The organism is Celeribacter persicus, assembly GCF_003050785.1.
GTDB classification, from domain to species: domain Bacteria; phylum Pseudomonadota; class Alphaproteobacteria; order Rhodobacterales; family Rhodobacteraceae; genus Celeribacter; species Celeribacter persicus.
Map to the genome: position 1 here is coordinate 1 of NZ_QAOH01000019.1, position 54,887 is coordinate 54,887.

The window sequence follows — 54,887 nt, forward strand, 5'->3', positions numbered from 1 at the left end:
CCGACAGAAGTGGCTGAGATCCCGGGCGAAGGGGTCTTGGGTCGTGTGGAGGACCGCGAGGTGATCGTCGGGGGCGACGGCTTCGTGGCGTCCCGGGTCGGGCGGATGGTGGGCGATCACCCCGCCAAGGGCGCCGGATCGGTCCTTGTCGCAGTGGCAGTTGACGGTCACATGGCCGGGCACCTCGTCATGTCCGACCCGCTGCGCGAGGGAGCGGGTGCCATGCTGGACGGTCTGCGCCGCCAAGGGATCTCGCGTATCCTGCTGGCCACCGGCGACCGCGCGGACGTGGCCGAGCGTGTGACGGAAGGGCTGGGCCTCGACGGGCTGCGGGCCGGTCTGACGCCGGATCAAAAGGTGTTGCTGGTGCTCTCTGAGCGTAAACACGGGCCGGTGATGATGGTGGGTGATGGTGTCAACGACGCGCCCGCCCTGGCCGCAGCCGATGTAGGCGTGGCAATGGGGGCACGGGGCGCCGCGGCCTCGGCCGAGGCCGCCGACGTGGTGCTGCTCGTCGACCGGATCGACCGGCTGGGGCCCGGCATCGAGATCGCGCGGGCTTCACGCCGGATCGCGGTCGAAAGCGTTGTCGCCGGGATCGGCCTGTCTGTCATGGGCATGATCGCGGCCGCTTTCGGCTACCTCACGCCGGTTCAGGGCGCGCTCCTGCAAGAAGTGATCGACGTTGCCGTGATCCTGAACGCCCTGCGCGCGCTGCGCATCGCGCCACAGGAGCCAGCTACGGGCAAACCCCAGGCGATCATTTCAGAGCAAGCTGACATCGTTCAAGGAGCCACGCCATGAGCCGTCTATCACATTCTGAAATCCATATGGTGCATCGCATCGGCTGGCTGCGGGCCGCCGTTCTCGGCGCCAACGATGGTCTTGTCTCGACCGCGAGCCTCGTCGTCGGCGTCGCCGCAGCAGGATCGGGAAAGCCGGAGGTCCTTATAGCGGGGCTGGCTGGCCTCGTGGCCGGCGCGATGTCCATGGCGGCAGGCGAGTACGTCTCAGTCAGTTCTCAGACTGACGCCGAACAGGCGGACCTCGCCCGAGAGAGCCGTGAACTCGAGGAAACGCCCGAGGCCGAGCTCGAGGAACTAACCCGGATTTATGTTGAAAGGGGGCTGGACCGCGACCTGGCGGAAAAGGTTGCCGTGCAACTGACTGAACGTGACGCGCTCGGATCGCATGCGCGCGACGAGCTCGGCATTTCGGAAACCGTTACCGCCCGCCCTGTCCAGGCGGCTCTGGTGTCCGCACTGACCTTCGCCGTTGGGGCGGTGCTGCCCCTGATCGTCGTGCTGCTGGTCTCGGAGGCGCAGATCGCTCCCCTGGTGGCGGGATCGACGATCCTTGGCCTTGCGGTTCTTGGCGGATTGGGCGCTTCGGCCGGCGGCGCAGGCGTCGTCCGTGGGGCCACGCGGGTCACGCTATGGGGAGCGCTTGCAATGGCGGCGACAGCCGGGGTCGGTGCGCTGTTCGGGGTCGCCGTAGGCTAGGAGTTAATGGGGTGTACCCGAACCCCGCTCCGGCTGCTTGTTGCGGCAACGCTCGTCAACATCGTGCTGATCATCGAGGTGCCACAGATCGAGTCGCAGCGCGTGGGGTCATAAACCCATGTCCGCAAATGGGTCATGCTGGACGAGATCAACACCGATGTTCTGGAGCGGTCCTTTGTCTGGGAGGACCGCACGCCCATCGGCACGTTCAGTTCCGTCTTCACATCCAAAATCCAGTCCAGCCTGATCGCGCTTGCCAAGTCGGGCGGGGCATCCGTTGTCGATCGGCCGAAGTAATCTCGATCAGCGCGGGGTCTACCCAGTTTCACTTGTTCCCATCGATCCACTTCGACATCAGCTCCTTGTCGCGGAAGCATTCGTCCGGCACGGCGCGGCGCTTGATGCGGGCGAGGCGCTCGGCAAAGGCGACCTGCTTTGATGTCGGGCGGCTGTCCTGCGTGCCCGGCTTCAGCTTGGCCTGTGCGTCGATCCAGGCGCTCAAGGAGCGCCGATCTTGCTGAACCTCACACGGCAGAAGCGTCTGGTTGCGAAGGGCCAGTGCGCGCGCATAGGCGATCTGCTTTGGCGTCGCGGGCAGGGCGTAAGTGGTGCTTTCCATCGGGGATCTCCCTTCTTAGCGTGGCTTTCAACATAGAACATAACAGGAACAAAATCAAGCCACCTGCGGAAATCATGGGGTTTGAGAGGAAGAGGAGGGCCGGGGGAGGTCAGGCCTGAGGATGCCCGAAAGAGGGTGTCCGGGCCTGATCCTGTTCCTCATTGGGGTCTGATGCCGGAAAGTGGAGGATCCTACGTTCTCATGAGCTTTGCATTTAACGCTCCTCGGCATCAGATCCCTAAAGAGTGAAAGTGTTCTTCGGGTTTTGTGACTGACGGATGAGGGCCTTTGGGGTCCCTCAGATGGGTCCGGGCCGGATTCCGGTCTGCTGTTATTGATGAAGGGCATTCCGATGCAAACAGGTGTCTTGTGCGTGTTACGCGCGACCGCCGCCTCGTGGTGGCGGCACAAGGAACTACGCCGAACCGGCCAGACGGGCCAGGCACTGCAGCTCGAGCGTGAGACCGTCCTGCGTGATCTCGGCTATCTGAAGCAGGCGGCGTCATTGCCAAACGCGCACGTGATCTGCGGGGAGGGTGGGACATTCCTCCATCTCGGTTGGACCACCGTTTCGACCTTCGCGCCGATCGAGCGCTTTCCCTTGGCCACTCTTGCGGTCGCACGAGGGACGCCCTTCATCGATATCCGACCCGTCACCGATGTCATTGCCTTCGCGAGACTGCCGCGGGTGGCGCGGGACGGATCGGTCGACCCTGATCCTTGCGGTTCTGGCAGATCCGTCTCGCTGACCGCCTACATCGACATGGTCGAAGCCCTCGGTGCCAGGATCGCCAACGATCCGAGGCCCCTTCAGTCAATCTGATCACCATTCCCTCTCACCAAAACTCGAAAGGAGGCCAGCCATGGCCCGATCCCGCACGACCAAATTCGATGCCTCCGAGGTCATCACAAACGAAATCATCCGCATCATCGAGCGCGGCGTCCTGCCGTGGCGCAAGCCCTGGACCGCAGGCGGCAGCTCACGCCCCCTGCGCGTGGGCGGCGAACCCTACCAGGGGGTGAACAACTTCCTGCTGACGATGCGGACCGTGATGGCGGGCCACAGCTCTCCCTTCTGGATGACTCTGCCTCAGGCCAATGCGTTGGACGCAAAGGTCCGCAAGGGCGAGAAATCCTCTGTCGTCGTCTATTACGGCCAAAGCCGGAAAGACGCGGGCGGCGAGGACGACCGCAGCGATGGCGATGATCGCTCCGAGGAAGCCCGCATCTTCCGCTTCCAGAAATCCTACCGCGTGTTCAATGCCTGCCAGATCGATGGCCTGCCCGACAGCTTCTTCCCAGACCCGGAGCCCGCGCCCGAGCATCCGCCGTCCGAGCCCATCCCGCACATGCAGGCGTTTTTCGATGCCATCGACATCACGACCGTCTTCACGGGCACGGAGGCGTACTATTTGCCCCCCGTGGACAAGGTCTACATGCCATCCATCACGCGGTTCCAGGACCCGCGCAATTTCTACGGGGTCTGGGCGCATGAGCTGGCCCATGCCACGAAGGCCCGGCATCGACTGAACCGTGATTTCGGGTTCTCGAAGTTTGGCAACACCTCTTACGCGCGCGAGGAGATCGTCGCGGAATTGACCTCGGTGTTCCTGGGTCAGACGCTCGGCTTTACGGCGCATACGCTCGAGATGAATGCTGCCTACCTCCATAACTGGTTGCGCGTTCTTCGGTCGGACAAGGGTGCGATCTTCAAGCACGCCGCGGATGCGCAGCGCGCCTGTGATTACCTGATCGCCAGATCGGAGGCGGGCAGGGCAGGGGGCCGAGCCAAGGCTGCCTGACCACAGGGAGAACGGAGACGCCCATGTCACGTAAGGAACCCAAGACGCTGCGGGTGGCCTGCTTCAACGACGGCCGCCGCAAGATCATCACCTTCAAGCACGGCGCCTATTGGTGGAGCCCGTCCGAGGGCGCTTATCCGCTCTCGGCGGCACTTGAGACCATCAAGCACCAAGGCGGCTGGATCGAAACCATCCCCAACCCGAATTACAGACCCAAGGGGCTGTTCGGGTAGGGCCCCTTCTGCTTCTGTCCTGCCGCCAGGGGGAAAAAGAAAAAGCTGGCTTTTGGAAGGGTGTTTCAACTTCTCAAAGGAGCACCCCATGTCCATGACAGGACAACCCCAGACAGACCGCCCTGATCCGAGTGTGATCGCAGCGCAGAACGACGCGTTTCGCAAGCTCGCGTGCCTCGGTGTGCCAACCGCCCAGTCTATCCAGGGCCGCATGCATGTCACCCGCTCAATTATGAGTGCCGGTGACGGCTTCATGGCCGAGGCGGTGAAGGCCACGGGCATGTTCGAGACCTTCGAGCCCGAGAACGATCCCGAAGGATGGCATGATTTCGGGGCGGTCGAGGTCCGCGGCGAGACCGTGTTCTGGAAACTGGATTTGTACGAAGCGGATTCCGACTTCCGCTATGGCGCCGAGGCCCCGGACAATCCCGTGACCACAATGCGCGTACTGACCGTCATGCTGGCGCGCGACTGGTAGGGGAGGGGACACCCCTCCTGACAGCCCAGGCGATGAAGGCCCGCTGACCCCTCAAAGGGAGAGTGGGCCTTTTGTTGTGGTGATCCCTGAAGACGGGGATTGGCCGCGCATCTGAATGCGCGGGCCGCTCCAAACCCACCGAAAAGGAAACGCCATGACCACAAGCTTCAAACCCGTCTCCGTCGCCATCGGCGATCTGGTCTCACATCCCGCCAATGTGCGCAGCAACTCGCCGGAAACCTATGATCCTGAGAACATCGCCCATCTGAAGGCAAGCATCGCCGTTCTGGGTCTCCTGCAGCCGCTCATGGTCCAGAAGCTCGACGGCAAATATGCTGTCCTCGCCGGTGGCCGTCGGCATGCCGCGCTGAAGGAGCTGGTCGCGGACAGGGCCGCGAAAGGCTTCACGGCGAAGGCCAAGATCGACTGCCGTCTTGTGCCAGAGGATTGCGATGTCACCACGGCCCTGTCGCTCGCTGAGAACATCACCCAGGCGCCGATGAATGCCATCGACGAGTTCGAGGCTTTCGCGCGGATGATGGAGGTCGACGACCAGACGCCCGAGACGATCGCAAAGACCTTCGGCACCACGGTGGCGGCCGTGAAAGGCCGGTTGCGCTATGGCCTGATCCACCCCGACATCCGCGCCGCGGCCCGGGCCAAGACGATCACGCTCGACACGATGAAGGCCTTTGCGGAGCATCCGAGCCAGGAGGTGCAGCGCGAAGTCTTCGAGGCGCTCACCAAGGAAGATAGCTACCTGCAGGCCTATACGGTCCGCCAGGCGCTCAAATCCCGCGGCGTGCAGGTCAGTGACGATATCGGGGCCTTCGTGCGCGCGGACTACGAGGCGCGGGGCGGCGCTGTCGCCGCTGACCTTCTGGAAGAGCATTCCGTGCTCGAAGACGCCGCGCTGGTCGAGACCATCCTGCTCGAGAAGCTCGGTGCCGCCGCCGAAGAGGCCCGCATAAAGCTGGGCTTTGCCTGGGCCGATGCCATGGTCCGCTATGATTACGCGACCATGGCCGACTACGGCCGCGTTTATCCCGGCCCGATCGAGCCTGATGAGGCTGCGCAAAAGCGCATCGATGAGATCACCGCCGAGCTTGAGAAACTGCAGCTCGAGATGGAGGATGAGGGGCTCGAGGACGGTGCCTACAACGCGCTTTACGAGCGCGTGGACGCCTTGGAAGAGGAAGCCCGCGACCTGCAGGAGGCCTACAGCGCCGAGGACCTCGCGCGGTCTGGGGTAATCGCGTCCTGGTCGGGCGGGCAGGTGACCCTCCATGTTGGCCTCGTCCGCCCGGAAGACACCGTCAAAAAGGAGGGCGCGCGCGGCTCCTCGGCTAGCCCGACCGGGGAGGAGGCCCCAGACGCCGGCGAAATCACCTATCCGGCCTCACTGGCTGAGGACCTCAAGACCGAGCGAGCCATGGCGCTTGGGGCCGCGATGGCGCTGCATCCGGAAGCTACGCTCGATCTGACGCTCTTCAAGCTGGTGAGCGACGTTCTGGCCAGCGGCATGAGTGTCACGCAGGCGATCAAGATCGATGCCCGCAAGGAATACCGCAGCCATGCCAAGATGGACGAGATCGACGCAACCTCGCTCGAGCAGGTGGCGGCGGCGCATGAGGCGCTTGATCTGTCCTGGCTCGATGACACCCGCGCGCCCGCCGATCAGTTCGCGGCGTTTCGCGCGCTGGAGGCAGGCGAAAAGGCCAAGCTCGTGGCCTATGCCACGGCCAGCACCACGCAGTCCTGCTTCGCGCGGGACCGCCAGCGCGACAGCCTGATGCATGCGTTCGAGATCGAGATCATGCCCGACATCCGCTCCCACTGGACGCCGAATGCGGCGCTCTTCAACCGCTTCAAGAAGGCTTGGCTCCTGAAGATCCTCGGCGAGGATCTGGGTCTCGCCCAGGAGGCGGTGACGCTGGCCTCGTCGAGCAAGAAGGAGATCGTCGCCTTTTGTGACAAGCTCTTCGCCGAGCCCTTCGCCACGCTCACGGACGCGCAGCGCGCTGCCGTGGCCGCCTGGTGCCCGCCCATGATGCAGACAGCCGGTGTCGCCTGTGATGAGGCGGAGCCCGCGGCGGAAACCCCGGAGCCTGACGGCGACATCGCGCAAGCGGCCTGAGTCCTCACGCGACCCGCGCGTGGACCATGCCGCCCGCGCGGGTCGACCCTTCCAAACCGAACAGAAAGACATCCCCATGGCTATTCTCAAGTTCTCTGCCTCCGCTGTTGCGGCGCAAATCGCACATGCGCGTGCCTGCAAGACCTTCCTGCCCAACTGGAACGGGCCCGTGGACAGGCCGGCCCTGATCCTCATCGTCGGCAATGGTGTGCATCTGCGCTCAAACGGCATCGATGGCACGACCACCCGTATCGTTACCACCGAGCAGGCCGATCCCTCCTTCGCCTTCGCCGACGGCATGAACCCGTTTCGGGACACCGACTGGATGGCGCAGCGCCGCATGGCGTTTCGCGATCTGACCGGCCAGTTTTACACCGACATCCTGGATGACGTGCAGGTGCTCATCGACCGGGGGCGAGGGGCCATCCGGCTCGCCACCGATGGCCACAGCATCCGCGTCTTCGTGCGCCGGGCCTCGGACTATCTCATCGGCGGGACCTACGAAGTGCCCTCGGGCCTCGGTGGCACCTTCCGGGTCATCCTCAAGGATGCCTGCGACACCTTTGCGATCGTGCAGAACTGTGGCAATTGCGAGGATTTTGACGCCATGCAGCCCTACCGCGTGCCGCTCGATGCGCTGATGGAAATCGATGACCGGAGGGCGGCGTGATGGGTTGGCTCTTCTACACCGACGGCCGCGTCCAGACCTACGCGGATGAGAAAGCGGAGATTGCTCGGCTGTGCACCTTCGAGGGCGAAAGGCGCAAGACGGAACTGGTCAAAGCCTGCAAGGTGGGTTCGACTTGGTACGCGGCGGCAAAGGTCACAAATATCGACGGCACCCCTGTCGAAGACACGACCTATGTCACCGATGCGGATGGCTCCATCACTTTCGCCGCCGTATTCCTTACCCGATATGATGACGGCTGCTGGGGCTACAAGGACATGGAGGAAAGCGCGGGACCGGTCGAATCCCGCGCGCCACTGAGCCTATTGGCCCTGCTGTCCGAGCTGAAAGACCCAGACAGCTATGCTCATGCCTGGCGCCAGCGCTGCCAGGACTGGGCTGCGATCCCGGACTACGAGGAAGGCGACAAGATCAAGCTCGCCACCCCTGTGACGCTCACCGATGGCAGTACCTGCCAGATTGTCACCGCGACCCACTACAGGCGTGGGCGGCAAAAGCGCCGCTGCTACCGCATCGAGGAAACTGGTGGGCTCGTACGCCTGTCGAAGGCCTCGCTTGCGGGCTCGGAGCTGCTCAGCTCCACGAAAGGTGCGGCTAGCCCGGTGCTGGCGGAGTTCCTGGCGGGGCGAAATTAGGTCCTGCGCCGGACGGTTCATCGACCTGCCCGGCGACAGCAGATGCTGCGGCTTGTCTTGACGAGGCAATGCAAATGCATTACCTATCGCGGGCAGCAAAGCCCCTTTTCTTCAGGAGACTGCCATGACAGCCCTCGCACAAGATGTCTCGAAACTCACGGATCGGTATCAGACGACCGTGCCGGCGGGTGTGCGCAAACAGCTCAAGCTGGGCAAGGGCGACCAGATTCGTTACTGCACCGAGCCGAGTGGCAGGGTCTATATCGAGCCCGTGCGCAGCGACGAGGAAGATCCCGTGCTCGGAGCCTTTCTCGATTTTGTCGAGGCCGATATCAAGGCGCATCCGGACCGCATTCGGGCTTTCGATGGGGCTTTGCATGACCGTCTTGCAGCACTGGTCGGAGACGTTGATGTCGATCTCGATGCGCCGCTATCGCTCGAGGATGAATGAGCGGCGATAGCGTGCCCGCCCAAGCGCCCCTTGTCGTGAATGGATGGTCGATTTATGCGCATCCGCTCTTTCTGGATCAGCTCGAAGGGCTGATTGAAGAGGTCGAGGCGCGTAAGGCACGCGATCCTAAGACCTGGCGCAAGAAAAACCCGACGAAACGGCTGGCCGCCATCTTCAAGCTGGTCACCGAAGCCATACCGGCAGATCCGGGTGCCGCCGCCTTCCGGCAAGGCGGCACACTCGGCGATCACCGCAAGCACTGGTTCCGGGCGAAATTCTTCCAGCAGTATCGGCTGTTCTATCGGTTCAACAGCGATGCGAAGGTCATCGTGGTGGCCTGGGTGAACGACGACAAGACCCTGCGCGCCTATGGCAGCAAGACGGATGCCTATGCGACGTTCAAAGGGATGTTGGAAGATGGCAATCCACCTGACAATTTCGACGCGCTCTTGAAAGAAGCTGCAGCGGCAGGCAAGCGGTTCGAGAAATCCCTTGAAGCGGTGCCTGATTGGTAAGTGGGGTCGAATGCTGGAAGGGGCAGAATCCTACGCTGAGGCTGTCCGTAAAGAGGTCGTTCTGCCCTACAATCTCCCGTCACCCTTGAGCCGAGTGAAATAAGCGACATTGGTGTGTCATATGGCTGGTACGATGAAATTCTCAGAAGTCCCTCCCTATCCGTACACCAGCCGTTCGCTGCATCGTGTACGAACTGGTAAGATGCGGACAAAGGGTGCATTCGCTGCGGATGCGCAGATGGCTGCTTCAGGTTTGGCGCACCGATAGGACATTGCAGCAGGTCGCGCCGGTTAGTCCGTATAGCTTTGGCAGGCATCAACTCCGTTGGCTGTCGAGGCAAGTAGCTGATCTGCATCACGGATGAGATCGGCGACCCGCCTGTCCGCCAGACGATACCGAACGAAGCGGCCTTTGCTGCGGCGACTGACCAGCCCGCATTCCAGCAGACAGCGCAGATGGTTCGAGACGTTGGGCTGACCCAAACCCGTATGCCCGACGATTTCCTGCACGTTGCGTTCGTCCGACACCAGCGCATCGAGGATCGTCAGACGGCTGGGATCGCTTAGGCCCCGGAAGAGCTTTGCCCGCAGTTCCAGTGTATCGGGTGCCGAAAGATCGTCTTGAATGTTTTGCGCTGTCATATCATTATCCACTGATACGTTAGCAGCGTACCTTTTCGCCCGCCACCACAAAAAGGATCGCACATGAGCCAGCCCGATAACAGCAAGTTGGCGACAGCCTCCTCCCCGATCCGAATGCGGGTGCAAGGCATGGACTGCGCGAAAGATGCCGCCGAGATCGAGCGCGCGGCCCGGTCTGCGGGCGTGGCCGAAGGCGACGTGAAAGTGTCCGCCGCCACCCACATCATGACATTGCGGATCGCGGACGGCGATCTGCCGAAAGTGCGGCCCGCGCTCGACGCGACCGGCTACGGTTTCGAGAAGATCGAGGACGGCGATACATCGTCCGATCCGGCCTACAAGGACCCGAGCTATCGCCGCGCGCTCTGGATCGTGGTCGCGCTCAATCTCGGATACGGCGTGGTCGAAATGTTCGGCGGGTTCCTGTCCGGTTCGCAGGCGCTGAAGGCAGACGCGCTCGATTTTCTGGGCGATGGTGCGATCACGTTTCTGGGCCTGCTCGCCATCGGCTGGAGCCTGACATGGCGGGCGCGGTCGGCGATGATCCAAGGCGTGTTTCTGGGCCTTCTGGGCCTTGGCGTTGTCGGCAGCACGCTCTGGCGTGTCCTCAACCAGACCACGCCAGAAGCCGGGTTGATGGGAGCCTTCGCGGTAGGTGCGCTGATCGTAAACATCCTCGCGGTGCTGCCGCTGCTAAAGCACCGCAAGGGTGATGCCAATATGCGAGCCGTCTGGCTGTTCTCTCGCAACGACGCCATCGGCAACCTCGCCGTGGTCATCGCCGCCGGGCTGGTCGCGTGGCTTGGCAGTGCATGGCCCGACCTGATCGTCGCGTTCGCGATCGCGGGGCTTTTCCTGCATTCGTCGTGGATGATCATCCGCGATGCCCGGAGTGACTTGGTGGAAGCTGACTAACTCCATCATGGTGCGACGCGCCGGACGAAAGCCGACATTCGCGCGCCCCGCAGCATCGGTGAGTCTGGGCTCGTTTGAGACCTTCGCGGCATCCCGCCCCAACGTCGGCAATGGTGTGAAGGGGCGTCTGTGCGCAGATGTTTTGGTCATCCCCATAATGTAGAGATCTCAAGAGTCTTATCGTCCGGGAAGTTTTGCTGTAACGTTCGATCATCGCGTGAACGGGGAATCCGAGTTGAAACAGCCTTCAGACCGCAAAGAGGCTTGCGACAAAGTCAATCTGTCCAAGGTCCATTCTCCCTACCGCCGATCTCGGGTCGCTCTGAGCGTTGCAGCTATGCCGAGAGACCTAGGCGAGCTTCTGGATAGGCGCCTCGAGGACCATCGCCGTGACCGGTGAGATGACGTCCCATGATGCCTGGTTTCGGTCCAAGGTGAAGGAGGCACTGAATGACCAGCAGGCCGCGACACCGCATTCCAACGTGATGAACCTTGTGCAGGCGGTGATTGATGAGAAGCGCCGCCAACAGTCTTGAACAGTGCGTTCTGTTCTTACCTGGTACCTTCGTGCGTTTCGGGGTGTTTTGGTGGGTTGCCGCCGCTTCTTCTGTCAAAAAATTGTTTGCCGATCGGCTGCGTGACTTAGCCTTTGATTCCGACAAGGGCGGGTCGCGCTCGTGATCTGAAATTCTGCACTCACTCTCGTTGCCCAACCTCCGTCATAGCTTTCGGCGGAAACCCCAAAAAGTGTAGAGCGGGCTTTTTGTCCTTTGGAACTCAGACCCTGATCCAAAGGAAATCCCCATGTCCAAGCCCAAACTGGCAAACCCGGCTCTCTCAATCTCCGACGCTGATCTCACCTCTGCGCTGCCGCAAATTGGCGCGGAGATCGACCAACAACCCCTGCGCAGCTCAGCGCTCGCGCGCATCATGCGCGAGACGTTTCATGGCAGCGATGCTGGCAGTGCCTGGGACTGGCGCATGGCCTACGACCTGATGCAGGCCGCGGCCATCCAGGTGCTGCTGCGTGGAGACGGTGCAGCAGGTGACATCGCCACCGCAAAGCTGCTTGCCTCACGGCTCCTCACGGAAACCCGTCGCTCCGAGCAGCAGATCCGGCTGCAGCAGTTTTCCACGCCGTTGCCTTTCGCGGCAATGGCCGTGCGGGCGGCATCCATTCGCAAGGGCGAGACCGTGCTGGAGCCCTCGGCTGGCACCGGTGCCCTGGCTGCTTTCGCTACCCGGGCTGGTGCCACACTTCTGCTCAACGAGATCGACCCCTTTCGCCAGAGCCTTTTGCGCGCGGTCTTTGGCGGCGATGTGACGGGCCATGACGGTGAGCATATCGATGATCTGCTGCAGACCCCGGTTCTACCCGACGTCGTGGTGATGAACCCGCCTTTCGCCTCCTCGGTCGATCGCTCGCGAGACAAGCACATTGCCGCCAAGCATCTCATCGCGGCTGCCAAGCGCCTGGCACCCGGCGGGCGGCTGGTGGCTATCATGCCGCCGGGATTCACGCCCGAACGCGATGCTGCGCATTGGTCCCGCGCCTGTGGTCTCCTGACGCCGCGACTGGCGTTGACGATGCCGGGGCAGGTCTACCGCAAGCTCGGCACCTCTGTCGAAACCCAGCTGATGGTCTTCGACAAGGTGCAGGAGGACGGCGAAATGATCCGCGTCCCTGTGCGGGATCTGGATGAAGCCCTTCCTTTTGTCGACGCCGTGGCCGCAACCCGGCCCGAGATGCGTCCCGCCCAACGGGCTGAAGCGACCCCTCATGCTCGGCCGACCGTTCCATCCTCTGCTCCGCGCAAGACCGCCGCTGCGCCTGTCGCCGCCTCCAAACCTCGGGCCAAGGCCGTCCGCCCGCTCAGCTTCACGAGCCTTGAGACCCCGCGCGACAACAAGCCTATCTCGGACATTTATGCGCGCTACCGCCCGCAGCGGATCGAGATCGCGGGTGCGCAGGAACATCCCACGCCGCTGGTCGAGAGCATCGCCATGGCCTCGGTTGCCCCGCCCATGCCCTCAAACACGGGCAGTGATGACTTGCGCCTGCCCACACGGTTGATCGAGGAGGGAGATCTCTCCGAGGCGCAGCTCGAGACCATCATCATGGCGCATGATGCCCATGGGCGCGATCTGCCCGGTCGGTTTACCATCGATGACGACCAGACCAAGCTGACGCGCGCCGATGATGACCCAGACGCACGGGCCTATCGCCTTGGGTACTTTCTCGGCGACGGCACCGGTTGCGGCAAGGGCCGCGAATGCGCGGGGCTCATTCTCGTGAACTGGCTTTCCGGGCGCAGGAAGGCGATTTGGGTCTCCAAATCCGCCACGCTCATCGAGGACGCCATCCGCGACTGGACCGATCTCGGCGGCTCGCCCGCCGACATCCAGCCGCTCTCCAAATGGAAACCGGACCAGCCCGTCCCTATGGGTGACGGTATCCTGTTCGTGACCTACGCCACGCTGCGGTCCGCGGGCAAATGCGGCACCACGCGACTGAGCCAGATCTTTGAGTGGATGGGCGAAGACTTCGACGGTGTGCTGGCCTTCGATGAGGCCCATGCGATGCAGAACGCGGCAGGATCCGAGCAGGGCAGGGGGGTCAAACCCTCCCAACAGGGCCTTGCGGGCCTGCGGCTGCAACTGGCAGCACCCCGCGCTCGCGTCTTCTACATCTCGGCCACGGGAGCGACGAGCGTCCACAACCTCGCCTATGCCGCACGACTGGGGCTCTGGGGGCAGGGCCCCGAATATCCCTTCCCGAGCCGCGAAGGTTTCGTCTCGGCGATGGAGGCAGGCGGTGTCGCCGCCATGGAGGTGGTCGCGCGCGATCTCAAGACGCTCGGTCTCTACACGGCCCGTGCTCTCAGCTTCGATGGCGTGGAATATGATGTGCTCGAACACGCGCTGACCCCGGCTCAGATCGAGATCTACGACGCCTATGCAGGTGCGTTTCGGACGATCCACCACAATCTCGAGGCGGCACTGACCGCGACCGGTGTCAACGATGCCTCGGGCGAGACCAATGCCTCGGCCGCACGCGCCTCTGCAAAGTCTCGCTTTGAAAGCACGAAACAGCGCTTCTTCAACCATCTCCTGATGGGCATGAAGGCGCCGACCATCATCCGCGCCATCAAGGACGATCTGGCGGCGGGCAATGCTTGCGTCATCCAGGTGGTCTCAACGGGTGAGAGCCTGCTGAAACGTCGGCTTGAGACGATGGACCCAGAGGACGAGCTGGTCGAGGGCGCGCTAACGCCGCGCGACTATGTTCTGAGCTATCTCGAGCAAGCCTTCCCGATCCATGCGCAAAAGCTCGTGGAGATTGACGGCAACATGGTGGCCGAGCCACTCCGGGATGAGACCGGCGCGCTGGTGGTCTCGCGCGAGGCGCTCGGCTTGCGCGATGCGGCTATGATGGAGTTGATGACTCTGGCCCCGGTCCCCTCAGCGCTCGATCAGATCCTCTGGGCCTTTGGCGAGGAGGCTGTCTCCGAGGTCACGGGGCGGTCTCTCCGGCCCCTCAAGGCCGAGGATGGTCATCTCTTCATCGAAAAGCGCGCCGCCAGCAGCAATTCCTCCGAGACCCAAGCCTTTATGGATGGCGAAAAGGATATCCTGATCTTCTCTGATGCAGGCGGCACTGGCCGATCCTATCACGCGGCGCAAACGGCCAAGAACCAGAAGAGGCGCCGGCACTACCTTCTGGAGCCCGGCTGGCGTGCCGATGCGGCCATCCAGGGGCTCGGCCGCACGCATCGCTCGGCCCAGGTCAGCGCGCCCTTCTTCCGGGTCTGCACCTCCGATGTGCATGGCGAGAAGCGCTTCACCTCGACAATCGCCAAGCGCCTCGACCAGCTGGGGGCCTTGACCAAGGGCCAGCGCGAAACCGGGTCGCAGGGCATGTTCCGCGAGGAGGATAATCTGGAAAGCCCGATCGCGCGGGCGGCATTGCGCGGGTATTTCGCCGATCTTGCCGTCGGGCGGGCCGAGGCGATGAGCTACGAGAGCTTCACCGACTGGACGGCCCTCCGGCTGATCGACAAGGACGGGGTGCTGCTCGAAGAGCTTCCGCCGATCCAGCGGTTTCTGAACCGGGTGCTGGCCCTTCCCATCCACATGCAGAACGCGCTCTTTGTCGAGTTCATGCGCCGGATCGCCGATCAGTCTGAGCGGGCGCGCGCGGCGGGCACGCTCGATCTCGGCGTGGAAACCCTGCGTGGCGAAAGGATCGAGCAGGTCTCCACAGAGGATCTCTGGACCTGCCCGAAATCCGGTGCCGTGACACGGATCATTGGACTTGAGGTTACCGACCCTGTCCACGTGCTGTCGGCGGATGACGCCCTGTCGCGCAACCCCGACAAGCTGCCGATGGTCAATCGCGCCTCCGGTCGCGCGGCGCTGATCTCGGCGCGGCCGATGCAGATGTATGACGAGGACGTCGTCACGCTGATGCGCAAGGCGGTGCGGCCAAACGGGTCGAGCTACCTGGAGGAGGCGCGGTTCGGGTCTTCTGCCTGGGAAGAGATCAGCAAGCCTGAGTTGACCCGCCTTTGGGATGCCGAGGCCACGTTGCTGCCGAAAACCACCACGACCAAGCTCTACCTGCTGACCGGTCTCTTGCTGCCGATCTGGAAGGACATTCCGACCACCAATGAGCGCATCTACCGGGTCACGCCCGATGGGGCGACCGCCATGATCGGGCGCACGCTGAGCGAGGAAGGGGCGGCCGCGCTGCGCGCCCGCTTCCTCGTGTCCAACCCGCAAACACCGCAGGAGATGTTGACCGCCGCCCTCGGCACCACTGCGCCGGTCGATCTGGGCCGGGGTCTCACCCTGACCCGTCGCCGTGTCGCAGGCGAGATGCGCCTTGAGTTGTGCGGCGTTGACAGGGGCATGATTGATGGCCTCAAGGCCCTCGGCTGCTTCACCGAGATCATCGCCTTCCAGCTACGGGTGTTCCTGCCGCATGGGGACGGGATCGACACGGGAAGCATTCTGGCCCGGATCGTGGGGCAGGAAGCCGCCATGACGTCAGAACAAGCCGCCTGAAAAGTCAAAGCGGGCTTCCGGTCGGGCGGCGTGGATCGGGATTTGGCCGATCTGCGCTTTCCGGGCGCGCGCTGACCAATGCCAGGCCCGGCCCCCCAAATTCAGATAAGAGGACAGACCCATGACCAATCCCCAGATCGACTATGCCGCAATGGCGGCTCAGTGGCGTGCAGAGCGCGAAACCACCCTGAAGGCATCCCGAGCGGAGCTGCTTGCGCAACTACGCGCGCTTGGCATCAGCGAGGTCACCGCCGAATACGAAGGCTATGGCGATTCCGGCAATGTCGAGGATGTGACGGTGCAGCCTGCAGAGGTCCAACTGCCGGAGCCGCTTGCCACCGAGGTGGGCGACTTCGCCTGGTCGCTCGCCTATCACCATCACCCGGGGTTCGAAAACAACGAGGGCGGCTACGGCACGCTGACCTGGGACATAGCAGCCGACAGCATCACGCTCGATCATGCGGACCGCTACGTTGAATGCTCGCATAGCTATGACGAGGGGCTGTGAGATGGCGCATCCGCTTCATCATGCCGAAAGCTCGGCCCGGAAATTCGGCGGGGTGCCGTCTGACTATCAGGCTGTGCACGATTGGTTTGACGCCTCGAAAGAGCATCTCGCGCTCTTCACGCACCGAGCCATGCGCCACCACGCTCAAGGCCTGTTCGAGGCCGAACGTGTCTTCGGCCTGACCCTGACCAATAGCGCAGGTCGAGAGATCCCCGTGCGCTGGATCGGCGAGCAGCATGTCCGCGAAGACTGTCAGGGCCGCATTCCGAGCATGGCGGACTGGCTGCGACGGATACAGCCTGAGCCATGGATGGCCAATGGCCATATCGAGCAGCACCTCAGCGGGGAGCCCTGCGGCGATCCAAGGGTTGCTTGGGCATTCGAGGTGGCCGCCGGAAGAACGGTTCTCGGCCTGAAAGATTGGATGGCGGCGCGCGCGACGCAAGCCACGCAAAGCGTCTGACAGCTCTCGGTCGTTTGCCAAACGAATGCTGCATAGAAGCCCGGTCGGAAGATCAGGCTTCTTGCGTCGTTTCCCCAGCAATCTTTTTGAGGAGGATCACATGACATTCGAAGACATCAAGGCGGCCGTCGATGCCGGTCAGACCGTGCACTGGGCCAATACCGGCTACGTTGTCCACAAGGACCGGCTCGGTCAGTACCTCATCACCTTTGTGCCGAACGGTAGCTGCATCGGCCTGACCGACCGGAGCGGGCACCGGTTGAACGGAAAAGAGGCGGAGTTCTTCATCGCGCAATCGAAGGACAGCGCGGAAAATCCGGGCAGCCAATCAAGACCAGACGGGCAGGAGGGGGGCGTAGCATCCGGAGGCGCGGGGGCACTCCCACTCGGACGGCAGATCTGACCCGTGGGCGGGACTGAAAGGAAAGCAGGCTTTCTGATTTGTGATCCCTCAAGGGGTCGAGAAAGCAATCCCGGATGCGTTGGCAAAAACGTCAGGCACCGGCCAATCCAAAAGGAACCATCCCATGTTCGCAGGAACCCTTAACCGCAATGTCGAGACCGCAGCCGCCGAATACACCGGCATGATCCATTCGACGCGCTTTGACATCGCCATCCAGCTCGAGGCACGGGCCAAGATGTCCGAACGCAGCCCGGATTACGACGTGACGGCGGTCAACAAGTCTGGCCGCAAGGTGCGCATCGGTACGGCCTGGAACGAGACCGGCACGACCAGCGGCAATCCCTACATCTCGATGCAGATCGATGTCGGTTTGGGCCCGTTCCGCGTCAATGCCGTGCAGACGAAGGAAGCGCGCACAGCCCAGAGCGGCGAATTCGAGATCATCCCGCTGGTCTCGAACGGCCTGATGAAATCCGGCTCGATCTCGGGCGAGCTCACCGCCATGGACGCCGACAACGCCTTCACCGGCTACATCGCCAACATGATGTTCGATCTGGAGTTCATGCTGATCGAGAACGATTACAAGACCGAAGACACGCATCCGGACTACCGGATCGAGGTCAGTTCGCCGCGTGGCAAGCCGATCCGCGTTGGCTCGGCCTGGATGGCCAAAAGCAGCCGCACGGGCAATGACTACCTGTCGCTGCTGATCAACACGCCTGATGGCGACCTGCGCGTCAACGCTGTGCAAAACGAGGAGCAGCGCGGTGGCCAGACCTTCTCGATCATCCCGTTCATCGACAGCGGTGAGCAGCCTCAGGACGCGGGGTTGTCATTGGTCGCATGACCAGCGCGCGAGAGAAGACGATCTGAACCGAAAGGGGAGCCGTGAGACCACGGTTCCCCTTTTTCCATGTCTGGCTGCACGAAGCACGCATCTGCTTGCGATCTGCTGAATATGATATACGATAATATATTATTGAATGGTCGAGGGTGGGCACATGGTGGCGAGACTGGGAAAAGCTCCGTGGTTCGAGAGCTTTGATGTAGACGCCGAGGTTGAAGAGCTTCTTGCTCATATCCAGCGTTGCACCGGATTTGCGCTGCCTGAACGACAGCGTGATGTCATCATGACCCATGCAAGGGCAAAGCTCGACAGGACAAGGCATGCATATCTGGAGGCCAAGGCGGCGGGAAAGCCGGTGTCCACATCGCGCCGCGCCTATCTGACCGACCTTCAGGACACGATCTTTATGGCGATCCCGGAAGAGAACCTCGCGCGGATGCCCCTGAGCGATCAGGTTCTCAACGATCCATCATTTTACGCGGACGCCATGCACTATGCCGCCGCGATCAGCGAGGATGAGCTCTTCATGGCGCTGTCCTCTTCGCTGAAGGACATGACCGTTCAAGACGCCCAGGCCTTTGTCTCAAAGCTCTGGCACGGCGCGATTGACGACAATGCCCGCAAATATGCCGAAGCGTTGAAGCGCCCCGAGCGTGAAATCATGCCGCTGGGGCCTGGGAACACCGTGTAAGATCGGAGCCATTCTCTTGGCTTGAGCCCTACCGAGTTTGGCCGCCGCGAACCCCCTTTCCCGGAGGTGGCACCCTGTGCAGCGCGCGAAAGCCGTTGAAGGCGCTGTGGGGACGACTACTGTCGCCAACATGATGAACCGGGATCATATGCGCGTCTTCTTCCGGCGCACCGCGGCGCTTGCCGCCTTTGTCGCGCTGCTCTGGGCGGTTCAGGTTGTCAATTGGATCACCGGCTACGGCCTGAACCCGGCCTTCGGCCTGATCCCCAGGCACGGCAGCGGGTTAGATGGTGTCATCGCTATGCCCCTCCTGCATGGGAGCTTCTCGCACCTGATGGCCAATACGCCGCCGCTCCTGGTGATGGGTGGGCTGCTGGTGGCAACAACCACGCGAGGCTTGCTGTCGGTGAATGCCGTGGTGATCGGCCTCGGCGGCGCTCTTGTCTGGCTGTTCGGAAGCTCCGCCATCCATATCGGAGCGTCAGGGCTGGTCTTCGGCTGGTTCGGCTTCCTCATCGCGCGCGGTCTTGTGGATCGCTCCCCGATCACGCTGGGCGCGGCACTGGTGGTCGGTGTCCTCTATGGCTCTATTCTCTGGGGCGTTCTTCCGGGCCAACCCGGCGTGTCGTGGGAGGCGCATCTCTTCGGCGCTATCGCGGGCGCGGGCGCTGCGTTCCTAATCCGGACGCATGTCCATGCGCCGCGCCTCGGCAGCGTCGATCTGGACTGAAGCCGTACACTCGGCCGATTCCGGCCGTTCGATGAGCGCAAAGTTCGCCGCAGCGCGGCTTGCTCGAAGCTGACGTTTGTTAGTCCGAAGATTACCGATAGACGCGCAAAAATTGCTAGAAAATGTCGGGGTCTTCAGGTCCGCAATCTCGGCCGTAGCCTTGCATACAGCTGCACTTGAGCATGGTGCTCCAATTCGACTACCAGCGCGAAGTTTTGACGGATCTCCTGATCCATAGCCCAGCCACCCACGCAACGTACTACCAGATGATATTCACCGCCATATTGTGTTGTGTCGGCTGAGAACGATATCGAGGCGCTTTGGATTGTGTTTTTGTCGCGAGCGTTCTTCTTGGGCACCAGATCACAATCATATTTTCCCGCCATCTCTGGGGGATCCGTTCCCTCTCCCACCCGAGAGCGAAAATACTCGAAGACGTGATCGACCGGGCAGCCCCGAATAAGGCGAAAATTCATACGCGTGCCGATATACTCTGCGCGGGTTCTTTTCACCGGAGGATCATACGCCAGAGAAACCCGAATAGTGCGTTTTCCTCCTGTCTGAAACTCAATCGGTATTGGCAACCGATAGACTGCGAAATGGTCCAGTTCCAGACTGTCTTCCACGAAGTAAACAACGCGGTGATCATCCGAGTAGGCCGCACGCAAGGTGTCGACGAGGCCAATACCATGGACTCTTGAATGATCACGCGCATCAAGAGCCAACAGTCGTCGAGTGGAAGCCTCTGGAACAGTCGCGGAATTCGCCAGAAGCGCTTTGATCAGATTGGCTGATGCCCCGGGGAAACGTCTGACCAACTGCGCAGCCCTGTTCGCTAACATCGGTGCGGCGAAAGACGTGCCGCTTTTGCTTGTAAGCAATTGACGCAAGAAATCGTGGTTTGTTGTAATCAGGCCTGCCGTCGCCAGATGAGGGGCCGTCTGCAAACGCCTCGCCACGGCATCAAAAACCATTGTCCCGCCATAGTCGACGAAATCAGGTTTGGTCATGCCTCCGGCGCCTGGGCCAGTGCGCGTGAAAGGTGCAGGTTCATCTCGCTCGGTGATGGGCTGAATATGCGCATCAAATTCATGCTGAGGGCCAATGCCGTTTGCATGAGCCAATGCACCAACCGTCACGATGTTCGCGCCTCCAGCAGGTTCACATACACGGTTTGCGACTTCAAGGAGATAGCCCGGATATTGGGTCACGCCTTGCTCAACTGATGTACCGCCACGAGGGGGCCGGTTTCCCGCTGACACAAAGATCAGGACGTTCAACTCACGTGCCAACTCATCCAGCGTCGTTGCCCAAGGACCAACGCGTCCTTGCTCAAAGTTAGCCTTCGTGTCGCCGAGAGAGATCACGAATATCCGGCATCCATGACTTGCATTTAGGCTCTGGATCGTTTGTCTCATCTGGCTCGGCAGCGTCCGACGATCAAAAAACTTCCGCTCGTCCGTTACCACCTTTGCCGAGATAATTCTCGCCACACGTTGCAAAGAGGTTCCGTCGAGCTGCGACCTTAAATCACCAAGCGCGGCAACACCGGCCACTGCCGTCCCGTGTCCGGCAATATCTGCTTCACCGAGCTCGCTGGGAAAGGCCTCACGCGCGACGATCGCATCCGCGAGGAATGGATGATCGTTCACGCCCGTATCCAACACAGCAATGATTGGCAGATCAGGGTCAAGAGGCGCAACGGGCGGAACATCATCTAGCGCGAACTGGACGATCTGATTGGCTTCGATGTCCGGCTCCGGTGGAAGGTCAATAAAAGCTACTTCAGGAACAGAAAAAATCGGTCTGATAGACTGCCCTGAAGCCTTGACCCGGATCATCGTGATAGATGGCCCAGAATAGTGGTCGTATAGCTCTCCACCCTGCTCCTCAATGAACGCGATGATTTCTTCTGCCTTTCGACGACGCGCAGCCTGCGTCCCGAACTCCCAAAGTTCGACATCGAGTATGTACTCTTGGCCGTCTTGAAGATCAGAAACCTCCGTAAAACCGGCTTCCTTGATCCTGATCCCGAGACGGTCGCGCGGCTCCAGTGTGCTAATACTACCGATACGGTTGATAAAACCGGAGTAGCTCGGATTCTTCTGACCTGCAGGTGTTGGTCCCTCATAGGCATCCAGCCTATTGCGAAAATCGCTCAGTTCATCTGTTGAAGAAAACAAGACGATATTGTTGTCATCGTCTGTATTTAACAACGTGAGTCCAAGCTGTTCCCAGTCTCCCTCCATGGCCAGTCCATGCATGTGGACTTTCAGAATCAGGGATGGATCGACAAATTGGGGAGGGCGGATGGCGCGTTGACGTGCGACCGCATCATCGGCTTCGCGCCGTATTTGCCCTCCGTGACCCTTTCCCGGCTTGGGCGCTGGACCGGGTCTGCCGTCTTTTCGGCGTGCAAAAGGCTCTTTCGCTCTGACCAGTTGCAGATGATCGTATTGTGCCAACAGTGGCCTCACTGGTTGTTCGATAATTTCCTTAATCGCATCCTGCGGCGTTCAGCGTAACGGATGGCATCACGAAAGTCTTTCTTTGAAATGCTTTTTCGGCGATCAAGAAGAGAAATTTTCTTGGCCTGGTTGCAAATTTTTTCAAGCTCGGCATAGGAATAATCAGCTAGGCTCTGAACGAAATCCTCTGCTTCGAACTCCGTTTCGGTGTTTTTCAGCGCATTGGTGAGATACCTGCGGACCATTGCTTCGTCGGGATGGTCAAACCATACTACTTCATCGAAGCGTCGCCATATGGCGGGATCAAGGTGAGCGTCCAGGTTAGTGGCGGCAATCAGAAAACCACCTGGCTGTATCTGATCGATGAAGATCAGAAGACTGTTGACCACGCGTCTCAGTTCACTGTGATCGTTGCCTTCTTCCCGCGACCGCGCAATCGCGTCAAATTCATCGAAAAAAAGTACGCATGGCTGGCGGCGTGCAAACTCAAAGGTCTTGCGAATATTGGTGGCAGTCTCGCCCAAAAATGAAGAGATGAGGCTGTCCAGTTTGACAAAGAAAAACGGCAATCCCAGCTGGCCGGCAAAAACCTCAGCACACAATGTCTTGCCCGTTCCAGGTGGCCCGCAGAACAGTAGTTTGGAACGCACGGGAAGCCCGTGGCGCTTGATCGTTTCGGACTTTCTGAATTCATCCAGTAGCCCAGTGAAGAGCTCAATGTTGTCGTGAGTCAGGATAATGTCATCGGGCGTATGAACGGGTTCGATCCGCTGGATGAACTCTCCGGCCTCGTCTGGGAACGGCACCAAAGGAGAAAGACCCTTGGCTTGCGGGCGTGTCGTCAGTCCATCCAGTGCCTTGCGCAGTGACCGTGCTAGCACTCGGTTGTTCTTTTTTTCCTCTTCGGAGATGATCTGTTCGACAACACCACGGAATTCATCGTCGCGCCCGTAGCTCGACAACAGCTTTTTCATCAGTTCTCCGCGTGCCATGCAACCACCTGCTTTTCGTAAAATCGTAGCCGAGTATTGCGACGAGCGCTACCGAATTTGACGCTTGATTTGGATAAAGCCGGGTTGGCATGCCACGGTGTCGAGAAAGGCTGAGGGCGCATCAAATCAGTTCGAAATCTTACGGCAAACGTCCGGTTTTCTTGACCTGCTTCACTTTTTTCGCTGCCGCAGCGAACGTCCGCCCGCCCTTTAAGTCGAATGCCCGGACAAGCAATACCTATAGTCGGCAGCGGCGTCGCCCGCACATCAACCTTGGCCAGAGCCTTGCGGCCTCCCCAGCTCGGCTGCGCGTGTCGCAGGGGAGAACGGCCCTTCGGTCCGTCGCGCATTCGGCCATGCGGCCTCACCGCGGCGTCGTACCCGGCATCCCGGTTTGCCCGCCTCGCGAGCACGTCTCTCCCTGGCCGCTCCGCCGGATTGCGCTCTGGTCTGTTTTGGCCCGAGGCCAAAACGATCCCGCCGCTTCATCCGTCTCCCGCGTCCGGTCGGGCCGTTTGCCTGCTCGGGTCGGGCAAACCTACCGTCAAAACACACACACATGAGCGTGGAAGCATATCCTCCGGATGGCCCCCAAATCAGCCCGCGTCAAGGATCGCAAAACTTTTCGGCGAGGGCGGGGCCTGTGGCGCGGGGCGGTCCCGTGCGTGAGCGCGGGCCTGTGTCGGGTGCCGCGCGCGGAAAACTTTTGCGCCCGGCAAGCCGGCGGCTGCGCCGTCCCTGACCCGGGCAGATTCGGAAACCAGGCATTCGGCCATGCCCCCACACTCACGTGGTGGCCTTGGAAACGAACACTGGAGACCAGACATGGCTTACGACACCGCAAACACCTACGAGACCATCGAGCTTTTCGGACTGACGGAGAAAGACGCACAGCTGCCGATCCCGGAGGATCACATCCTGACCGACTGCGTCATCCGCGAGAGCTTCGAGGCTCTGCTTGGCCCGCTGCGCGGGACCGGGCTCGAGGCGGAAATCGAACCATTGGCCCACGGGTTGGCGACGATCCTGCAGCGGCGCAAGGTGGCGCTCGGCAAGGAGGTCGACCGCACCGCCGACAAGATCGGTGCACTGGCAAAATCCCACGACGGATCGGAGATCGCCGAGACCGCCATTGAGGAGGCACAGGCGCGGTTTCTGCAGCTGCGCGAGATCGTCAGCGCCATCGAGGTGATGAGCGAGGCAGCGGCGGAATGCTACGAGGTCGAGACGGGCCACGCCTTTATCCCGGCAGCTGGGTCGCGCGCAAGCGTCCGGGCGCAAGAGACCGGGGCGGTCTTCGAGGCGCGGCAGCTGCTGGAGCAGCACGACCGCGAAACCGCCGAGAAGTCGAAAGTCGAGGGGGTGCCCCTGATCGTCTCGGGCGCCACCGACTGGACCGATGTCGATGTGATCTTCAACACGCTCGACAAGGTTCGCGAACGGATCAAGCAGAACCGCAACCAGGAGATCTTCCTCTGCCACAAGGGTGGCAAGCACGGGGCGGAGATGATTGCGGCGCGGTGGGCCCGGGCACGCGGAGTGGCGCAGGCGCGGTTCGATCCGCGCTGGTCCGCGCATGGCCGGGCGGCACCGTTCAAATGCAACGACGAAATGCTGGACGACAAGTTCGCGGCGACGGGGGTTGTACTCTTCGGCGGCAACGGGGTCGCGCTGAACCTCGGGCAGAAGGCGGAAGCGAAAGGTCTGACGGTCATGCGGGTTGCTGACCCGGCGAAGAAGACTGCGCAGGATTGAAGAGAGGGGGTCGCGCTTGGCGCGGCCCTTTCGTCATGTCTCATGGCGCGTGCGGTCGGTTACGCAAGATCGACAGGCTGCGGCGGCCGGCACTGTCATCGCTCTACCCGGTCCGTCAGCGTGCGGCCCATCCGTATCGGTACGGGTTGGGGATGGTGCGCACCTCACGCACATCGAAAGCATCGCAAGACGCGAGGGGTCGAGACATCGCATTTGAGGCTGAAGACCAGCACGACCCTCGGAGGGTGTTTCGGAACATCGCATCCACGCGGGCGGGCTTCATCAGCACCCCGGCTAGGTTCGGCGGGACGCGGATGGTGGCGGCTGCGTGATGGCAAGGGTCATCCGGATCACTCCTTTTTGCTCATAGATGTGGATCGCACGGGGTCGGCCCGTCCGTGCCCTCAGCTCACGCTTCGGCAAGTACAAATACGGTTTCCACGGCTAGCCGCGGACCCTCCGCATTTGCGCTTGCGACCGGGCCTTTTGCCCCCGTGCCGGGTGATCCCCATCGCAACAAGGAGTAACCCAAATGACCAACCACTACGTCGCCACCGTCCCCGTCAAGTTCACCGACACCGATGGCCAGGAGCGCACCCGTTTTCAGCGCGTGGGTGCGATGTTCCGCAACACCCGCAACGGGGACGGCTCGGAGTTCTTCAGCCTCAAGCTCGACTTCCCGGTCGCGGTCTCGGAGCTGGTGATGTTCCCACCGAGCGCGAAAGATCCCCAGGACTAAATCCTCTGACGAGGATGGGCCGCCCCAGGACGATCTTGGGGCGGCCCGATCCCTGTTCCAGGGATGCTGGTCCTTGCGCGTTCAACGGACGCACTCCGCCCGGAATGACCAGGCCGCGACAGACCGGCCAGTCAGCCTCAAGGGGGCCATCCACAAAAACCTATCGGCTAGGGCCTCCCGGTTTTTGCGGCAGAGATTTGGGGACCCAAATCTGGCCCTCCTTGACCCTGCCTGTCCGCCCTGTCGGTGGGGTTTGCGCCCGCCCGCGGTTCCGTCCGAACACATGCGTGTTCGGCCAGAGCCTCGGGCGGGGCTGGCGGACCGGACCCCTAGGACAGGTGTCGCCCGGTGGTGAGGGCGGCAGAGCCGCGTCCCTGCGGGCCGCGGGCAAAGCGGACACCAAGGCTGCCTGAGCCTGAATGCGACGTAAGTATATAATTGACAGCTTGGTATATTATCGTAAGGTAGGGGCAGCCTTGGTGGAAGGTGGCAGGAAATAGGGGGTCTTTCTTCCGCATGTCCCGAACGAAACGCCTGACAGAGATGGAGAAGATGCAGATCGTCCGCGAGGCCGCGGAGGGTGTGTCGACGACCGATCTGGCGACGCAGTTCGGGGTGACGGCACGGGCCGTGCGATACATCTTGAAAGCTGACGCCGAGCGCGAGGCAGATGCAGCGATCCCGGTCTCAGCGGTCAGTGTGAAGGTCACCGCTGCAGAGCTCGCAGCATTCGACGAGGTGTTGGCGAAGGCCGGGATCGAGAGCCGGGCCGAGGGGCTGCGGCGGCTCATCCAGGCGGCAGGCGGGGTGTTCGTTCCGGACGCGCAGATGGCGACTGAGATGGCACGCTACAGGGCCTCTCTGCACGAGGTCGGCAATGGCGTCGCGCAGATCGCCAAGCAGATGACGCAGGCCAACCGGCAGGGGCAGGGCGCCAGCGATCAGTTCTCCGAACTGAGGCTAACCCAGATGCGCGGGTTGGCGCGGTTCATCCTCGATTCCGCCGACGAGATCGATCTGCTCCTGCGCCGCCGTCGGGACGCGATGCAGCTGCAGGCTACGGCCGCGCTGAGGGAGTTTGCCCATGCGGCTGAATGATGCTGTCGATGCTGTCACCGGCGAGGTCTTCCGGGACGGCTGGAGCCGCATCCGGGGCTCGATGCAGGGGCTGCATGTCGCCAAGCAGAGCCAGCTTGTGCGCGCGGCAGCGGGGCATCGGCCAGCGGTTTTCAAGGCGATCCGGGGCGGGGGTACGCATACCAAATCGCAGCTGATGAACCAGCTCGATTACCTCACAACCAAGTCTACCCATATCGTGGACAGCAGTGGGTTCCTAGATGGAAAGGCGAAGCTCGAGGCGGGCGACATCAAGGATCTGACCGAGCGCTTCGCCAAGCGGTGGGATGCGGGCTTCAAGCCCAAGCTGGGCCAGACGACCCATATGCTCATGTCCTTCCCCGTCGGCACGCGCGGCGAGGATGTGCGCGACATCGCGACGGATGTGGCGGAACGGTTCTTCCAGACCGACGCGGGGCATTTCGACTACATCATCGCGGTGCATGAGGACCGGGATCACCCGCATGCGCATCTGGTGCTGAACCGTCGCGCGCAAGAAGGCGAGTTCTTTTTCTTGGGGCGGAACCACCGCTTCAACTATGACGACTTCCGCCTCGCCATGGTCGAGGAGGCGGAGAAGTATGGTGTGCGCCTGGAGGCCACGCGGCGTGTGGATCGCGGGGTTGTGCATTACCCCGCCCGGACCAGCGAGGTCTACGCCGCGAAAGAAGAGGGTCGCGCGCCCCGCGAGCGCGAACGAGTGGGGCAGGACCTGGCGCGGACGCTGGCGGAGATCGCCAACACCAGAACTGTCTACCACTCGCTTGCTGCGGAGGCTTCGCGCGAGGCCCGCGAGGATATTGCCACAGCCCTCTTTCGCGCGGGCGAGGTCTTGGCGCATGGCGGGCAGGTGGACCGAACAGGAGATGTGTATATGGCAGAGGATCAAAGTTTCGAGGATCTAAGAAGCCTCTATGCGGAGAAGCTCGCGCGGGTACAGGGCATGATCGCCGAGAAGGCGGACGCGGAACGCCCCCTGCTGGAAAAACGCCTCATCGAGATCCAAACGCAGGTCCAGCACATGCAGCCTCTCGGTTTGCGATCATCCACGCTATCAGACGCCCCCTCGGAGGGTGGGATCTATTCCGAGGCGAACATCGACACCAGTCAGCTGGACCGTCTGGCCGAGACGGACTTGCGGTCGCGCATAGACACTGCCCTGCGCGGCACCGGGATCAGCACAGCGGAAGTGGTCGCCCGGATCGAGACCGGGGCCTCGAATGCCGCGCTTGAACATCAATGGATCGCCGATGATCTCTCCAAGGTGGCCGAGGCGCGGGACCTGAACCTCGAGCGTCGCGCTGATCTGGAACAGGCGCGCGACATTCTCAACGATGTCCATGTCGAGCTTGGCACGCTGCTGGAACGGGATAACGTGCTGCGCCGGGACGGTGTCGTGGAGGAGGACGCGGTCAGCGAGCGGTTCCACTATCACGAGGACGCGGTGCGGGAGATGGAAGGGACAATCCGTCATGAGATGCGCGCCGAGGGTTTGACAACGCAGGAGATCGAGGACCGGGACTGGGAGGTGGCCTCAAAGGCGGAGCGCCGGATCGAAACAGAGCAGCGCGCGTATCTCGAGGTACATCCGGAGCTGCTCGCACGTCCTGGCGATGTGATCGACCGGTCCGAGCCCTACAGGGAGACCATCACCGACGCGGCCCGCGCCAGCGAGATCACCCGCGAGGTCGACCGGATCATGGAGGCACGCGACCTCCGCACGCCTGTTGCAGATGCGGTCGCGGATGACGTCTCGGAGCGCTATCCGGACATGCCGTCCCACCTCGCCCGCGGGCTCGGCGCGACCTATGCGGCCGTTGTGGAGATACGCGACACGGAGGCCATCAATCAGGTCCGCCGCGAAACCGAGTTGCGCGACGGGATTGGGGTTGGCACGCGCGAGGAGACCCTCGCGACAGGGGATGAAACTGCACCGCAGTTTGACCGGTCCGACCGCCTCGCAGGCGAGATTGCGCGCGTCCTGGACCATGAGCGGGCGGGAGAGTTGTCCGCGCCCTTCGAGACCGAGGCGGAGCGGGACGCCTTCCGCGAGGAGATCGCGCGGGTGCTGGATGACCGCCAATTGGGCCGCCTCACATCCGGCGATGCCGATGCGCTGGACAAGGTACTCGAGGACCGCCTCGACCGGCTCTATGTCGCCAAGGTCTATCTGCAATCGGATGCAGCGACGGCCAACACGGAGGCCTTGCGCCAGGTGGTCGATGATCTCGCCGACGCTGAGTATGAAAAACAGCGCGCGACAGACGTGGATGGCGAGACCGAGCGGGGACAGGTCCATTGAGCGCCGCCATGGGAAAAGCGCGGATCGCAACAGGGGTCGTTCTGGTAACGCTGGTGACCGGGGCCATGGGCTATACGATCGCCTCGGCGGTGCTTACCTACCAGGATCTCGGCTTCGGGGCCGAGATCGACTTTGCGTATATCGCGCAAAACTACATTGCGATCCTGGACCGCCGTCCGGAGGATGCCCAACTCATCCATCTGATCATCGGCAGCTTCGCCGCCGCCGGCCTGATGCTGAGCCTCGCCCTCTCGGGATCGGCCCTCACACGCTTTGGCCAGACCCATTGGCAGACCGCGCGCGAAATGAAGGCCAATGGCTTCTTCGGGGCGCCGGGCACCGGGTTCATCCTCGGCAAGCTGGGGACGCCTGGCTCCCGCGCCAACTACATCTGCTCCAAGGTCTTCCCCCATGCGCTGATCGTGGCCCCCACGGGCCGCGGCAAGACCACGGGCTTTGTCATTCCGAACCTGCTGACCTGGCAAGGCTCCGCCGTGACGCTCGATGTGAAGGGCGAGTGTTTCGAGGCCACGGCCCGGCACCGCGCAGCCCAGGGCGACAAGGTCTATCGCTTCGCCCCCACCGATTGGGAGGGCAAGCGCACGCATCGCTACAACCCGCTCCTGCGCATCTATCAACTGAAAGATCCCGCGCGCCAGCAGATGGAATTGCAGCTCTTGGCGACGCTCTTTTTGCAGAGCGACAATGACCGGGTGCAGGGCCTCCTCAAGGGCGGCATCGATCTCTTCGTGGCGGCGGGGCTTTTGGCCTTCCAGCGCAAGCGCCCGACCTTGGGCGAGATCTATCGCATCGCAGCCTCGGGCGGAAACAAGCAGAAGGAGTATTTCGCGCGGGGCCACGAGGTCGACAACCGGGCGGCCAAGCTGATCTTCACGCGGCTGGCGTCGACCAACAACGACACGCTGACCTCTTACGTCTCGCTCCTGATGACCTCGGGGCTGGATCAATGGCAGAACCCGGCCATCGACGAGGCGACGGCGGTGTCGGACTTTGATTTTCGCACGATCCGGAAAAAGCCCTTTTCGGTCTATCTCGTGGTCCAGCCGCTGATGGTGAAGCCGCTGGCGCCGCTGATCCGGCTCTTCTTCTCCGACCTGCTCTCGGCCATGCAGGAAAAGGATCCCGGGCCGGATGAGCCCTGGCCCGTGATGATCATGCTCGACGAGTTCAACCGTTTGGGCAAGATGCCCATCGTGGTCGAAAGCATCGAGACCCTGCGCACCTATCGTGGACACTTGGCCGTGGTCACCCAAACCATCCCTGCGCTCGATGAAATCTACGGCGAGAACAACCGCCGCGCCCTGCAGGGTAACGCGGGCGTGAAGCTCTACCTCACGCCGTCGGATGAAAAAACTGTCGAGGAGCTGAGCAAGGCGGTCGGCAAGACCACCAAGACCGTGGTCACGCGCTCCCAATCCATCGGCAAGAACCCTTTCGAGGGTCGCAGCCAGTCCACACGGACCGAGGAAAGCTCCTTGCTGCCCGAAGATGAGGCGCGCCGCCTGCCGCTCGACGAGATCGTCATGGTGATCGACGCGCAAATGCCTGTCCGGGCCAAGCGGATTCAGTATTTCGACGACCGGTTGTTCAAGGCGATCCATGCGGCGCAGACGGGGGAGTTGCCGTTTCCGGAGCCGGGGGGAGGAGGATCGCAAGGCACGCTGCCGCTGAGTATGCGCGCCATGCCGATGACACCGCCACCGGTCGGGTCTGGCGGATCCGAGGCCGACGTTGAGGCCGAACGTCAGGCTGCTGATGGCCAATCGTCAGGGAAAACTGATGTCGCTCCAAAGAAAACTTCGCAGGTCGTTCAAGCCGTTATCGCCGAGGAACAGCGACAGATTGAAATGGATTTTGGGGGGGAAGTGGCTGCTCTTGGTTCGGTGAAAGATGCGGATGTCGAGCAGGTACGAACGGCCGTACATGATTTGAGCGAGTTGGAGACAGCCCTAACACAGGGGCTCTAACTTGATGGGTTGTCGCATCCAGAAGTTGATGCAGTAAGAGGTGGTCACCAGCCGCGTTCTAGAAGTCTGAGATTTCGCTCTCTATCAGGTTTGACCCTTTGCAAGGGTAACCTCCATATCTTGTTGCTCCTCCCTTATGTTGCTCCAGATAAAGTGTTACATCTCGAAAAGCCTGTTTTCGGGAATCGAGATGTGAATAAGAAAGTTACAACCAGCCAGCGAATTGGCGAAATCGGGGAGAAGGCGGCTAATCTTCAATTCTTGCGAATTGGGTTCCAATTCGATGGGCGTTCGCGGTTGGAAGCAGGGATAGACGGCATCGCTGAGGTGATGGACGATGATCAGCCGACTGCGAAGATGATTGCCGTTCAGGTCAAGGCTACTGAGCGTGGCAGCTATGTCGGCGAGACGAACGCCGGTTTCACCTATCGTGTCCGCGCTTCAGATTTCGACTATTGGCGTGGCTCCAACCTACCCGTCATCCTAGTTCTCTACAGGCAATTAGATGACACATTCTTCTGGAAGTCGCTCGAAAACCTCGTTGGCGAGGCCGAACGCACATTGCAGTTCGACAAGGAGCGCGACGTCTTGGACGGACGTGCGAAGGATCGCCTCGCTGCCCTGACCGTCGCCAAGCAAGGACACGGTTACTACGTCCCGCCACTTGGGGGAGGGGAGGACGCGATCATCAACATGGTGCCATTGCAGCTTCCTGAGGAAATCTTCGTCGCACAGACACAGCTCTCCACCCAGAAGGCGCTCGCCCGGATGAATAAGGTCCGGGACGGCCAGCGGTACGATTGGATGGTCGATGAAACCTCGCTTTGGACATTCTGCGACCCACTATCCACACCCGTTCGCGACCTGGTCGAACGGGATCAGGTCGAACGGATCGAAACCGACTTTCTGGCACAACACGACGCAGTGGATCAGCAATACAAATTTGCGGGTCTGTTGCGACATACTCTGGGCCATGACTTTCGGGATTTGCTTGGATGGGACCGAAAGAAAAAACAGTTCTACTTCTTGCCAACACCTGGAGGCGTCGCGCGCAAGTTTCGCTATCTTGGTGCGAAGCAGAAGACACAGGCAGACGTTGTCAGCGTCTATCAGAAGTCAAAGGGGGAGGGGCCCATCGACTATGTGCGGCACCATTCATTCCATCCCCGGTTCGAGCGCTTGGCGGACCAATGGTACCTGATCATCAACCCATCCTACTACTTCACTTCGGATGGAGAGCGCGCGCTCAACTATCCGGATGCCTTGTTGTCCGGGAAGAAGCGCCTCGACACAAACAGCACCGTTCGAGGCCAGGTGATCATGTGGCATCGATTGCTGTCAGGTATGGAATTTGAAGATGCCGGCGAACTGCTGGCACCCGACGCCAAGACGGATCGTATCATCAAGTTTGGTGACCCGCCTTCCATCGAACTGCCAAAGAGTGTGCCCGAGGACGTGTGGGGCGCGAAGGCGCAGAAGTCGAGGAAGCCGTCCGGCTCGAATGAACAAGGCAGCTTTGACCTATGAGCGACTTCAAGACAAAGATCTTCCCGGAGCCTGAACTGGAATTTGGTGACCAACACCATCATCCTGATCCACGATTGGGGTTGCTACAGGCGGGCCCGTTGCAAACGAACCTGGGGGACACGATCAAAGTCGGCGTTGTTGGCAGCGCTCTGACCGTCGAAAAATCAGGCGAGTTTCTGAATGCGATCGAAGATGGGTTCGAGGGTAAGACCGAAAAGCACCCGAACCTGCACCCGGACTTCCCCGGGTTGAGAAACCAGAACCCCTATCGGTGCCGGTTTGAAATGGTGGCTGCCGAAGATGGAGTGCTGACGAAAGGTCAGATCGAGAAGATTGCCAAGGAACCGAGCGATGCGCGTGCTGTGGAGATGGCCGTCGACGCAGTTATGGCGCAACTGGAAAAGCTGGAGGCGCATCATGAACGGCCGGACGTGGTCATGGTTTCTCTCCCTGTCAAGTTGATCGAACGGGTCTGGAGAAACGAGCGGGCGCGCGATGACGAAGGTATAGAGGGCGAAGCGGCCGACGCGAAAGCTGGCAGAGAAACCTCTCCGAACTTCCGTGGCTTGCTCAAGGCCAGAGCGATGGACCTCAGATTCTCAATTCAGATTGTCTGGGAGGATGTCATCAACCCCGGTGCCAAGATCCCTCGCAAGATCAAGGAGAACTCTGACCGCCAAACCCAAGATCGAGCTGACCTCGCATGGAACCTCATGACGACGCTCTACTACAAGGGCAGCGGCAAGGTGCCCTGGCGCAGATTGCCGGAAGAAGGCGAGTTCACCGCCTGTTACATTGGCATCAGCTTTTTCAAGGATGCCGAAACCGACGAGATATGGACCAGTGCTGCGCAAATGTTCGACGAGCGGGGCAGAGGGTTCATTCTTAGAGGCGGTCCTGCGCAGTCAGAGTCGCGGGGTCGCCACCCGTTCCTCACTATCGATGAGGCTCACAAGCTTACCGAGAGCGCCTTGGCCGCCTACAAGTCGGTCCATAGAACGATGCCGGCACGCGTGATCGTCATGAAGACGTCACGCTTTCGCGAGGACGAGGCCGAGGGTGTTGGCAAGGCGCTCGACGAGGCAGGTGTGGAACTGCGCGATCTCGTTTGGATTCATGAGAGCTACTCAGTCAAGGTGCTGCGCGACGGCGACTTCCCTGTCCTCCGCGGTACCTTCGTTGAACTGGACGGCAATGGGCTGCTCTATACCAACGGCAGCATTCCCTACTATGGGACCTATCCTGGCCTCTATGTCCCGAACCCCCTGTTGCTCTGTCCGCACCCGCAAAGCGAGAGCACGATCGAACAGATTGCGAAGGAAGTTTTCAGCCTCACGAAGGTGAACTGGAACTCGACCCAGATGAACCAACGCTTGCCGATTCCGATCCGAGCAGCCCGTAAGGTTGGTGACGTATTGAAATACGTTCCCTCGGGGCAAAAGGTCAGCAGTGACTATCGGAAGTACATTTAGAGCCTCTTGGGCCTTCGGGAATTTGCAGAAAACCGATTTGAAAAAATAGAACGCTAGGGAATTCGGATGAAGATTGACACACTTTTTATACGGAACTTCCGATGCTTCGGCGCAGAGGCTGAAACTCTCAGGTTTGAGAACGGGGTTACGGCATTGGTTGGCGGAAACGGAGCCGGAAAAACGGCGGCGCTTCAGGCGTTAGCACGGCTTTTTGGTGTCTCAAGTGCAGAAAGACAGATCCAGACACGCGATTTTCATCTTAGGCCTGACCAAACCGAGCTCGATCCTGGAGCGACGCTGTCGATCGAGTGTATCCTGTCCTTCCCAGAATTAGACGGTCTTGACGAGGCGGCGGCGGCCGACGCCGTGCCGGATTTTTTCAACCATATGGCAGCAACCGGCCCTGGAGAACCGCTTAAAGCGCGCATGCGCCTGCAGGCAGTCTGGACGGATGACGGAACGCCCGATGGTACGGTGGAAGAGGACATTCGCTGGATTGGTACGCTCGGTGATGATTACGATTGGGATGAGTGCCAAAGGGTCGCCGCCGTTGATCGTGGCACCATCCAACTTGTTTATGTGCCGGCGACCCGTAATCCGGCGGATCGTGTCACTGATTTGCTTAAGGGGCGTTTGTGGCGGGCTGCGAAATGGTCGGATCGCCTGTCCAAGACGACCGAGCGCGGAGCCAAGCTCATCCAGAAGCGTTTTGAGCGCGAAGCACCCGCAGAATTCATCGTCGAGCGGCTTACGAAGCGCTGGCGGCAGGTCCACGAAGCCGACACAGATACGACGCCAGTGCTCAGACTTGTGGAAAGTCGGCTCGAGGAACTGGTCAGGCGCGTCGAATTTGCATTCCATCCCGATGAGGCCGGTCGCGAGCGGGCGCTTGTCGACCTAAGCGACGGTCAACGCTCTCTGTTTCATATAGCTCTAACTGCGGCGACGCTTGAAACTGAAAAAGATGCTCTGCGACTGGCCGCTGCCGATAGCCCGTTCGATCAGGAAAAGCTGCGGCGTGCTCATCTTACGATTCTGGCCATCGAAGAACCGGAAAACAGCCTGTCGCCGTTCTTCCTCTCTCGCATTATGAACCAAGCGCGCGACATCGGAGCGCTCAGCTCGGCGCAAGTACTGATCTCTAGCCACAGCGCTAGCATTTTGAGCCGTATCAAGCCGGACGAGGTGCGCTACTTCCGGCTCGATACGACCAGCAGGGCCTCATCGGTGAAATCTTTGACGCTACCTGACGATGCGACCGAGGCGGGTAAGTATGTCCGGCTCGCCGTGCGGGCGTATCCGGAGCTCTACTTCGCGCGGTTCGTCATCCTCGGCGAGGGGGACTCCGAACGAATTGTGTTGCCTCTGCTCGCGGAGGCGATGGGCGTCCCTCTTGATCCTTCTTTCGTGCCTGTTGTGCCGCTCGGCGGTCGCCATGTCGATCACTTTTGGCGGCTTCTTGACGCGCTGAAGATACCGCATGCAACGCTGATTGATCTCGACCTGGGGCGCTCACATGGCGGTGCGAACACGATAAGGGCGACCGTCGGATCGCTCGCCGAAATTGGAAACGATCTCAGCAACAACTTGGATGTGATGATGGAAGTGGTCGAGCTCGCCAACCTTCCTGCCCTGTCCGACGAAGAGATGACTGATGGATTTGCTGAAAACAACTGGATGCAGGCGCTGAAAGACGAAGGTGTTTTTTTCTCCGATCCACTCGATCTGGACTTCGCGATGCTCGCGGCATTTCCAGACGCCTATAAGGAGCTCGATCCGGGCGCGCACGGTCCTGACGACAGTGAAGAGGCCTTGGAGCGCAAGAAAGCCGCCACTCTCAAAAAGGGCGGGAACGCTGGTCTCTACGATCCTGAGTGGGATGATTGCTTTATCTGGTATCCATACCTGTTCTTGAGCCGAAGCAAGCCTGAAACGCATCTGGCCGCGATTAATCGCATTCCGAAGGCAGATCTTGCCGCAAACGCTCCGCCTGAACTGTGCGCGCTGGTTCAACATGTCAAAATGAAGCTCGGTCTCGAGAACGGCGCAGATTGATGTTGGTGCTTCCCGATGATTGGAGGCCTCAGGGCGTCGACGATCTCGAGCCGGGCGCGTGGCAAGCGCTGCGCGAAACGGACCGAAGCGTATGCGTTACCGCCGGCGCAGGCGCGGGCAAGACAGAATTCCTAGCGCAAAAAGCAGCATACCTCCTGCAAACTGGCATCTGTCTGCCGCCCAAATGCATCCTGGCCATCAGCTTTAAAAGGGATGCTGCACAGACGCTCAAGGCGCGCGTAGGCAAGCGTTGTCCGCCCGATCAGGCGCGCCGTTTTCACTCGCTTACCTTCGATGCGTTCACCAAAAATATGTTAGACCGCTTTCGGGCCGCGATCCCTCAACCCTTTGGGCCGCCCCGCAACTATGAAATTGGGTTTCCGCGGCGCGATGATTTGGAGGACTTCCTCACCCGGAGCGGTCGGCGTGACATCGGCTGGCAAAAATTCGAAAAGGCGATCGCACGCGCGCCGCTTCCGTTCGATGCGGAGGGAATACCACCGGCTTGGCGCGAGCTACTTCATACTTATTGGCAGGAGCAATTGGAGCGTCCAACCGGTACGTTGCTCTCGTTTGCCATGATTAACAGACTTGTCGATTATTTGCTGCGCGAGAACCCCGCGATACGGCGTGCCCTGCAGCTCACCTATCCCTTCGTTTTCCTCGATGAATTCCAAGATACGACATATGCACAATATGATCTGGTGAAGAGTGCTTTTCATGGCAGTGATGCCGTTTTCACAGCCGTCGGCGACGACAAGCAACGCATTATGGGCTGGGCCGGGGCGATGGACAACGCCTTTCAGGAATTTGCTTCTGACTTCAATGCAGTGAACGGAGCGCTACGCTTTAACTGGCGGTCTCATGCGGATCTGGTCGCCATTCAACAGGTGATTGCGGAGCGCATCGATCCAAACGTAGAAGACGTTGAAGCCAGGGGGCAGCGCGCCGTCGACGGTCAGGTCGCTGCGCTTTGGCGTTTCGATACACGCGAGCAGGAAGCACAGCAAATCGCGGCTTGGATCGATAGAGAAATTGAGCACGGCATTCTGGAGCCGCATGATTGCGCCATTCTCGTGCGTATGCGCGCCGACGATGTTGAAGCCGAACTGACGGACGTATTTGCAGCGCAAGGCCTGAAGATCAGAAACTTGGCGCGTAGTGTTGGTGGAATTGCGATTCAGGAACTACTTGCCGAAGAACTGACAGGTATCTTTATACCGCTCTTGAGGCTCGGTACTGGTGAACGTAGCCCGGGTGCCTGGAACGCCACTCAAGAACAGCTGCAAGCGCTATTCGCCATCGATACTGGCGATGAACGAGCCCAGGAGCGGCTGCAGCGAAGTATTGAAGAATTCTCCTCCACTTTGCGTGCGGCTATGCGCGATAACGAACAGAATGGCGAGAGCGCGGCAAATGTGTTTCAGATCGCCCTTGAATTTGTCGGTGCCGATCGGCTGCGCCAGGCTTTTCCCGCCTATAGACGGGACGCGGACTTCGAACGGGTACGGACAGGGTTCATCACGCTGTTTTGCGAATGCGCCGAAGCTGTGGACGCTTGGTCAGACGCTCTCGATCGCTTCGAAGGCATAGGCCAGGTGCCACTTATGACGATCCACAAAAGCAAGGGTCTTGAGTTTCACACAATGATCTTCTTTGGTCTCGATGCACAGACTTGGTGGAGCCTTTCACCCGGACGGGATGAAGAGCTGAATTCCTTCTTTGTCGCCTTCACGCGTGCCATGCAAAGGGCCTTCTTCGCTTATTGCAGTGAGCGCGGACAAGCGATCGGATGGCTTGAAAACATGTTGCTGCCGGCCGGTCTGGAGCGGGTCGACGGGCTCCTGCACCTTGCGGTTGGAGATGAATAGCAAGTTTAGTTTCAATCCACGGCTTAGTGGCCCGTTGGTGCACACGGGGGTATGATCCCGGCTCAGAAGAAGGTGATCTCCCGCAGACCTTGAAATGCACCTTCTCTAAACGCGCCCGTTTTATGCAGCCGAGGGAAATCTGGAAGCCTGTCTAGCTCGACTAACGGAAGCAAAATGTCAGCGCTGAACCATGGCATTTTCGCGGACCTGCTTTCATCATACATCTTCGAAAGTGCCCTTCCGACCGCATAGGCTCCGGCCAAGTCAATTTTGGAAACGCGTGTTCTATTTCTGGGCAGCAGGCTCCCAGTTGTCGATTTACCGCCGACATTGAAATAGATCAGGTCATGGCCCCACCCGAGGCGTATGATATGTGTCCGGTCGGACCGTTGGATTGAAACTCCCGGATATAGGTCTCTGACCCAAACCTTATGTTCATCGCACCAGTCGAGGGCTTCCTTCAGCATCGCTACGCCGCCGAGGTCTTTCTTCCAGATCGGACATAGGTGCTGAAACCCGGCGAATTTGACCCGCTTCTGACTTCTGATGTCATTGGCAATGAAAGCGCCTTCGCGCGTGACCTTCGGAGACCACATTTGTTCCTCGAGCGTGGCTGCGTCCTCCAAACCTATGTGTAAGTCATGAATCGCAACTTTGGTATCCGCGGAAATGGTTCTGTGTCGTGCTTCAAGCAGTGTGATGGGCGGTAGCGGTTTCCTCGGGTATTGGTCGAGGATCGAAGGCCCGTTGGGTCGAACGATATCGTCAGAAACATCAACTGGTCTGTCCGTTTTCACGTCGTGGTCGACCAGCCAGCGGTACGGTGTCCCGAGGTCCATAGGATCATCATTCATGAGCGAAAGATGTGGCAGACCTTTTTTGAGGAACGCCATGATCTCGCGCGTATCCTGACGTTCCGCCCCCATGAGGCGTCCGTGAAAGGATTGGCGGTCTGACTTGCTTTGACGGGCTTTCAGTGTGTTTTCGATGCGCTCTCGTTCGATATCGCTTAGCTGGCGCCGCATGTACGCAATCGAAACATCTACGTCCCCATAGTCGTCAAGCTCCTCGAGCGCGCTGCCGAACAGCTTCAATGTGATACGTTGCAGGCGGTTCGGATCGCTGTTGATGACCTTGGCCCGAGCAAGCAGTTCAGAAATGATGGTCTGAACCTTATCGCGCCCGATGCGCTTTCGCTTGGATTCCGTTGCGAGGCGAGTTCCGTTCGGCGTTAGCTGCCAGTAAAACAAACCGTCAAGGATGTCGGCAGGCTCCAAGTACCCAGCCTCGGCCATCTGGCGCAAGACTCGGTTGGCGTGATGTGCATCGCAATCCAGAACACGAATTGCCTCTTCAAGTCCGACAGATCTTCCATTCACTGCTGAACGCAGGATTGTTTGCACCAGCTCCAATAGTACCGTTCTTACTGGTGAATGTTTAAGGGACCTCCGTTCATCCATGGCTCGGTAGCCTTGCAAAACAAAACTTCTTCATCTCCGCCCCAGCCTTCCCAACCGAGCCAGTTGCGCCAGCATCTGGGACCCGGCACCCGGTGACCCTGTGCCGCTTCCCTGACCCGTCTGCCCCATGCCTTGCCGCACTGGCATCTGCTGCACACCAAAGAACTGCCGCGCTCTAAGGGCGGCATATTCCGCGCCACTGGCACCGCCGATCAGATAGCGGTTGTAGGCCTGCTGGCTGCCCATGGCGGCGCGGGCGAAGCTGTAGCCCCCGCCGAGACCTCCGGAGAGGGCGGGCATCATGATGTTGCCGGAGATCGCGCGAACGATGAAGGGCGTTGCGATGATGAAGCCCTTGGCCATGAGCACCATCATGAAGAAGGGAATGAGCGCGCCGATGTTTGAGGCGCCTTCAGGATCGCCAAGCTCGCCGATGAGTGCGGAGGAAACGCCGGTGATTGTCGCGAACACGCCGGCGACGACGATGGGGTAGAGCGCAAAGGAAACCAGCGCCGACAGCCAGCGCGCGAAGTAGTCTTTGGTCACCTCGAAGAGTGTCAGGAATATCATGACCGGCGCGATCCCGATCAGAAGCGCGATCATCAAACGCGAGGCCACGAGAATGAAGGCGGCCAGCCCGCCGAGGATGGAAAGCAGCAGCACCCCGACAATGTCGAGCATGGCCCCTGCCATCCAGTTCAACTCGGAACCAGCGGCATTCAAATAGTCCCCCAACTCGGCGATCAACCGGTCGAATTCTTCGGCGAAGGTACCAGAAGGGCCGGGAGTCCCACCACCGACCGAGGCCACGAGCGCCCCTGCAATGCTGTCGATCCCGGCAAGGATGGCGGATGAGAGCGCGTTGAACTGCACCCAGTTAGTCGCGAATATCCCGATCAGTCCGATCTTGACCGCGAGCCAGAATGCCGTGCGCCCGTCCATCGCCTTGTACTGGTAGATCATGTTGAGGAACACAAGGATCACCACCAATGTTGTTCCCAGCACCAGAAGCGTGCCGACAGTAGCTGCAACGGAACCGAACTGGGTTTCCGCCGCGGTGTCGAGATAGCCTTGGGAGGTTTCAACGAAATATGTGACGACGCTCATCGGGGATCAGCCTTACCAATTGCCCGCAGCGTCGCAGATGGCTTTGGCCTCGAGGCGAACGTCGTTGGCGCGTCGATTGTAGGTTTCGGAAGCTTCCAGCATTTCCCAGCGTTCGCCACTGGCGTGGCGCTCACGAAACACCGCCTCAGCTGCGTCCCAAGATGGGAACCTGGTCTCGCAATCGCAGCTGCCGGACTCGACAATCCGCTCGAGGTTTTGGGCGCGATAGATGTCCTGGACCAATACGCGCTGATAGGCTTGGCGCAGGGGGATTCCTTGCATCCAGCTGGGCTCAGCGGGCCGGTCCGGACAGACGTTGAAGCTGCGATCGAGCGTCGGCACTAGATTGCGCTCGGCGAAGGCGGGGACAGCCAGTAGGCTCAGGGCCACTCCGGTCAAAGCAACGCTTAGCCGTGCCAGCCTCATGCCGTGGCTCCGATGGTGGTCGTTTCGCGTTTCAGGAAGACCGTGTGCCCAACATTCGCGAATTCCGAGGAGCTGATCGACACCACCTCCCAGCCTTCCGCACCTTTGGCATTCAGGCTGGCTTGCATGTCGGCAAGGCTGGTTTTGCGGGTCATGGGAAAGGACAGGATATCGTATTCAAAGGTTTTCATTGGGAAGCTCCGATCTCATTGGTGCCGGGGAGGTAGAATTCGGTGATGCCGCGTTTGCCATCATGGCGACCGGCCTGGATGATTACGTCGATGGAGTTCTCGATGTACTGGATCATGTCGGCATAGGTCATCGGGATCTCGGTCTTGAGTGCGGCGATGGCCAGACGCTGCACGGCAAGTTGCGGGGTTTCTGCGTGCAGCGTGGTCATTGAGCCGCCATGGCCAGTGTTGATCGCCTCGAGGAAGGTCATGGCTTCCTTGCCGCGCACCTCGCCCAGGATGATCCGGTCGGGGCGCATGCGCAACGTTGCGGTGAGCAGCACATCGGCGGTCTGGAACTCCGCATCGCGATTGGCGATGAGGGTCACGGCATTGGGCTGGGTCGGCAGAAGCTCGGCGGCTTCCTCGATGGTGACGATGCGTTCCTCGGATGGCACGTGCGAGAGGATCTTGCGTGCAGCCACGGTCTTGCCGGTGGAGGTGCCGCCAGAGACGATCATGTTAAGCTTGTTGTCGACGCAAAAGGCCAGCGCATCGTCGATCACGCCCGCGGCCACCACTTCGCGCAGTTCGTGGGTTTTCTCGAGGCGGAGTTCTTCAAGCTTGCGTTCCTTGCCAAAAAGGAAATCAAGCGCAATCCCGTCAAGCGGCAGGCTTGAGAAGAACCGAAGGCTGATCGACATGGCCGAGAGCACGGCAGGCGGGGTGATGACCTGTGCGCGGATCGGGCGCCCCTTGTAGGTGATCGAGACCGAGACGATCGGGCGGTCCTTGCTCATCGTTGTGTTGGCGGAAGAGGCGATCTGGTTGCCGAGGTCCTTCACTTCTGTTGCGGTCAACGCCTGGTCCAGCCTCCGCATGAAGTGATCGCCCTGGAATTCGCCCCAGCAGGTGCCATCAGGGTTGATGCAGATCTCGATGACATCGTCGCGAGCGGCGGCGTCGATCCGGTCGAGCGAGGTTTCGAGATAGCTCAGCGACATGGGCTCAGAATATCTCCAGATCGCGGTCGACCATGACCGTGACGCGGGCGCCCTGGTCGACATAGATGACGGGGCCGATGGAGAGGTAATCGCCTATGACGCTGTCCGTGGCATCTGCCAGATCATCGCCAACGTCTTCGAGAGCGTCGGCGGCAGTCTCATCCTGGACTTCGGAGGCGGCAGCACTGGGTGCTGCTGAGATCAGCGAGATCAGGGCGGCCGACCCGAAACGCTCGGCGAAGCGTGTGTCCACGAAACCGGTGACGCCAGAACGGCCCAGTTCATCACCTCCGAAGGAGCTGATCTGGACGGTCTGGCCCGCGGGCAGGATGATCCGGTCCCAAGCGATAGTCACGCGGCGCTGCGCGATATCGACGCCAGCGCGGTAGCGCCCGATGAGACGGGATCCGCGGGGGATCAAGAGGCGCGCGCCATCGACGCTGTAGACATCCTCGGACACCACGGCACGGGTCTGGCCGGGCAGGGAGCTGTCAAGGGCAGTTTCCATGACGGCCTGGATCATGGTGCCCTGTAGAATCGTGTTGGAGGGATTGGCGATCACCTCGGCCTGCGTCACGGTAGAGGGCAGCGCCCCGTTCAGCACGAAATCCGTCACCTCGCCAAAAGTGCGTTCGGTCAGAGCTGTTTCATTCGCTCCGGAGGCACCGCCAAAAGCGATGGTCGGCGAGGCGATGCGCCGCTCCTGGAAGGCGCGTTCCTCCGCGGCGCGGCGTTCAAGTTCCGCGAGCCGTCTTGCTTCTTCCTCGCGCCGGAGCCGCTCTTCTTCCCGCGCGCGTAACTCGTCCTCGGTGGGCCCGATGGGTGCCGGAAGGGGCCGGTTGGCCTCAAGCTGCGCGAGCTCAAGGTCCATGCGGAGTTGCTCCAGTTCGCGGTCGCGCGCCGTGAGCTCATCGCGAAACTGCTGTTGCGCGGTTTCCGACGCGGCTTGCAGGGCCGCGATCTGCGCGGTCAGCGCGTCAATCGCATCTGCGGCAGCGGTGTCTTCCTCGACAACTGGTTCAGGGGCGTTGCGCAACTCCTCGATCTGGGCCTGCAGCGCGGTGATCTGCGCCAGAAGCTCCGCGTTGGGCTCGACTGGATCCGGTCCGACAAACACAACCTCGGGCTCGGGCGGGGGCAAGGTCTCGATGGCGCCAAAGCCGTCCCCCTCGTTTTGGAAGACATCCGGGGTGGCCGTCGGCAAGGCTTCCTCTTCGTCGGGCTGTGAGAGAAGATAAAGCAGGGCACCACCCGCGCCGATGACGAGGACCACGATCAGCGCGAGAAGGGGCGACCGGCGCTGCGCCGCCGTGGGGGCGCGGGCACTGCCTTTCTCAAGGGCGGCGAGGCGTTTTTCCAGCTCGGTGTTCTCGGTATCGCTCATGAGGCGGCCTCCGCGGGCGGGATCGCCTCGATGCAGACCACCTCTTCGCCAAGTCGCAGGACCCATTGGCGGTTTACGCCGCTGACGCGGATCACACCGTCCTCAGGGGTTTGCGTGTTGACCGTGCGTTCACGGCCGCCCGCGTAGCGGAAGATCGCTGGCACAGGTGCGTTTCTTGGAAAGGCGAAATACGTGAACGTCCCGTCATCCCAGATGCGGGTTGGCGTGAACTCGGTCCGCGCGCTGGCGCCGTAATTGTAGTTCGGCGCTTGGGCGGCGATGGCCCGGATCGGGCGCGCAGCGTCGTCAGGGTAGCGGAACTGCACAACGTAGAAGGTCGGGCTGCGGACCTCCTCGACGTTGAAATAGTAGCTTCGCCTGTTCGTGTAGACCGTCACATTGGTATGGACACCGCGCGCGACGGGCTTGATTGCAAAGGCCTGACCACCGGGGACGCCATCGATCTCGAAGCCTTCCGTGTCGCCCGCGATGATCGAGCGGATGCTTTCACCCTCACCGAATTCGACCGTGGTCACATGGGTGAGCGACACGCTGAGACGGTAGACCTGACCCTCCTGGTAGGTGGCCAAGCGCACTCGGCTGTCGTTGGGACCGCCACGCGGGATGGTTTCGGCAGAGGCGAGGCCGGGCAACAGGGCAATGACAAAAATAAGCGATCTCATATACAACAACGTCAGTTCTCCAATCTGTCGGAGCGGATGGAATATTCGCGCACGGTGAAGCCGAAGGGGTTGGTCCAGACCTCGTCGATGGAGCGGCGGGTCTCCGGGCGGAACTCGAAGAGAAGCGTCGCAGTGAAGAGGCCGGTCTGGGTGCCGTTAATGGACGTCAGGCGCTTGCGCAGGCGGACCGTCGCGCGGTTGGTTCCGATCCGGTTGATGCTGAGGATTTCCACGTCGAGCCTGGCGTTGGGGCCATAGACGGTCGGCGGGTAATTCTCGTTGGCGCTGTTCCAGATCTGGCGCAACCCGCTCTCGGCAGCTCCGTCCGAGCGGCGCAGGACGCTGCGGATGCGCAGGTCGTTGTCGAGCTGGTTATAGACCTCGCGGTCGGTCACGTAGCGGAAGACCTCCGCCTCGATGATCGCCTGGTTGGCTGTGACAGACGTCGCGCCCACCGAAGCCTCGGGCAGGGCAAAGCCGGTGGCGGGATCATAGGGCACGACCACAGGCGGCGGATCGACATCGAGGATCGCGACAGCCGCCGCGCTCAGGCATCCGAGAATGCCGAAGATGAGCCCGATGAGCCCAAGGCGCTGCCAGAGGCGTTCACGGCGCAGAGCACCATAGACCAGCTCTTCTTCGATGATTTCCTGTTCACTCGCCACGCGTCATGCCTCAAATCAGTCTGCGCGCAGGTCCGGCAGCGTAAAGTCCATGAAGCGCTGCTCTTCGGCGATGGTGGCGGCATCGATCACGCCGCCGGTGCCATCGCCCACGGTCTGGATGGCTTCGAGTTGCCACATGGCGACCAGTGCAATGGCGAGCTCCGCGGTCACGCGCGTGTTGAGATCGATGCTTTCCTTTAGTTCGTCCATGTCGTCGATGAGCCCGACAAGGCGGTCGACCCGCTCGAGCGATTGGCCGGCATCCTCATAGCTGTTCTGGGCTGCCGCCGAGACAAGGGCACCGGTGGTGGCCTGCGTCGCCACGCGGTTGGCCCCGGGATTGCCGCTCGTGGCCATTTCCGAGAGGGTGTCATCGTCAAATCCGAGATCGGCCAGCACCCGATCCATCTGGGTTTCGATTTCGCCCGCGCCGGAGCCCGAGAGGCCCGAGAAATCTCCCGTCTTGATCGCCTCAATCGTGGCGAGGATATCGCCGAACTCTTGGTCGAGTAGGCCATTGAGTTCGTCTTCCATCTCGGTGCGGATGATTTCTGGAAGCTCGGCGAGGCGGGTGAGGGCCTCGTAGGTTCTTTGCAGCTCCGCGAGTTGGTCCGTGAGAAGGCCGAGCTGTTCGCGGAGCTGCGTCAGCTGCTCGTTTTGCAAGATCTCGTCCTCGATCATCTGCCGCAGCTGCTGGATGTTTTGCGCGATGTTCTGGGTATCGACGACGGGCACGCCTTGCGCGAGGACGGGGGATAGGGCGCCAAGATGCAGACCAACCCCAAGTGTCGTGGCCAAAGCTGTCCTCAAGAGCAGATGTCCCATCATTCAATCTCCCTGATCGTAAAATCCATGAACGCGCCTTCGGCCATGCGGGCGCTGGCCTGGGCCAGCTCTTCGGCGGAGAGCACGCGGGTGCGGGCGGCCTGAAGCCGGATGCGGGCGGCCACGAGACGCACGAGTTCGGCGCGGGCATAAGTGTTGAGCGCAACGCTCTCCTGCACATCCTCGGTCTCGGAAATCCGTTCGACGATATCCGCAATACGTAGGGCGGCTTGCCTGATCGCGGCGGGTGAGTTGTTGCCATAGAAGGCCGCGCCGTGCCCAGTGAGCGAGAGGTTGGCATTGGCCAGAAGCGCGGGGTCGATCGTGCCAAGCGCTTCGATCCCGCCGATACGGGTCAAATAGAGGTTATAGCGTTCGGGGATCACCTGGACGTAGTGCTGGGTCTCGCGAAAGGGTGGCACGCCGCCATACTCGAAAACCCGGCCGGGTCCCGCGTTATAGGCCGCGAGCGCATTGATGATATTGCCGTCGAAGGTGTTGAGCTGTGTCGCGAGATAGCGTGCACCGCCATGCACCTGCAGGTAGGGGCTGTCATAGTATTCCGGATTGATGCCCAGATCGCTGGCGGTACCGGGCATGATCTGGGTGAGGCCAAAGGCGCCGACGGGAGAGCGTGCACCGATGGTGAAACGGCTTTCCTGCCAGATCAGCGCCTGTAGGAGTGCGCGCCATTGGACCGGGGAGAGGCCCGCGCGGCCAACGCCGGCAAAGCCGCTGGTCTCCTGAGCCACGCGGATAATGAGCTGCTCGATGTTTTCCGCCGCATCCCCGAACATCTGCGCACCGCCGGGATTGGGGTCGATGTCGGCATTGCCATAGACCGCCTCGACTGACCGGGCCGGATCCCCGCTGCCGCTTTCCAGCCCCGAGACCATAGCCGGCAAGCCCTGACCGCCGAAGCTGGTCTGGGCATCGAGGATGCGTTGCAGGGTTTCCAGCTGCTCCCGTTCGATCTCGGCAATGAGTTCGCGCACGGCAAGCTTGTCGGCCTGAACGGCCAAGTCAGCCTCGCGATCGCCAGTCTCGACGATGTCACGCGCGGTCAGCCCACTGTCATTGGTCGGCACGCCTTGAGACAAAGCGAGACCGGGCAGCAGGCAAAGGGCCAGGATATGAGGCAGGCTAGACTTCAATGTCGCCCTCCGGTGCGCCAAGGGGCGTGAAGGTGCAATCAGGCGAGATGGCTGTCGTGGAGGCGAGGAAGGTGAAGCAATTGGCCTGCGGTTCCTGGTACTGGGCACAGGAGGCCAACGCACCGAGCGCGGCAACGAACATCAAAATACGGGTCATGAAAGCCTCCAGAAATCAGGGCGGTCGCGGTAATCGGCGCCGACAAGCGCTTCGCCCTTTTCCATGCCGCCAAGGATGGTGAGATTGGGTCCAAGCGCGCTCAGATCGGCATCGACGACGATCGAGCCCTGATCGTCGCGGATCAGCGCCAAGCGGCTGTTGCTGCCCGTGTTGAGAAGGACATCGAGCTCCTTCTCCGTGAGGTTCAGCATGGCGTAGTCCGCTGGCTGCGCGCGGATATTGGGGAGCAGGATCTGCGTCGGCACCGCCTCGATGATGGTCTTGCCGGTCCGGGTGCGCTCGAGCTGGCTTGCGTATTGCGTCATCATCACCGCGACCGTGTTCTGTTTGCGCGCTGTCACCAGCCAGTTCGACAGCCGCTCGGCGAAATACGCGTTATCGAGGGCCTTCCAGGCCTCGTCGATCACGATGATGGTGGGGCGGCGGTCCTCGATTTCGCGCTCGACCCGGCGGAAGAGATAGGACAGGACCGCCATCCGTTCCTTGTCGGCCTCGCTGTCGAGAATGCCGGTCAGATCGAAGCCCACCACATCGCCCTTGAGCGAGAACGTGTCCTCGAGGCTCTGCCCGAAGATCCAGCCATAGCGGCCGTCCTCGGTCCATTCGAGCAGGCGCTGGTGCAGATCGCCGCCATCATCGGTGGACACAAAAAGCGATGCGAAATCCCGCCAGTTCCGCAGGGCCGGGTTTGTGGCCTGCGCGTTCTGGCGCACGACTTCCTGGATGCGATTGGTCTGGGCAGGAGTGAGCGGCTTGTCGGCGCGGTAGAGCAGGGTGACAAGCCAGTCCGAGAGCCAGGCGGTGCCGCGCGCATCGGTCTCGGTCCAGAGCGGGTTGAGGCCCGTGGGCTGACCGGCGTTCAGGGACGCGTAGCGCCCGCCATTGGCGCGGACCGCCATCTCCATACCAAGACGGTAATCGAAGACGAAGATCCGCGCGCCTGCGCGACGGGCTTGCGTCATCAGAAAGGCGGACAGCACCGATTTGCCCGACCCGGGCCGACCCATGATCAGGGTATGCCCGCTGGTCGGTTCTTTGTCCGGGCTGCCCTGCTCGTGGTAGGAAAACCGGTAGGCGCTCTGCTCCGGCGTGGGCAAATAAGTGACGACCCGGCCCCAAGGGGTAAGTGCTGCGGGTTTGCCGAGCTGCGTCCGGTGGAAGGCCGCAAAATCCGCGAAGTTGCGATTGGTGACGGCGCTCGCGCGGACACGCTTGGGCTGGTTGCCGGGATGCTGGCTGAGGTAATGGGCCTTTGCGGCGACCCGCTCGCCGATCATTTTCACGCCCTCGGTCGCGGCGGCATTCACGATCTCGGCGCTGAGGGTTTGCAGCTCTTCGAGCGTGTCGCAAAAGAGCGTCACGACCATGTGATGCTCGCCGAAGCTTTGGCGCTTGGCCTCGAGATCATCGGCGGCGATGTCGAGGGCTTCCAGGAGCGAGAGGGCTGCGTCCTGGCTGGCCTGCATCTGGCGCTTTTGCCGCTTGATGCGGCCCGCCATGAGGTTCGAATTGATCGGCGTGAAGGAGTGCGTCACGATCATGTCGACCGGCAGGTTCAGCATGTCGAACATGGTGCAGGAGGTGCCTTCCGAGTATTCCCCGATGGTGAAACTCTTGCCGTAGCGATGCCCCACGACGCCTTCGGAAAGCTCGAAATGATCGCCGTGAAACGTCACTCGCGTGTTGGCGACGTTGAAGGACAGGAAGCCATAGGTGTTCGCCGGATAGAGCGGCAGCTCCTGGCCAGTGTTGAGGGCGCCCAGAAAGCCGATCAACTCACCGCTCTTGGCCGAAAGCACGCGCGGGTTCAACTCCGTCAGGCCCGACAGGAACACGCTCACGGCCTCGCCCAGACGACGCAAACGTTTCTCCGTCGCTTCCTTCAGCCGGTCCGGCGCGCTGCGGCTCAGGAACGGCAGGAGGCTTTTCGGGGGCGGACGGTGAATGACGGTGAGCGTCAGCGTCTTGTCGCGCAGCCCGCTGGTCTCGAGTTTTGCGCGCCAGCGCCGGTCCACCTCGCCTGCGAAGCTGTCCTCACGGATCGGGTCGAGATCAGGTTTGATGGCCTTGGAGACCTTGTGGACGTAATAGCTGAATTCCGGCCCGAGCTGCGCGACGATGCGGGCAAAAAGCGCCGTCACCTTGTCGAGATAGGCATCGTCGGTCGTGTAGCTGTTGATCCCCTCGAGCCGAATGCAGCGGAAGAGTTCGTTCACCCGGGTCCGCACGGTCTGGTCGTCGACGAGGCTTACATAGGGCAGCATATGCGCGAGGCGGGTCTCGCGCGCATACCAGTCTGGCGTCATTGTGCGGGCATCGAGCGCAGCACCACGGGCGTCATCACGGGGCATAGCTGTCCCCGCCATGGATGGACCTGTTGCGCGTGGGCGGTGTCTCCTGCAGGGCCGTCATCATCACGTCGATGAAACGCGGGTCCCAATCTGCGGCCTTCCACAGCACCGGATAGAGCAGGGCGGCGAAACCCAGTACCGCGATGTGCTGGACCCAGACGAACAAGAGCACAGAGCCGAAGAGCCAGACCATCGCGTACATGATGGGCAGGCCCAGAAGCTTCGGCGGGCGCACGAGGCCCAGAAAGAGGGGCGAGCGTTCAGCCACCGGCGAAGACCGCGGCAACAATGGTGGGAGCGGCGGCAACACCAGCGATGCCCACGAGGACCCAAAGCGCTTGGCGCAGGTCGATGATGTTGAAGAACCAGCTCAAGAAAACGCCGAGGACCGCGAGTGTGGCGATGACCACACCAAGAGGGCCGGTCAGCGCATCGACAATGCCCTGCAACAAGCTCTGGATCGGGGAGAGATCGATGCTTTGTGCAAGGGCGGGCTCGGCAATGAACAGGAATAGCGCCAGCGAGGCGACAAAGAGGTTTGAAATCTGTCTCATGAATTTGATCCTTCCAATCGGGCCACGACAGCCATGACGCGGGCCACGTGGTTCTGGGTTTCTCGGTAAGGGGGAATGCCACCGTGTTGGCGCACGGCGTCCGGCCCCGCGTTGTAGGCCGCCAGCGCCAGATGCGGATCGCCGAAGGTTTCCAGCATCATCGCGAGGTAGCGGGCGGAGCCGTCGAGGTTCTGCAGCGGATCACGCGGGTCGACGCCCAGATCACGCGCAGTTGCTGGCATCAATTGACCAAGGCCAATGGCACCCGCACTTGAAATCGCATCCTGCCGGTAGGCGCTCTCAACCTCGATATTGGCGCGGTAGAGAGCCAGCCAATCCCTCATGGAGAGCTCTGCGCGCCGCAGGCCCGGATGGCCGGCATAGCGCAGGGCCGTTGCCTCGATGCCTAAGAGAACGTCTGCGCGGGGCAGGGGTGCTGGCTGGGCGAGTGCCGCAAACCTCAGCGCGTCAGGTTCGGAAGCTGCTTCAGTCTCGCCAAGAATGGCCAAACCATCGGACGCCGATCCCTGACCAATGCCGTCATTGTAGTTTCGAGCAAAGCTGCTTTGGGAGCGTGACGGGATCAGGGAGCCGTCGCTCTCCATGACCAGGACCATTTGAGCTGAGGCAGGTGCTGCGACCAGCCAGAGACAGACGAGGTTAGCTGCCAGCGCCCTTGTCTGATGGGGCTTTGTCTGGCGGCGCAAGTTTGTGCGTACGGCTTGTCCCCGCCTCAAGCGGCAGGTCGACATGCGCAAAACCAAGGCCAATGAAGAAAGACACCACGCCGGAGATCGTCTTGAACTCGCGGATCTTGATATCGTTGTAGGTCGTCCGCGTGCGGGCGGTGACCAGGAGCTTTTCCTCGCCATCATCAGAGACAATGCGCATGATCCAGACCCCGTAATAGCTGGGGCCTTTCTTATGTGCCGACTCCTGGCACAGGATTTCTGCGCTATAGCCGCTTTCCACGAGCTCGCGGAACCTGGCTTCCGTAACCACATTTGGTGCTTCGATGTCCCAGTTCATGGCCCGGCTCACGCTTTCTCCAATGGCGCGACCCCAGGCATTCCCACTTGAAGCCCAGAGTTACGATAGTATATTATCAACCGCAAGATGTAATATCATGCTTTAGCTGTAGTTTGGTCACGCAAACACTAGTCTCGGGCAGTGTCCGCAATCAAGGAGATAACAGGTTTGAGAAACCCGAGGTTGATATGCCTGCTCCCATTGCAAGCTCTGGTCCTTCTAATCTGCGTTTCCGGGCCGGTTTTGGCGGAATCCTGCTTCGCCCCGGCCCGTCCTTTCCTGCCAAGCGATTCGCAGGCGGCGCGGGACTATGCGGACATCATCCGTGGCGATTTCGAAGACTACATCCAGGATATCCAGAGCTACTTCCGTTGCCTCGACAGCGAACGCGCCCGCGCTTTCGAAGAAGCGCGCGAAGTCAGCGAGGACTATGGCCGATTTCTGCAATTGGTAGGGGATTGATGGGCAACCTCGGGAGCATCAGACTTGCAGCCCATGGAAACCAGACGCCGATAACACCCTCATATATCTACTTTTTAGATAACAGATTTCATCCGCTAGCGACGTCACAAAAGGTATGTGACGCGTGGCAAAGACAATCAGAAGCAAGGGACAAGTGGCACTCTGTCAGGCGTTGGTCGACGCCCGTGTCAAAGCGGGCCTTGGTCAGAAAGACCTGGCAGACAGGCTCAGATGCCACCAGTCCCTTATTGCCCGCCTTGAGAGCGGCCAGCGCCGGGTCGACGTTGTCGAGCTGGTCGTCTTGGCGCGCGCCATCGGCTTTGACCCGTTCGAGGTTCTGGCGATCGTTGAAGCCGCCACGGAGCCCGACCACAGGATTTGAAGCCAATGAATTGTTGAGAACACGGGAACCCACTTTCCCGGTCTGATGATCATTTCCTCATCGAGGACCAGTTAGCCAACATCAAAGAAGCCCGGCGCGCGGTCGTAGTGAACGCTCTGCAACCCCACGCCGCAATTCGCAGCGCCGCAGTGCAGGAAGCCAGTAAACAGTGAACGAAGATAAGGGTGAGGGCGTCGCGATCGCCAATCTGATCGGGACCGATGGGTGCAGTGTTGTTGGTTGGGTTTATCGCTGGAGGACAGGCTCACATGCGGTGATGTGGGACGTCCAAGGGCCCCAGCCGGTATCGGAAACCCGGCCGGATATAAGTGACGAACAGAAGCAAGAAATCGACTTCGATGCGCTGACGAGGATCGGAAGAAGCGACGACGGGTGAACAGAGCGAACCCGCGGTGTTTGCCTAAACGCCAAACAGCATGTGGACCGCGAAGCGTATGCGGTGCGGTCGTGCAAGCCAAAGAAGCCGTCTTCCATGACAAATCTACGTAGCGGCAGGTCAGTAGTTCACCTGCTCGAACCCGTAGTTGCCGTCATAGTCACGCCAATCGACGAAGACGGATCGGTGATAAATGCCAGGGCAATGCTCGCCCCAACGTTCAAGTCCCACATGGGCCTCGGGCAGGGCAGTTATCGAAGATCGCTGCCATGAGAAATCGCCTTGGGTCCCGTAGGTGCCGAGGACCACGGTCGCGCTTCGGTTACAATCCCCATCGCGCCCGGACTCGTGCTGTCGTGCATACCGTACATCGAAGACGCGGATGGACCGCACGAAATTGAACTCGGGACCGCTGATATCGATGTCCGCGCGATCCTGAACAAGCCGGAGTGCCTGGTCGGTGGGAACGAGATCATGGACTTGCAAGGATTGGAGCGGTCGACGGCTGTCCGTCTGGTAAAAGGCTTCAAAGATGCGGCCAGCGCTGTTTAATGGCCGATCGCTCTCATAGGAAGCGCCCATGGGACACCGCCAGATCTGCAGCGGCGGTTCCACCGGCCAGGGCGTAATCCGCCGGATGAATTCGGCGCGCGCCCGGGCGCAAGGGACGGAAGCGGGCCAGCCGCCCGACAGACACAAGAGGATCGCGCAATCGATAGAGTAGGTCTGCGCGCGGGCGGGCATCGGCAGCGAAAGACCTGTCACAGTTAGGGCAACTGCGACCGAGGCGGGGAGCTTATTGAATAGATGGCGCATGCTGAGAACCCTCTGTGACAAGGCTCAGCATACATACGATAATATACTATCGCAACACTAAGTACAAAGACGCATAATGAAGTTTATGTTAAAAATAGAAGTATCAGCCAGCTTTCCTTGGGTTTCAGAAAATCCTGACCTGGGTTCCCACTTCTGCCAGAGCAAAAAGTTCAGCAATGTGCTCGTTGTACAGTCCAATACAGCCGTTTGATGATTGCCGACCGATTTTGCGCGTGTCACCGGTTCCGTGCACCCGGTAATACTGCCACGACAGATAAAGTGCGTGTGTTCCAAGCGGGTTGTCAGGACCCGGCGGCCAATAGTCAGGCCATTCGGGGTTACGCTCTTTCATTGATGGAGTGGGCCGCCAACTCGGCCCCTCCACCTTCCTTATAACCTCTGTATATCCTCGGCGGGTCAACTCTTCCGATGCAGGGACACTCGACGGGTAGAGTTTGTAGACACTTTCGTCTTCCGACCAATACTGGACTGCACGCGAGTCGATGTCGCACAAAATTGCACCGTGCTGAAGGTTATCGAAGTGGTCTTGCCAGAGATCCGCACTAAAGGACGAAATATTTCTGCGTACCGCCGAGGGCTCCTGCTCCTGAGCACGGAGAAGGGAAGGTGTTGCCAGAAGTCCGATCATAGTTGTCGAGACGAACTGGCGTCGTGTTTTCAGTGTTTTTGTCATATGCCTTGCCTCACTCTTTTGTTGGCTGACGGATACGACCTCTAGAAGCTAGAGGTTCAACTGAAAAAACGATGACGTTCTCGTGAGGTCGCGAGTTTACAGGTATCGACGCGTTTCAGCGCAATAATCGCGATACTTGGAGCCGTATTGTTCATGCAGCCATGGCTCTTCCGCGAGCGGGGCAAGGGCCAGCGCGGCAACTCCAACGATGACGATAGGCCAAACCCAAGATGAGGCGAAGAGAAGACCAAAACCTATCAGGATGGCCATGTCGGCAAGGTACTGCGGATGCCGAGAGAAACGGTAGAGACCCGAAGTGATCAGCTCGTCTTTCGCACCGCTGGTGGCTTTCAGTCCAATGCTGAATGCCCCCCACCAGACAATCAGATTTCCGGTTGCGATCAAGAACGGCCCGACCGCCCAACGGAGTGGGTTGGCCATAGAAGCGGATTTCCAATCCAAGATGCCCAAACCGATCACCGCCCCAAACACGGCCAATGTGAGACCCCATGCAATGTTTGGTATTACTGAATGCTCTCTGTTTGGAGGCCAGATGCGCTTGGACGGGCGGGCGATCGACCAAAGGAGCGCACCAATCAAAACCAGACCGGATAGCAGGCCAACGACCACTAGTATGCCTTGGGCAATCGTCATGAGCGGTGTCCGAACACCTGCGCCTCCTGATGCGCATTGTCGCTCGCTTCGAATTCAAGCGTGGAATGCTCGATTGAGAAACGTTGATGCAGCACCGATTTGACGTTTTCTTTAATCTTGTCGGCCTCACCCATCCATTCGCGTTCGACGACAATATGGCAGTCCAATGCCGCAGCGTGCTCCTGCATTTGCCACAGGTGGACATGATGCACGTCCACAACGCCATCGACACTCTGGATCGCTCTGACCACGTCATTTCCATCAATATCTGGTGGGCTCCCAAGCATCAGGGTTCGAATTGGGCCCCCTATTTCGGTGAAGGACAAATACAGGATGTAGAGCGCGATGCCGATGGTGATGGCCGGATCAACCCAACGCATTTCATAGAGTATAATGAGCGTCCCGCCGACTATGACGGCCACTGAAGCCAACGCATCCGAAAGGTTGTGGAGAAAAAGCGCACGGATGTTCACGCTCCCCTTCTGCATCGAATAGGTCAGCATTGCGGTCAGCGTGTCGACCACAAGCGCGATTCCACCGAGAATGACGACGGTCCACCCCATGACTTCGGGTGGATCAATCATGCGCATGCCACCTTCGTAGATCAGATAGAAGCCGATCACGATGAGGGTGGTGTAGTTGATCAGGGCCGCGACGATTTCGACCCGGCCATATCCGAAAGTCATGCGCTCATCGGCCGGGCGGCGCGCGATCTTGCGTGCGGCGAAGGCAATGACAAGCGAGGCCATATCGGAAAAGTTGTGCAGCGCATCGGCGATCAGTGCCAGGCTGCCCGACAATATGCCCCCGACGATTTGCGCAACGGTAAGAAGCCCGTTCGCCCAGATCGCGATGGCAACCCGCCGATCGCCAGAATCCGG

Annotated in this window: 56 protein-coding genes; 32 read left to right on the top strand and 24 right to left on the bottom strand. The window is 60.7% G+C overall.

Annotation, left to right across the window (positions count from 1 at the left end; translation table 11 throughout):
- The 3 genes from C8N42_RS17340 to C8N42_RS17350 all read left to right on the top strand — a co-directional run.
- Positions 1-804, top strand: an 804-nt coding sequence (locus C8N42_RS17340; protein WP_146168287.1) for an HAD-IC family P-type ATPase, incomplete at its 5' end; no start/stop codon positions are given.
- Complete coding sequence (locus C8N42_RS17345) at positions 801-1,502, top strand: VIT1/CCC1 transporter family protein (RefSeq protein ID WP_107817798.1); 702 nt, start codon at positions 801-803, stop codon at positions 1,500-1,502. The genes C8N42_RS17340 and C8N42_RS17345, both read left to right, overlap by 4 nt.
- Positions 1,503-1,637: 135 nt before the next feature.
- Positions 1,638-1,799: a hypothetical protein gene (locus C8N42_RS17350; RefSeq protein WP_224557872.1), complete on the top strand. Its 162-nt coding sequence runs from the start codon at positions 1,638-1,640 to the stop codon at positions 1,797-1,799.
- 28 nt (positions 1,800-1,827) lie between these two features.
- On the opposite strand, the gene C8N42_RS17355 is transcribed toward C8N42_RS17350, so the two are convergent.
- Positions 1,828-2,121, bottom strand: a complete 294-nt coding sequence (locus C8N42_RS17355; RefSeq protein WP_028288615.1) for a hypothetical protein — start codon at positions 2,119-2,121, stop codon at positions 1,828-1,830.
- A gap of 352 nt (positions 2,122-2,473) precedes the next feature.
- On the opposite strand from C8N42_RS17355, the gene C8N42_RS17360 reads away from it, so the two are divergent.
- The 9 genes from C8N42_RS17360 to C8N42_RS17400 all read left to right on the top strand — a co-directional run bounded on the left by C8N42_RS17360 (position 2,474) and on the right by C8N42_RS17400 (position 9,060).
- Positions 2,474-2,944: a hypothetical protein gene (locus C8N42_RS17360; RefSeq protein ID WP_224557871.1), complete on the top strand. Its 471-nt coding sequence runs from the start codon at positions 2,474-2,476 to the stop codon at positions 2,942-2,944.
- Between the two features lie 40 nt (positions 2,945-2,984).
- Complete coding sequence (locus C8N42_RS17365; RefSeq protein WP_107817800.1) at positions 2,985-3,923, top strand: ArdC family protein; 939 nt, start codon at positions 2,985-2,987, stop codon at positions 3,921-3,923.
- A gap of 23 nt (positions 3,924-3,946) precedes the next feature.
- On the top strand, positions 3,947-4,156 hold the full coding sequence (locus C8N42_RS17370) for a DUF6330 family protein (protein ID WP_107817801.1): 210 nt from the start codon (positions 3,947-3,949) through the stop codon (positions 4,154-4,156).
- An 88-nt stretch (positions 4,157-4,244) separates the two neighbouring features.
- Positions 4,245-4,634: a DUF3768 domain-containing protein gene (locus C8N42_RS17375; protein ID WP_107817802.1), complete on the top strand. Its 390-nt coding sequence runs from the start codon at positions 4,245-4,247 to the stop codon at positions 4,632-4,634.
- Between the two features lie 154 nt (positions 4,635-4,788).
- A complete protein-coding gene (locus tag C8N42_RS17380) occupies positions 4,789-6,771 on the top strand; it encodes a ParB/RepB/Spo0J family partition protein (RefSeq protein WP_043754129.1) in 1,983 nt (660 codons plus the stop codon).
- Positions 6,772-6,847: 76 nt separating this feature from the next.
- Positions 6,848-7,441 carry a hypothetical protein gene (locus tag C8N42_RS17385; RefSeq protein WP_025042408.1) on the top strand — a complete coding sequence of 198 codons (594 nt, stop codon included), beginning with the start codon at positions 6,848-6,850 and terminating at the stop codon, positions 7,439-7,441.
- Positions 7,441-8,094: a DUF6927 domain-containing protein gene (locus C8N42_RS17390; RefSeq protein ID WP_024099305.1), complete on the top strand. Its 654-nt coding sequence runs from the start codon at positions 7,441-7,443 to the stop codon at positions 8,092-8,094. The genes C8N42_RS17385 and C8N42_RS17390 overlap by 1 nt, the downstream gene beginning before the upstream one ends.
- 124 nt (positions 8,095-8,218) lie before the next feature.
- Positions 8,219-8,545, top strand: a complete 327-nt coding sequence (locus C8N42_RS17395) for a type II toxin-antitoxin system PrlF family antitoxin (RefSeq protein WP_005668772.1) — start codon at positions 8,219-8,221, stop codon at positions 8,543-8,545.
- Positions 8,542-9,060, top strand: a complete 519-nt coding sequence (locus C8N42_RS17400) for a type II toxin-antitoxin system YhaV family toxin (RefSeq protein ID WP_107817803.1) — start codon at positions 8,542-8,544, stop codon at positions 9,058-9,060. The genes C8N42_RS17395 and C8N42_RS17400 overlap by 4 nt, the downstream gene beginning before the upstream one ends.
- A gap of 291 nt (positions 9,061-9,351) precedes the next feature.
- Here C8N42_RS17400 and C8N42_RS17405 read toward each other — a convergent pair whose 3' ends face one another.
- A complete protein-coding gene (locus tag C8N42_RS17405) occupies positions 9,352-9,702 on the bottom strand; it encodes an ArsR/SmtB family transcription factor (RefSeq protein WP_007803330.1) in 351 nt (116 codons plus the stop codon).
- A gap of 63 nt (positions 9,703-9,765) precedes the next feature.
- Here C8N42_RS17405 and C8N42_RS17410 point away from each other — a divergent pair, with 63 nt between their 5' ends.
- The 9 genes from C8N42_RS17410 (at position 9,766) to C8N42_RS17445 (ending at position 19,326) form a co-directional block, all read left to right on the top strand.
- On the top strand, positions 9,766-10,617 hold the full coding sequence (locus C8N42_RS17410; protein ID WP_007803328.1) for a cation diffusion facilitator family transporter: 852 nt from the start codon (positions 9,766-9,768) through the stop codon (positions 10,615-10,617).
- A gap of 389 nt (positions 10,618-11,006) precedes the next feature.
- A complete protein-coding gene (locus C8N42_RS21685) occupies positions 11,007-11,153 on the top strand; it encodes an antitoxin PaaA2 family protein (protein WP_153218031.1) in 147 nt (48 codons plus the stop codon).
- Between the two features lie 268 nt (positions 11,154-11,421).
- Positions 11,422-15,684: a strawberry notch-like NTP hydrolase domain-containing protein gene (locus C8N42_RS17415; protein ID WP_107817804.1), complete on the top strand. Its 4,263-nt coding sequence runs from the start codon at positions 11,422-11,424 to the stop codon at positions 15,682-15,684.
- A gap of 121 nt (positions 15,685-15,805) precedes the next feature.
- The gene (locus tag C8N42_RS17420; RefSeq protein ID WP_012187349.1) at positions 15,806-16,192 is read left to right on the top strand and encodes a DUF6878 family protein; all 387 of its coding nucleotides are present in this window, start codon (positions 15,806-15,808) and stop codon (positions 16,190-16,192) included.
- 1 nt (position 16,193) lies between these two features.
- Complete coding sequence (locus tag C8N42_RS17425) at positions 16,194-16,655, top strand: DUF6915 family protein (RefSeq protein ID WP_107817805.1); 462 nt, start codon at positions 16,194-16,196, stop codon at positions 16,653-16,655.
- Between the two features lie 100 nt (positions 16,656-16,755).
- Positions 16,756-17,058: a hypothetical protein gene (locus C8N42_RS17430; protein ID WP_107817806.1), complete on the top strand. Its 303-nt coding sequence runs from the start codon at positions 16,756-16,758 to the stop codon at positions 17,056-17,058.
- 124 nt (positions 17,059-17,182) lie between these two features.
- Positions 17,183-17,905 carry a DUF736 family protein gene (locus C8N42_RS17435; RefSeq protein WP_107817807.1) on the top strand — a complete coding sequence of 241 codons (723 nt, stop codon included), beginning with the start codon at positions 17,183-17,185 and terminating at the stop codon, positions 17,903-17,905.
- A gap of 154 nt (positions 17,906-18,059) precedes the next feature.
- Positions 18,060-18,596: a hypothetical protein gene (locus C8N42_RS17440; protein WP_245890248.1), complete on the top strand. Its 537-nt coding sequence runs from the start codon at positions 18,060-18,062 to the stop codon at positions 18,594-18,596.
- 148 nt (positions 18,597-18,744) lie between these two features.
- The gene (locus tag C8N42_RS17445; RefSeq protein WP_037240359.1) at positions 18,745-19,326 is read left to right on the top strand and encodes a rhomboid family intramembrane serine protease; all 582 of its coding nucleotides are present in this window, start codon (positions 18,745-18,747) and stop codon (positions 19,324-19,326) included.
- 134 nt (positions 19,327-19,460) lie between these two features.
- On the opposite strand, the gene C8N42_RS17450 is transcribed toward C8N42_RS17445, so the two are convergent.
- Complete coding sequence (locus C8N42_RS17450; protein ID WP_074940746.1) at positions 19,461-21,791, bottom strand: S8 family peptidase; 2,331 nt, start codon at positions 21,789-21,791, stop codon at positions 19,461-19,463.
- 8 nt (positions 21,792-21,799) lie between these two features.
- A complete protein-coding gene (locus tag C8N42_RS17455) occupies positions 21,800-22,768 on the bottom strand; it encodes an AAA family ATPase (RefSeq protein ID WP_197060313.1) in 969 nt (322 codons plus the stop codon).
- Positions 22,769-23,611: 843 nt separating this feature from the next.
- On the opposite strand from C8N42_RS17455, the gene C8N42_RS17460 reads away from it, so the two are divergent.
- The 9 genes from C8N42_RS17460 to C8N42_RS17505 all read left to right on the top strand — a co-directional run bounded on the left by C8N42_RS17460 (position 23,612) and on the right by C8N42_RS17505 (position 37,611).
- A complete protein-coding gene (locus tag C8N42_RS17460) occupies positions 23,612-24,541 on the top strand; it encodes a DUF2493 domain-containing protein (protein ID WP_107817809.1) in 930 nt (309 codons plus the stop codon).
- Between the two features lie 532 nt (positions 24,542-25,073).
- The gene (locus C8N42_RS17470; RefSeq protein ID WP_007120662.1) at positions 25,074-25,280 is read left to right on the top strand and encodes a hypothetical protein; all 207 of its coding nucleotides are present in this window, start codon (positions 25,074-25,076) and stop codon (positions 25,278-25,280) included.
- A gap of 516 nt (positions 25,281-25,796) precedes the next feature.
- Complete coding sequence (locus C8N42_RS17475; RefSeq protein ID WP_107817811.1) at positions 25,797-26,378, top strand: helix-turn-helix domain-containing protein; 582 nt, start codon at positions 25,797-25,799, stop codon at positions 26,376-26,378.
- Positions 26,365-28,698: a relaxase/mobilization nuclease domain-containing protein gene (locus C8N42_RS17480; protein ID WP_107817812.1), complete on the top strand. Its 2,334-nt coding sequence runs from the start codon at positions 26,365-26,367 to the stop codon at positions 28,696-28,698. The genes C8N42_RS17475 and C8N42_RS17480 overlap by 14 nt, the downstream gene beginning before the upstream one ends.
- Before the next feature lie 8 nt (positions 28,699-28,706).
- On the top strand, positions 28,707-30,686 hold the full coding sequence (locus tag C8N42_RS17485; RefSeq protein WP_107817813.1) for a type IV secretory system conjugative DNA transfer family protein: 1,980 nt from the start codon (positions 28,707-28,709) through the stop codon (positions 30,684-30,686).
- Positions 30,687-30,878: 192 nt separating this feature from the next.
- A complete protein-coding gene (locus C8N42_RS17490; protein ID WP_107817814.1) occupies positions 30,879-32,213 on the top strand; it encodes a DUF4365 domain-containing protein in 1,335 nt (444 codons plus the stop codon).
- Entirely contained in the window at positions 32,210-33,685 is a 1,476-nt protein-coding gene (locus C8N42_RS17495) for an argonaute/piwi family protein (protein WP_107817815.1), read from the top strand. Before C8N42_RS17490 ends, C8N42_RS17495 begins: the two co-directional genes overlap by 4 nt.
- A gap of 66 nt (positions 33,686-33,751) precedes the next feature.
- Positions 33,752-35,740, top strand: coding sequence for an ATP-dependent nuclease (locus C8N42_RS17500; RefSeq protein ID WP_074637369.1), 1,989 nt, complete (start codon positions 33,752-33,754; stop codon positions 35,738-35,740).
- Complete coding sequence (locus C8N42_RS17505) at positions 35,740-37,611, top strand: UvrD-helicase domain-containing protein (protein WP_067294461.1); 1,872 nt, start codon at positions 35,740-35,742, stop codon at positions 37,609-37,611. Before C8N42_RS17500 ends, C8N42_RS17505 begins: the two co-directional genes overlap by 1 nt.
- A gap of 62 nt (positions 37,612-37,673) precedes the next feature.
- On the opposite strand, the gene C8N42_RS17510 is transcribed toward C8N42_RS17505, so the two are convergent.
- From C8N42_RS17510 to C8N42_RS17580, 16 genes are all read right to left on the bottom strand, one after another.
- Positions 37,674-39,023 (bottom strand): hypothetical protein, encoded by a 1,350-nt coding sequence (locus C8N42_RS17510; RefSeq protein WP_107817817.1) that lies wholly within the window; start codon positions 39,021-39,023, stop codon positions 37,674-37,676.
- A 78-nt stretch (positions 39,024-39,101) separates the two neighbouring features.
- Positions 39,102-40,178 (bottom strand): TrbL/VirB6 family protein, encoded by a 1,077-nt coding sequence (locus tag C8N42_RS17515; RefSeq protein ID WP_107817818.1) that lies wholly within the window; start codon positions 40,176-40,178, stop codon positions 39,102-39,104.
- Between the two features lie 12 nt (positions 40,179-40,190).
- On the bottom strand, positions 40,191-40,604 hold the full coding sequence (locus tag C8N42_RS17520) for a hypothetical protein (protein ID WP_043755080.1): 414 nt from the start codon (positions 40,602-40,604) through the stop codon (positions 40,191-40,193).
- A complete protein-coding gene (locus C8N42_RS17525) occupies positions 40,601-40,795 on the bottom strand; it encodes a DUF4177 domain-containing protein (protein ID WP_043755076.1) in 195 nt (64 codons plus the stop codon). The genes C8N42_RS17520 and C8N42_RS17525 overlap by 4 nt, the downstream gene beginning before the upstream one ends.
- Positions 40,792-41,778 carry an ATPase, T2SS/T4P/T4SS family gene (locus C8N42_RS17530; protein WP_043755074.1) on the bottom strand — a complete coding sequence of 329 codons (987 nt, stop codon included), beginning with the start codon at positions 41,776-41,778 and terminating at the stop codon, positions 40,792-40,794. The genes C8N42_RS17525 and C8N42_RS17530 overlap by 4 nt, the downstream gene beginning before the upstream one ends.
- A 4-nt stretch (positions 41,779-41,782) precedes the next feature.
- Positions 41,783-43,162 carry a TraB/TrbI/VirB10 family type IV secretion system protein gene (locus C8N42_RS17535; RefSeq protein ID WP_043755071.1) on the bottom strand — a complete coding sequence of 460 codons (1,380 nt, stop codon included), beginning with the start codon at positions 43,160-43,162 and terminating at the stop codon, positions 41,783-41,785.
- Positions 43,159-43,845: a TrbG/VirB9 family P-type conjugative transfer protein gene (locus tag C8N42_RS17540; RefSeq protein WP_173585992.1), complete on the bottom strand. Its 687-nt coding sequence runs from the start codon at positions 43,843-43,845 to the stop codon at positions 43,159-43,161. Before C8N42_RS17540 ends, C8N42_RS17535 begins: the two co-directional genes overlap by 4 nt.
- Before the next feature lie 11 nt (positions 43,846-43,856).
- A complete protein-coding gene (locus C8N42_RS17545; protein WP_043755065.1) occupies positions 43,857-44,510 on the bottom strand; it encodes a VirB8 family type IV secretion system protein in 654 nt (217 codons plus the stop codon).
- A gap of 15 nt (positions 44,511-44,525) precedes the next feature.
- On the bottom strand, positions 44,526-45,335 hold the full coding sequence (locus C8N42_RS17550) for a type IV secretion system protein (RefSeq protein ID WP_043755082.1): 810 nt from the start codon (positions 45,333-45,335) through the stop codon (positions 44,526-44,528).
- Positions 45,335-46,489 carry a lytic transglycosylase domain-containing protein gene (locus tag C8N42_RS17555; RefSeq protein WP_173585991.1) on the bottom strand — a complete coding sequence of 385 codons (1,155 nt, stop codon included), beginning with the start codon at positions 46,487-46,489 and terminating at the stop codon, positions 45,335-45,337. Before C8N42_RS17555 ends, C8N42_RS17550 begins: the two co-directional genes overlap by 1 nt.
- Positions 46,479-46,646, bottom strand: a complete 168-nt coding sequence (locus C8N42_RS21690; RefSeq protein ID WP_008327378.1) for a hypothetical protein — start codon at positions 46,644-46,646, stop codon at positions 46,479-46,481. Before C8N42_RS21690 ends, C8N42_RS17555 begins: the two co-directional genes overlap by 11 nt.
- Positions 46,643-49,018: a VirB4 family type IV secretion/conjugal transfer ATPase gene (locus C8N42_RS17560; protein ID WP_107817819.1), complete on the bottom strand. Its 2,376-nt coding sequence runs from the start codon at positions 49,016-49,018 to the stop codon at positions 46,643-46,645. Before C8N42_RS17560 ends, C8N42_RS21690 begins: the two co-directional genes overlap by 4 nt.
- Positions 49,008-49,286 carry a VirB3 family type IV secretion system protein gene (locus C8N42_RS17565; protein WP_008282962.1) on the bottom strand — a complete coding sequence of 93 codons (279 nt, stop codon included), beginning with the start codon at positions 49,284-49,286 and terminating at the stop codon, positions 49,008-49,010. Before C8N42_RS17565 ends, C8N42_RS17560 begins: the two co-directional genes overlap by 11 nt.
- Complete coding sequence (locus tag C8N42_RS17570; protein WP_012187163.1) at positions 49,279-49,572, bottom strand: TrbC/VirB2 family protein; 294 nt, start codon at positions 49,570-49,572, stop codon at positions 49,279-49,281. The genes C8N42_RS17565 and C8N42_RS17570 overlap by 8 nt, the downstream gene beginning before the upstream one ends.
- On the bottom strand, positions 49,569-50,189 hold the full coding sequence (locus tag C8N42_RS17575; protein WP_107817820.1) for a lytic transglycosylase domain-containing protein: 621 nt from the start codon (positions 50,187-50,189) through the stop codon (positions 49,569-49,571). The genes C8N42_RS17570 and C8N42_RS17575 overlap by 4 nt, the downstream gene beginning before the upstream one ends.
- 43 nt (positions 50,190-50,232) lie before the next feature.
- Positions 50,233-50,601: a hypothetical protein gene (locus tag C8N42_RS17580; RefSeq protein ID WP_107817821.1), complete on the bottom strand. Its 369-nt coding sequence runs from the start codon at positions 50,599-50,601 to the stop codon at positions 50,233-50,235.
- Between the two features lie 210 nt (positions 50,602-50,811).
- Here C8N42_RS17580 and C8N42_RS17585 point away from each other — a divergent pair, with 210 nt between their 5' ends.
- Both C8N42_RS17585 and C8N42_RS17590 read left to right on the top strand, forming a co-directional pair.
- A complete protein-coding gene (locus C8N42_RS17585; RefSeq protein ID WP_073038180.1) occupies positions 50,812-51,063 on the top strand; it encodes a hypothetical protein in 252 nt (83 codons plus the stop codon).
- Between the two features lie 124 nt (positions 51,064-51,187).
- On the top strand, positions 51,188-51,445 hold the full coding sequence (locus C8N42_RS17590; protein WP_017470289.1) for a helix-turn-helix domain-containing protein: 258 nt from the start codon (positions 51,188-51,190) through the stop codon (positions 51,443-51,445).
- 517 nt (positions 51,446-51,962) lie between these two features.
- On the opposite strand, the gene C8N42_RS17600 is transcribed toward C8N42_RS17590, so the two are convergent.
- The 4 genes from C8N42_RS17600 to C8N42_RS17615 form a co-directional block, all read right to left on the bottom strand.
- Positions 51,963-52,658, bottom strand: coding sequence for a hypothetical protein (locus tag C8N42_RS17600; protein WP_245890250.1), 696 nt, complete (start codon positions 52,656-52,658; stop codon positions 51,963-51,965).
- Between the two features lie 124 nt (positions 52,659-52,782).
- Complete coding sequence (locus tag C8N42_RS17605; protein WP_425430535.1) at positions 52,783-53,307, bottom strand: L,D-transpeptidase; 525 nt, start codon at positions 53,305-53,307, stop codon at positions 52,783-52,785.
- Between the two features lie 141 nt (positions 53,308-53,448).
- Positions 53,449-54,006 (bottom strand): methyltransferase family protein, encoded by a 558-nt coding sequence (locus C8N42_RS17610; RefSeq protein WP_088726085.1) that lies wholly within the window; start codon positions 54,004-54,006, stop codon positions 53,449-53,451.
- Positions 54,003-54,887: cation diffusion facilitator family transporter (locus C8N42_RS17615; RefSeq protein ID WP_107817824.1), on the bottom strand; the 885-nt coding region annotated here is incomplete at its 5' end. The genes C8N42_RS17615 and C8N42_RS17610, both read right to left, overlap by 4 nt.

What these genes read in the sequence shown, in the direction of transcription:
- C8N42_RS17540 (WP_173585992.1), bottom strand. Translation starts at nt 43,845, where the DNA reads ATGAGATCGCTTATTTTTGTCATTGCCCTGTTGCCCGGCCTCGCCTCT.
- C8N42_RS17430 (WP_107817806.1), top strand. Translation starts at nt 16,756, where the DNA reads ATGACATTCGAAGACATCAAGGCGGCCGTCGATGCCGGTCAGACCGTG.
- C8N42_RS17365 (WP_107817800.1), top strand. Translation starts at nt 2,985, where the DNA reads ATGGCCCGATCCCGCACGACCAAATTCGATGCCTCCGAGGTCATCACA.
- C8N42_RS17395 (WP_005668772.1), top strand. Translation starts at nt 8,219, where the DNA reads ATGACAGCCCTCGCACAAGATGTCTCGAAACTCACGGATCGGTATCAG.
- C8N42_RS17520 (WP_043755080.1), bottom strand. Translation starts at nt 40,604, where the DNA reads ATGAGGCTGGCACGGCTAAGCGTTGCTTTGACCGGAGTGGCCCTGAGC.
- C8N42_RS17375 (WP_107817802.1), top strand. Translation starts at nt 4,245, where the DNA reads ATGTCCATGACAGGACAACCCCAGACAGACCGCCCTGATCCGAGTGTG.
- C8N42_RS17425 (WP_107817805.1), top strand. Translation starts at nt 16,194, where the DNA reads ATGGCGCATCCGCTTCATCATGCCGAAAGCTCGGCCCGGAAATTCGGC.
- C8N42_RS17400 (WP_107817803.1), top strand. Translation starts at nt 8,542, where the DNA reads ATGAGCGGCGATAGCGTGCCCGCCCAAGCGCCCCTTGTCGTGAATGGA.
- C8N42_RS17410 (WP_007803328.1), top strand. Translation starts at nt 9,766, where the DNA reads ATGAGCCAGCCCGATAACAGCAAGTTGGCGACAGCCTCCTCCCCGATC.
- C8N42_RS17580 (WP_107817821.1), bottom strand. Translation starts at nt 50,601, where the DNA reads ATGAACTGGGACATCGAAGCACCAAATGTGGTTACGGAAGCCAGGTTC.
- C8N42_RS17485 (WP_107817813.1), top strand. Translation starts at nt 28,707, where the DNA reads ATGGGAAAAGCGCGGATCGCAACAGGGGTCGTTCTGGTAACGCTGGTG.
- C8N42_RS17385 (WP_025042408.1), top strand. Translation starts at nt 6,848, where the DNA reads ATGGCTATTCTCAAGTTCTCTGCCTCCGCTGTTGCGGCGCAAATCGCA.
- C8N42_RS17505 (WP_067294461.1), top strand. Translation starts at nt 35,740, where the DNA reads ATGTTGGTGCTTCCCGATGATTGGAGGCCTCAGGGCGTCGACGATCTC.
- C8N42_RS17445 (WP_037240359.1), top strand. Translation starts at nt 18,745, where the DNA reads ATGCGCGTCTTCTTCCGGCGCACCGCGGCGCTTGCCGCCTTTGTCGCG.
- C8N42_RS17600 (WP_245890250.1), bottom strand. Translation starts at nt 52,658, where the DNA reads ATGCGCCATCTATTCAATAAGCTCCCCGCCTCGGTCGCAGTTGCCCTA.
- C8N42_RS17380 (WP_043754129.1), top strand. Translation starts at nt 4,789, where the DNA reads ATGACCACAAGCTTCAAACCCGTCTCCGTCGCCATCGGCGATCTGGTC.
- C8N42_RS17370 (WP_107817801.1), top strand. Translation starts at nt 3,947, where the DNA reads ATGTCACGTAAGGAACCCAAGACGCTGCGGGTGGCCTGCTTCAACGAC.
- C8N42_RS17535 (WP_043755071.1), bottom strand. Translation starts at nt 43,162, where the DNA reads ATGAGCGATACCGAGAACACCGAGCTGGAAAAACGCCTCGCCGCCCTT.
- C8N42_RS17470 (WP_007120662.1), top strand. Translation starts at nt 25,074, where the DNA reads ATGACCAACCACTACGTCGCCACCGTCCCCGTCAAGTTCACCGACACC.
- C8N42_RS17525 (WP_043755076.1), bottom strand. Translation starts at nt 40,795, where the DNA reads ATGAAAACCTTTGAATACGATATCCTGTCCTTTCCCATGACCCGCAAA.
- C8N42_RS17435 (WP_107817807.1), top strand. Translation starts at nt 17,183, where the DNA reads ATGTTCGCAGGAACCCTTAACCGCAATGTCGAGACCGCAGCCGCCGAA.
- C8N42_RS17405 (WP_007803330.1), bottom strand. Translation starts at nt 9,702, where the DNA reads ATGACAGCGCAAAACATTCAAGACGATCTTTCGGCACCCGATACACTG.
- C8N42_RS17560 (WP_107817819.1), bottom strand. Translation starts at nt 49,018, where the DNA reads ATGCCCCGTGATGACGCCCGTGGTGCTGCGCTCGATGCCCGCACAATG.
- C8N42_RS17605 (WP_425430535.1), bottom strand. Translation starts at nt 53,307, where the DNA reads ATGATCGGACTTCTGGCAACACCTTCCCTTCTCCGTGCTCAGGAGCAG.
- C8N42_RS17355 (WP_028288615.1), bottom strand. Translation starts at nt 2,121, where the DNA reads ATGGAAAGCACCACTTACGCCCTGCCCGCGACGCCAAAGCAGATCGCC.
- C8N42_RS17420 (WP_012187349.1), top strand. Translation starts at nt 15,806, where the DNA reads ATGACCAATCCCCAGATCGACTATGCCGCAATGGCGGCTCAGTGGCGT.
- C8N42_RS17350 (WP_224557872.1), top strand. Translation starts at nt 1,638, where the DNA reads ATGCTGGACGAGATCAACACCGATGTTCTGGAGCGGTCCTTTGTCTGG.
- C8N42_RS17570 (WP_012187163.1), bottom strand. Translation starts at nt 49,572, where the DNA reads ATGAGACAGATTTCAAACCTCTTTGTCGCCTCGCTGGCGCTATTCCTG.
- C8N42_RS17415 (WP_107817804.1), top strand. Translation starts at nt 11,422, where the DNA reads ATGTCCAAGCCCAAACTGGCAAACCCGGCTCTCTCAATCTCCGACGCT.
- C8N42_RS17495 (WP_107817815.1), top strand. Translation starts at nt 32,210, where the DNA reads ATGAGCGACTTCAAGACAAAGATCTTCCCGGAGCCTGAACTGGAATTT.
- C8N42_RS17610 (WP_088726085.1), bottom strand. Translation starts at nt 54,006, where the DNA reads ATGACGATTGCCCAAGGCATACTAGTGGTCGTTGGCCTGCTATCCGGT.
- C8N42_RS17360 (WP_224557871.1), top strand. Translation starts at nt 2,474, where the DNA reads ATGCAAACAGGTGTCTTGTGCGTGTTACGCGCGACCGCCGCCTCGTGG.
- C8N42_RS17475 (WP_107817811.1), top strand. Translation starts at nt 25,797, where the DNA reads ATGTCCCGAACGAAACGCCTGACAGAGATGGAGAAGATGCAGATCGTC.
- C8N42_RS17390 (WP_024099305.1), top strand. Translation starts at nt 7,441, where the DNA reads ATGGGTTGGCTCTTCTACACCGACGGCCGCGTCCAGACCTACGCGGAT.
- C8N42_RS17440 (WP_245890248.1), top strand. Translation starts at nt 18,060, where the DNA reads ATGGTGGCGAGACTGGGAAAAGCTCCGTGGTTCGAGAGCTTTGATGTA.
- C8N42_RS17500 (WP_074637369.1), top strand. Translation starts at nt 33,752, where the DNA reads ATGAAGATTGACACACTTTTTATACGGAACTTCCGATGCTTCGGCGCA.
- C8N42_RS17345 (WP_107817798.1), top strand. Translation starts at nt 801, where the DNA reads ATGAGCCGTCTATCACATTCTGAAATCCATATGGTGCATCGCATCGGC.
- C8N42_RS17480 (WP_107817812.1), top strand. Translation starts at nt 26,365, where the DNA reads ATGCGGCTGAATGATGCTGTCGATGCTGTCACCGGCGAGGTCTTCCGG.
- C8N42_RS21690 (WP_008327378.1), bottom strand. Translation starts at nt 46,646, where the DNA reads ATGACCCGTATTTTGATGTTCGTTGCCGCGCTCGGTGCGTTGGCCTCC.
- C8N42_RS17515 (WP_107817818.1), bottom strand. Translation starts at nt 40,178, where the DNA reads ATGAGCGTCGTCACATATTTCGTTGAAACCTCCCAAGGCTATCTCGAC.
- C8N42_RS17460 (WP_107817809.1), top strand. Translation starts at nt 23,612, where the DNA reads ATGGCTTACGACACCGCAAACACCTACGAGACCATCGAGCTTTTCGGA.
- C8N42_RS17575 (WP_107817820.1), bottom strand. Translation starts at nt 50,189, where the DNA reads ATGGTCCTGGTCATGGAGAGCGACGGCTCCCTGATCCCGTCACGCTCC.
- C8N42_RS17455 (WP_197060313.1), bottom strand. Translation starts at nt 22,768, where the DNA reads ATGAAAAAGCTGTTGTCGAGCTACGGGCGCGACGATGAATTCCGTGGT.
- C8N42_RS17530 (WP_043755074.1), bottom strand. Translation starts at nt 41,778, where the DNA reads ATGTCGCTGAGCTATCTCGAAACCTCGCTCGACCGGATCGACGCCGCC.
- C8N42_RS17550 (WP_043755082.1), bottom strand. Translation starts at nt 45,335, where the DNA reads ATGGGACATCTGCTCTTGAGGACAGCTTTGGCCACGACACTTGGGGTT.